The organism is Anaerotignum sp. (genome assembly GCF_030625865.1).
Classification (GTDB): Bacteria; Bacillota; Clostridia; order Lachnospirales; family Anaerotignaceae; genus Chakrabartyella.
This window is the reverse complement of sequence record NZ_DAOUQB010000007.1, coordinates 1-57,671: the sequence shown is the minus strand read 5'-3', so window position 1 is coordinate 57,671 and position 57,671 is coordinate 1. Positions and strand designations below refer to the sequence as shown.

60 protein-coding genes, 1 other RNA gene and 2 riboswitches (1 of these 63 running past the window's edge) are annotated in these 57,671 nt (G+C 38.3%); of the genes, 24 read left to right on the top strand and 37 right to left on the bottom strand.

Annotation, left to right across the window (positions count from 1 at the left end):
* The 5 genes from abc-f to P9Q65_RS03470 form a co-directional block, all read left to right on the top strand.
* Window positions 1–72: the 3' portion of a ribosomal protection-like ABC-F family protein gene (abc-f, locus tag P9Q65_RS03490; protein WP_304507850.1), read on the top strand. The gene continues 1,848 nt to the left of window position 1, outside the view; the window shows 72 of its 1,920 coding nt (coding positions 1,849–1,920); its start codon lies beyond the left edge, outside the window; it ends in the stop codon at window positions 70–72.
* A 19-nt stretch (window positions 73–91) separates the two neighbouring features.
* Window positions 92–760 (top strand): hypothetical protein, encoded by a 669-nt coding sequence (locus P9Q65_RS03485; protein WP_304507848.1) that lies wholly within the window; start codon window positions 92–94, stop codon window positions 758–760.
* 290 nt (window positions 761–1,050) lie between these two features.
* Window positions 1,051–2,979 carry an ammonium transporter gene (amt, locus tag P9Q65_RS03480; protein ID WP_304507847.1) on the top strand — a complete coding sequence of 643 codons (1,929 nt, stop codon included), beginning with the start codon at window positions 1,051–1,053 and terminating at the stop codon, window positions 2,977–2,979.
* A complete protein-coding gene (locus tag P9Q65_RS03475) occupies window positions 2,951–3,598 on the top strand; it encodes a response regulator (protein ID WP_304507846.1) in 648 nt (215 codons plus the stop codon). The genes amt and P9Q65_RS03475 overlap by 29 nt, the downstream gene beginning before the upstream one ends.
* Window positions 3,599–3,707: 109 nt before the next feature.
* Complete coding sequence (locus tag P9Q65_RS03470) at window positions 3,708–4,922, top strand: ammonium transporter (protein WP_304507844.1); 1,215 nt, start codon at window positions 3,708–3,710, stop codon at window positions 4,920–4,922.
* A gap of 238 nt (window positions 4,923–5,160) precedes the next feature.
* Here P9Q65_RS03470 and P9Q65_RS03465 read toward each other — a convergent pair whose 3' ends face one another.
* From P9Q65_RS03465 to P9Q65_RS03440, 6 genes are all read right to left on the bottom strand, one after another.
* The gene (locus tag P9Q65_RS03465; protein WP_304507843.1) at window positions 5,161–5,367 is read right to left on the bottom strand and encodes a DUF1858 domain-containing protein; all 207 of its coding nucleotides are present in this window, start codon (window positions 5,365–5,367) and stop codon (window positions 5,161–5,163) included.
* An 87-nt stretch (window positions 5,368–5,454) separates the two neighbouring features.
* Window positions 5,455–5,658: a PF20097 family protein gene (locus P9Q65_RS03460; RefSeq protein ID WP_304507842.1), complete on the bottom strand. Its 204-nt coding sequence runs from the start codon at window positions 5,656–5,658 to the stop codon at window positions 5,455–5,457.
* A 12-nt stretch (window positions 5,659–5,670) separates the two neighbouring features.
* Window positions 5,671–6,048 (bottom strand): hypothetical protein, encoded by a 378-nt coding sequence (locus P9Q65_RS03455; protein ID WP_304507840.1) that lies wholly within the window; start codon window positions 6,046–6,048, stop codon window positions 5,671–5,673.
* A gap of 15 nt (window positions 6,049–6,063) precedes the next feature.
* Entirely contained in the window at window positions 6,064–6,588 is a 525-nt protein-coding gene (gene lepB / locus P9Q65_RS03450) for a signal peptidase I (RefSeq protein ID WP_304507839.1), read from the bottom strand.
* 26 nt (window positions 6,589–6,614) lie between these two features.
* Complete coding sequence (locus P9Q65_RS03445; protein WP_304507837.1) at window positions 6,615–7,538, bottom strand: SufB/SufD family protein; 924 nt, start codon at window positions 7,536–7,538, stop codon at window positions 6,615–6,617.
* Window positions 7,539–7,543: 5 nt separating this feature from the next.
* Window positions 7,544–8,254 (bottom strand): ABC transporter ATP-binding protein, encoded by a 711-nt coding sequence (locus P9Q65_RS03440; protein ID WP_304507835.1) that lies wholly within the window; start codon window positions 8,252–8,254, stop codon window positions 7,544–7,546.
* Between the two features lie 206 nt (window positions 8,255–8,460).
* Here P9Q65_RS03440 and P9Q65_RS03435 point away from each other — a divergent pair, with 206 nt between their 5' ends.
* Window positions 8,461–9,033: a hypothetical protein gene (locus tag P9Q65_RS03435; RefSeq protein WP_304507834.1), complete on the top strand. Its 573-nt coding sequence runs from the start codon at window positions 8,461–8,463 to the stop codon at window positions 9,031–9,033.
* 65 nt (window positions 9,034–9,098) lie between these two features.
* Window positions 9,099–9,198: riboswitch (THF riboswitch) on the top strand.
* A 153-nt stretch (window positions 9,199–9,351) separates the two neighbouring features.
* Window positions 9,352–9,864, top strand: a complete 513-nt coding sequence (locus P9Q65_RS03430) for a folate family ECF transporter S component (RefSeq protein ID WP_304507832.1) — start codon at window positions 9,352–9,354, stop codon at window positions 9,862–9,864.
* Between the two features lie 59 nt (window positions 9,865–9,923).
* Here the strand turns inward: P9Q65_RS03430 and P9Q65_RS03425 are convergent, their stop codons facing one another.
* Window positions 9,924–10,391, bottom strand: coding sequence for a methylated-DNA--[protein]-cysteine S-methyltransferase (locus tag P9Q65_RS03425; RefSeq protein ID WP_304507830.1), 468 nt, complete (start codon window positions 10,389–10,391; stop codon window positions 9,924–9,926).
* A gap of 2 nt (window positions 10,392–10,393) precedes the next feature.
* Window positions 10,394–11,230, bottom strand: a complete 837-nt coding sequence (locus P9Q65_RS03420; protein ID WP_304507828.1) for a deoxyribonuclease IV — start codon at window positions 11,228–11,230, stop codon at window positions 10,394–10,396.
* Between the two features lie 357 nt (window positions 11,231–11,587).
* On the opposite strand from P9Q65_RS03420, the gene P9Q65_RS03415 reads away from it, so the two are divergent.
* Window positions 11,588–11,995 (top strand): bacteriohemerythrin, encoded by a 408-nt coding sequence (locus P9Q65_RS03415; protein ID WP_304507827.1) that lies wholly within the window; start codon window positions 11,588–11,590, stop codon window positions 11,993–11,995.
* Between the two features lie 191 nt (window positions 11,996–12,186).
* Here the strand turns inward: P9Q65_RS03415 and P9Q65_RS03410 are convergent, their stop codons facing one another.
* Window positions 12,187–13,827 (bottom strand): Na+/H+ antiporter NhaC family protein, encoded by a 1,641-nt coding sequence (locus P9Q65_RS03410; RefSeq protein ID WP_304507825.1) that lies wholly within the window; start codon window positions 13,825–13,827, stop codon window positions 12,187–12,189.
* Window positions 13,828–14,055: 228 nt separating this feature from the next.
* Window positions 14,056–14,225, bottom strand: a riboswitch (Lysine riboswitch).
* Window positions 14,226–14,455: 230 nt separating this feature from the next.
* On the opposite strand from P9Q65_RS03410, the gene deoD reads away from it, so the two are divergent.
* Window positions 14,456–15,175: a purine-nucleoside phosphorylase gene (gene deoD / locus P9Q65_RS03405; protein ID WP_304507824.1), complete on the top strand. Its 720-nt coding sequence runs from the start codon at window positions 14,456–14,458 to the stop codon at window positions 15,173–15,175.
* Window positions 15,176–15,326: 151 nt separating this feature from the next.
* Window positions 15,327–16,529 carry a class I SAM-dependent rRNA methyltransferase gene (locus P9Q65_RS03400; RefSeq protein WP_304507823.1) on the top strand — a complete coding sequence of 401 codons (1,203 nt, stop codon included), beginning with the start codon at window positions 15,327–15,329 and terminating at the stop codon, window positions 16,527–16,529.
* Window positions 16,530–16,940: 411 nt separating this feature from the next.
* Here P9Q65_RS03400 and gltX read toward each other — a convergent pair whose 3' ends face one another.
* From gltX to P9Q65_RS03380, 4 genes are all read right to left on the bottom strand, one after another.
* A complete protein-coding gene (gltX, locus tag P9Q65_RS03395; RefSeq protein WP_334307195.1) occupies window positions 16,941–18,392 on the bottom strand; it encodes a glutamate--tRNA ligase in 1,452 nt (483 codons plus the stop codon).
* 364 nt (window positions 18,393–18,756) lie between these two features.
* On the bottom strand, window positions 18,757–20,190 hold the full coding sequence (locus P9Q65_RS03390; RefSeq protein ID WP_304507820.1) for a carbon starvation CstA family protein: 1,434 nt from the start codon (window positions 20,188–20,190) through the stop codon (window positions 18,757–18,759).
* 523 nt (window positions 20,191–20,713) lie between these two features.
* Complete coding sequence (locus P9Q65_RS03385; RefSeq protein ID WP_304507818.1) at window positions 20,714–21,454, bottom strand: LytR/AlgR family response regulator transcription factor; 741 nt, start codon at window positions 21,452–21,454, stop codon at window positions 20,714–20,716.
* Window positions 21,432–23,150 (bottom strand): LytS/YhcK type 5TM receptor domain-containing protein, encoded by a 1,719-nt coding sequence (locus P9Q65_RS03380; RefSeq protein ID WP_304507817.1) that lies wholly within the window; start codon window positions 23,148–23,150, stop codon window positions 21,432–21,434. The genes P9Q65_RS03385 and P9Q65_RS03380 overlap by 23 nt, the downstream gene beginning before the upstream one ends.
* Window positions 23,151–23,409: 259 nt before the next feature.
* Here P9Q65_RS03380 and P9Q65_RS03375 point away from each other — a divergent pair, with 259 nt between their 5' ends.
* Window positions 23,410–24,573 carry an AI-2E family transporter gene (locus P9Q65_RS03375; RefSeq protein ID WP_304507815.1) on the top strand — a complete coding sequence of 388 codons (1,164 nt, stop codon included), beginning with the start codon at window positions 23,410–23,412 and terminating at the stop codon, window positions 24,571–24,573.
* Between the two features lie 152 nt (window positions 24,574–24,725).
* Here P9Q65_RS03375 and P9Q65_RS03370 read toward each other — a convergent pair whose 3' ends face one another.
* The 5 genes from P9Q65_RS03370 to P9Q65_RS03350 all read right to left on the bottom strand — a co-directional run bounded on the left by P9Q65_RS03370 (window position 24,726) and on the right by P9Q65_RS03350 (window position 27,857).
* Window positions 24,726–25,532, bottom strand: a complete 807-nt coding sequence (locus tag P9Q65_RS03370; RefSeq protein WP_304507814.1) for an N-acetylmuramoyl-L-alanine amidase family protein — start codon at window positions 25,530–25,532, stop codon at window positions 24,726–24,728.
* A 135-nt stretch (window positions 25,533–25,667) separates the two neighbouring features.
* A complete protein-coding gene (locus P9Q65_RS03365; protein WP_304507813.1) occupies window positions 25,668–26,351 on the bottom strand; it encodes an MBL fold metallo-hydrolase in 684 nt (227 codons plus the stop codon).
* Window positions 26,352–26,525: 174 nt separating this feature from the next.
* On the bottom strand, window positions 26,526–27,041 hold the full coding sequence (locus P9Q65_RS03360) for an SOS response-associated peptidase family protein (protein WP_304507812.1): 516 nt from the start codon (window positions 27,039–27,041) through the stop codon (window positions 26,526–26,528).
* A 49-nt stretch (window positions 27,042–27,090) separates the two neighbouring features.
* On the bottom strand, window positions 27,091–27,651 hold the full coding sequence (locus P9Q65_RS03355) for a beta-class carbonic anhydrase (RefSeq protein ID WP_304507811.1): 561 nt from the start codon (window positions 27,649–27,651) through the stop codon (window positions 27,091–27,093).
* Complete coding sequence (locus P9Q65_RS03350; protein ID WP_304507810.1) at window positions 27,648–27,857, bottom strand: hypothetical protein; 210 nt, start codon at window positions 27,855–27,857, stop codon at window positions 27,648–27,650. The genes P9Q65_RS03355 and P9Q65_RS03350 overlap by 4 nt, the downstream gene beginning before the upstream one ends.
* A gap of 516 nt (window positions 27,858–28,373) precedes the next feature.
* Between P9Q65_RS03350 and P9Q65_RS03345 the strand changes: the two genes are divergently transcribed.
* The 7 genes from P9Q65_RS03345 to P9Q65_RS13375 all read left to right on the top strand — a co-directional run bounded on the left by P9Q65_RS03345 (window position 28,374) and on the right by P9Q65_RS13375 (window position 33,316).
* Window positions 28,374–28,853 carry a hypothetical protein gene (locus tag P9Q65_RS03345; RefSeq protein ID WP_304507808.1) on the top strand — a complete coding sequence of 160 codons (480 nt, stop codon included), beginning with the start codon at window positions 28,374–28,376 and terminating at the stop codon, window positions 28,851–28,853.
* Between the two features lie 47 nt (window positions 28,854–28,900).
* The gene (locus P9Q65_RS03340) at window positions 28,901–29,197 is read left to right on the top strand and encodes a hypothetical protein (protein ID WP_304507807.1); all 297 of its coding nucleotides are present in this window, start codon (window positions 28,901–28,903) and stop codon (window positions 29,195–29,197) included.
* A gap of 74 nt (window positions 29,198–29,271) precedes the next feature.
* Window positions 29,272–29,478 carry a hypothetical protein gene (locus tag P9Q65_RS03335; protein WP_304507806.1) on the top strand — a complete coding sequence of 69 codons (207 nt, stop codon included), beginning with the start codon at window positions 29,272–29,274 and terminating at the stop codon, window positions 29,476–29,478.
* A 234-nt stretch (window positions 29,479–29,712) separates the two neighbouring features.
* Entirely contained in the window at window positions 29,713–30,234 is a 522-nt protein-coding gene (locus tag P9Q65_RS03330; RefSeq protein ID WP_304507804.1) for a hypothetical protein, read from the top strand.
* Between the two features lie 634 nt (window positions 30,235–30,868).
* Window positions 30,869–31,675 carry a C39 family peptidase gene (locus P9Q65_RS03325; RefSeq protein ID WP_304507802.1) on the top strand — a complete coding sequence of 269 codons (807 nt, stop codon included), beginning with the start codon at window positions 30,869–30,871 and terminating at the stop codon, window positions 31,673–31,675.
* A gap of 117 nt (window positions 31,676–31,792) precedes the next feature.
* A complete protein-coding gene (locus P9Q65_RS03320) occupies window positions 31,793–32,980 on the top strand; it encodes a hypothetical protein (protein WP_304507801.1) in 1,188 nt (395 codons plus the stop codon).
* Window positions 32,981–33,031: 51 nt separating this feature from the next.
* A complete protein-coding gene (locus P9Q65_RS13375) occupies window positions 33,032–33,316 on the top strand; it encodes a tyrosine-type recombinase/integrase (RefSeq protein ID WP_442870832.1) in 285 nt (94 codons plus the stop codon).
* Window positions 33,317–33,588: 272 nt separating this feature from the next.
* On the opposite strand, the gene rnpB is transcribed toward P9Q65_RS13375, so the two are convergent.
* From rnpB to P9Q65_RS03270, 10 genes are all read right to left on the bottom strand, one after another.
* An RNA gene (gene rnpB, locus P9Q65_RS03315) (RNase P RNA component class A) lies at window positions 33,589–33,922 on the bottom strand.
* A 33-nt stretch (window positions 33,923–33,955) separates the two neighbouring features.
* On the bottom strand, window positions 33,956–35,608 hold the full coding sequence (locus tag P9Q65_RS03310; protein WP_304507874.1) for a nucleoside kinase: 1,653 nt from the start codon (window positions 35,606–35,608) through the stop codon (window positions 33,956–33,958).
* Between the two features lie 28 nt (window positions 35,609–35,636).
* Window positions 35,637–36,761 (bottom strand): Nif3-like dinuclear metal center hexameric protein, encoded by a 1,125-nt coding sequence (locus P9Q65_RS03305; protein WP_304507799.1) that lies wholly within the window; start codon window positions 36,759–36,761, stop codon window positions 35,637–35,639.
* On the bottom strand, window positions 36,752–37,438 hold the full coding sequence (locus P9Q65_RS03300) for a tRNA (adenine(22)-N(1))-methyltransferase (protein WP_304507798.1): 687 nt from the start codon (window positions 37,436–37,438) through the stop codon (window positions 36,752–36,754). The genes P9Q65_RS03305 and P9Q65_RS03300 overlap by 10 nt, the downstream gene beginning before the upstream one ends.
* A 944-nt stretch (window positions 37,439–38,382) precedes the next feature.
* Entirely contained in the window at window positions 38,383–39,456 is a 1,074-nt protein-coding gene (gene rpoD, locus P9Q65_RS03295; protein WP_304507797.1) for an RNA polymerase sigma factor RpoD, read from the bottom strand.
* A 39-nt stretch (window positions 39,457–39,495) separates the two neighbouring features.
* Complete coding sequence (dnaG, locus tag P9Q65_RS03290) at window positions 39,496–41,283, bottom strand: DNA primase (RefSeq protein ID WP_304507796.1); 1,788 nt, start codon at window positions 41,281–41,283, stop codon at window positions 39,496–39,498.
* 183 nt (window positions 41,284–41,466) lie between these two features.
* Entirely contained in the window at window positions 41,467–42,480 is a 1,014-nt protein-coding gene (locus tag P9Q65_RS03285; protein WP_304507795.1) for a deoxyguanosinetriphosphate triphosphohydrolase, read from the bottom strand.
* Between the two features lie 324 nt (window positions 42,481–42,804).
* Window positions 42,805–43,593 (bottom strand): metallophosphoesterase, encoded by a 789-nt coding sequence (locus tag P9Q65_RS03280; protein ID WP_304507793.1) that lies wholly within the window; start codon window positions 43,591–43,593, stop codon window positions 42,805–42,807.
* Between the two features lie 773 nt (window positions 43,594–44,366).
* Complete coding sequence (locus P9Q65_RS03275; protein ID WP_304507791.1) at window positions 44,367–44,627, bottom strand: hypothetical protein; 261 nt, start codon at window positions 44,625–44,627, stop codon at window positions 44,367–44,369.
* Window positions 44,624–45,091 carry a hypothetical protein gene (locus P9Q65_RS03270; protein ID WP_304507790.1) on the bottom strand — a complete coding sequence of 156 codons (468 nt, stop codon included), beginning with the start codon at window positions 45,089–45,091 and terminating at the stop codon, window positions 44,624–44,626. The genes P9Q65_RS03275 and P9Q65_RS03270 overlap by 4 nt, the downstream gene beginning before the upstream one ends.
* Before the next feature lie 122 nt (window positions 45,092–45,213).
* On the opposite strand from P9Q65_RS03270, the gene P9Q65_RS03265 reads away from it, so the two are divergent.
* Window positions 45,214–45,432, top strand: a complete 219-nt coding sequence (locus P9Q65_RS03265; protein ID WP_304507788.1) for a hypothetical protein — start codon at window positions 45,214–45,216, stop codon at window positions 45,430–45,432.
* 248 nt (window positions 45,433–45,680) lie between these two features.
* Here P9Q65_RS03265 and P9Q65_RS03260 read toward each other — a convergent pair whose 3' ends face one another.
* Genes P9Q65_RS03260 through P9Q65_RS03250 form a run of 3 tightly spaced genes read right to left on the bottom strand, consistent with a single transcriptional unit; the run spans window position 45,681 to window position 48,618 of the window.
* Window positions 45,681–46,970: a TRAP transporter large permease gene (locus P9Q65_RS03260; protein WP_304507786.1), complete on the bottom strand. Its 1,290-nt coding sequence runs from the start codon at window positions 46,968–46,970 to the stop codon at window positions 45,681–45,683.
* Window positions 46,967–47,455 carry a TRAP transporter small permease gene (locus P9Q65_RS03255; protein ID WP_304507784.1) on the bottom strand — a complete coding sequence of 163 codons (489 nt, stop codon included), beginning with the start codon at window positions 47,453–47,455 and terminating at the stop codon, window positions 46,967–46,969. Before P9Q65_RS03255 ends, P9Q65_RS03260 begins: the two co-directional genes overlap by 4 nt.
* 20 nt (window positions 47,456–47,475) lie before the next feature.
* Window positions 47,476–48,618: a TRAP transporter substrate-binding protein gene (locus P9Q65_RS03250; protein ID WP_304507783.1), complete on the bottom strand. Its 1,143-nt coding sequence runs from the start codon at window positions 48,616–48,618 to the stop codon at window positions 47,476–47,478.
* Window positions 48,619–49,162: 544 nt separating this feature from the next.
* Between P9Q65_RS03250 and P9Q65_RS03245 the strand changes: the two genes are divergently transcribed.
* The gene (locus tag P9Q65_RS03245; protein ID WP_304507781.1) at window positions 49,163–49,876 is read left to right on the top strand and encodes a GntR family transcriptional regulator; all 714 of its coding nucleotides are present in this window, start codon (window positions 49,163–49,165) and stop codon (window positions 49,874–49,876) included.
* 128 nt (window positions 49,877–50,004) lie between these two features.
* Here the strand turns inward: P9Q65_RS03245 and thiE are convergent, their stop codons facing one another.
* From thiE to P9Q65_RS03225, 5 genes are all read right to left on the bottom strand, one after another.
* A complete protein-coding gene (gene thiE / locus P9Q65_RS03240) occupies window positions 50,005–50,643 on the bottom strand; it encodes a thiamine phosphate synthase (protein ID WP_304507780.1) in 639 nt (212 codons plus the stop codon).
* Window positions 50,630–51,457, bottom strand: coding sequence for a hydroxyethylthiazole kinase (gene thiM / locus P9Q65_RS03235; RefSeq protein WP_304507779.1), 828 nt, complete (start codon window positions 51,455–51,457; stop codon window positions 50,630–50,632). Before thiM ends, thiE begins: the two co-directional genes overlap by 14 nt.
* 177 nt (window positions 51,458–51,634) lie before the next feature.
* The gene (locus P9Q65_RS13370; protein WP_442870831.1) at window positions 51,635–51,769 is read right to left on the bottom strand and encodes a hypothetical protein; all 135 of its coding nucleotides are present in this window, start codon (window positions 51,767–51,769) and stop codon (window positions 51,635–51,637) included.
* Window positions 51,766–52,680 (bottom strand): recombinase family protein, encoded by a 915-nt coding sequence (locus tag P9Q65_RS03230; protein ID WP_304507778.1) that lies wholly within the window; start codon window positions 52,678–52,680, stop codon window positions 51,766–51,768. The genes P9Q65_RS13370 and P9Q65_RS03230 overlap by 4 nt, the downstream gene beginning before the upstream one ends.
* 158 nt (window positions 52,681–52,838) lie before the next feature.
* Window positions 52,839–53,108 carry a hypothetical protein gene (locus P9Q65_RS03225; RefSeq protein WP_304507777.1) on the bottom strand — a complete coding sequence of 90 codons (270 nt, stop codon included), beginning with the start codon at window positions 53,106–53,108 and terminating at the stop codon, window positions 52,839–52,841.
* 78 nt (window positions 53,109–53,186) lie between these two features.
* Here P9Q65_RS03225 and P9Q65_RS03220 point away from each other — a divergent pair, with 78 nt between their 5' ends.
* Together P9Q65_RS03220 and P9Q65_RS03215 are read left to right on the top strand one after the other, a co-directional pair.
* Complete coding sequence (locus P9Q65_RS03220; RefSeq protein WP_304507776.1) at window positions 53,187–53,912, top strand: S8 family serine peptidase; 726 nt, start codon at window positions 53,187–53,189, stop codon at window positions 53,910–53,912.
* Window positions 53,912–54,337, top strand: coding sequence for a hypothetical protein (locus P9Q65_RS03215; protein WP_304507774.1), 426 nt, complete (start codon window positions 53,912–53,914; stop codon window positions 54,335–54,337). The genes P9Q65_RS03220 and P9Q65_RS03215 overlap by 1 nt, the downstream gene beginning before the upstream one ends.
* 45 nt (window positions 54,338–54,382) lie before the next feature.
* Here the strand turns inward: P9Q65_RS03215 and P9Q65_RS03210 are convergent, their stop codons facing one another.
* A complete protein-coding gene (locus tag P9Q65_RS03210; RefSeq protein ID WP_304507773.1) occupies window positions 54,383–55,102 on the bottom strand; it encodes a helix-turn-helix domain-containing protein in 720 nt (239 codons plus the stop codon).
* Between the two features lie 703 nt (window positions 55,103–55,805).
* Between P9Q65_RS03210 and brnQ the strand changes: the two genes are divergently transcribed.
* On the top strand, window positions 55,806–57,125 hold the full coding sequence (gene brnQ / locus P9Q65_RS03205) for a branched-chain amino acid transport system II carrier protein (RefSeq protein ID WP_304507772.1): 1,320 nt from the start codon (window positions 55,806–55,808) through the stop codon (window positions 57,123–57,125).
* Between the two features lie 254 nt (window positions 57,126–57,379).
* On the top strand, window positions 57,380–57,671 hold a 292-nt coding region (locus P9Q65_RS03200; protein WP_304507770.1), incomplete at its 3' end, for a helix-turn-helix domain-containing protein.

Below are 57,671 nucleotides of genomic sequence, written 5' to 3'. Positions count from 1 at the left end.
ATTTTTGAAGAAAAGACCAAACTAGAGAAAAAATTGGAGTTACTCTACGCACAATGGGAGGAACTGCAATAAACAAAGGAGGAAATAAGAAATGCGAATCTTATATGTTTTTGTGTTATTATTTATTGCCATTCTTTTGGGAGCGGGCAAAATTTTTGGTGAAAACTCTCAAATTTTGTTTTACTTGATTATTTTTGTAATGGGTTTGGGCGTTGTTTATTACGCACACTGGTTTAAAAAATTCGCCCAAAAAGTGAATTCTCTGATGCCTTTGATTGAATCCGATCCGGATACGTATATTGAGGAAACGGAAAAATTACTCCAGGGAAAACGCCCCAATAACATTCGTTCCATGTTAATCATGAATATTGCTGTTGCTTATATGGAAAAAGATGATTTTGTTACGGCAAAACAAAAACTAAAAAGCATCAATGGCGGTGCATTAAAAAAAGCCAACGGTGCCGTTTATTTCTTAAACCTTGCTTATGTACTCATACATCTTGAAGAAAATCAGGATGCTTTGGAAATAATCAAAAAATATAAAAAGCGCTTTCTTGGCCTTCCCATGGGTGGAAACTTACCACGCCTCATTGCTTTCGTGCAAATTTTCGAAGCAATACAGGATGGGAAATGGGATGATGCCGCGGAGCAAATGAAAATAACCAAGGAAACTTGGCCCGACAAAGTGACCGGTGTTGATTTCAGCCTTTTGGAGAAACAACTGGCGGAACATAATGCGGCAAATAAAATACAGGCATAATGATAACCATTAATTTTATGATGGTAACGTTTTAAACAATTAAATTTTTTCATTCCTATCAAAGCAGTCCCATTCCTGGGACTGCTTTTTTATTCTCCATATATTTCTCTACATAATCCATTTCTGTTGGTCTTCTTTTGGCTACCATCGAAGACATATTCTAAAGCTCTTTCCCTGTTATCCTCCTTTTCCTTATTTGTGATTTTTTTGTAAAAACTAGAAGTTTGATGATATAATGATGAAAGAAACCGATTTTACCAGGTGAAATTGGGGAATAAAGGGATGATAAAATGAACGGACTTGACCATATGTGGGTACTGATTTGCGCATGCTTTGTTTTTTTTATGCAGGCAGGATTTGTATGCTATGAAGTGGGCTTTGTGCAATCAAAAAACGTGATTAGTGTGGCAATTGAAAATATTATTGCTTTTGTTGTTGCGGCTTTGTCCTTTTTTCTTGTTGGCTTTGCCTTTATGTTTGGAAAGACCTCATTAGGACTAATTGGGACAAACCACTGGTTTCTTTCAAATTTAAATAGCAATTATGATTATGTCTTTATTTTTTATCAAATGATGTTTGCGGGTACATCTGTCACAATTTTTTCCGGCAGCATGTCTGAACGAACAAAACTAAAGGCCCTTGTCATTGCCGCTGTTATTGTAGGTACCATAATTTATCCTGTTTTCGGCCACTGGGTTTGGGGCGGCGTATATATGGGACAGCCAACTTTATTGTCACACTTAGGGTATACAGATTATGCAGGCGCAACTGTAATCCATTCCACAGCGGGATGGATCGCCTTGGCAGGCACAATTGTTGTAGGTCCCAGAAAGGACAGATGGGATAAGGATGGAAAACCCAAGCGGCTGCTTCGTTCTAATATTCCCTTTGCAACCCTTGGTACCTTTATTTTATGGTTCAGCTGGTTTGGATTTAACGGAGGTAATCTATTACGATTTGAGGATAAAATAGGCTTAATTCTTTTAAATACCAATTTTGCAGCATCCGCAGGAGTCATTGGTGCCGTTGTAACCACTTATATCCTAGCAAAGGATCAGAGCATGATGGAGTCTATTTTTAGCGGTGCTTTGGGGGGATTGGTTGCCATTACAGCAGGCTCTGACATCTTGACGCCCGTTCAATCAATTTTTGTAGGGTTCCTCACCGGTTCCACCGTTGTACTGGGGAGCCTTGTATTAATGAAACTTAAGATTGATGATACCGTCAATGCCGTACCGATCCATGCCTTCGGGGGGACATGCGGGGTAATCCTGTGTGGGGCTTTCCAGTCAACGGAAGCCTTGACCACGGGAAGGACCCACCATATATTAATACAAATTTTAGGGGCTGGGATAAATTTCGTCTGGGCATTTGGCGTAGGCTTTCTCATGTTTTATCTCATCAAAAAAACAGTGGGCATCAGGGTTTCCGAGGAAGAAGAAGAAAAAGGTCTGAACATCGTTGAGTTTTCTGATTATAATTCATGGATGCAGCATATTCAGGAAAAACGTTATGAAAATTTAACTCAAGATTTAAATGAAACAATTGAAAAGCAAAATATAATTTTAAAACGTCAAGCCTATGTTCTTGCTGCAACACAGGAAAAGGAACGGGAAAAAATAGCCCGAGACCTACACGATGGCGTGGGACAATCTTTGGTTGCATTAAAAATAAACCTTGGATTAATACATAATTCCACAAAGGATGAGGCACTGAAAGAACAAACATCCAAAACCATAAAGCTTGCAGACAGTACCATCGAAGAAATTCGCAATGTAATGTATAATTTAAAACCCGTGGGCTTAAACCAAGACGGTTTGGCAAAAAGCATACGAAATCTTTGCAATAAGCTAAACGAAATCGGCAGTATTCGCTTCAACTGTAAAATAGATGATCATTTACCTCGGTGGGATGAAACCGTCGAAATGAATATTTACCGCATCATACAAGAAAGCCTTACGAATATCATAAAGCATTCCGGCGGAACGGAAGCCTATGTAAATATGCTAATTTTAAATGATAAAATAATCCTGCTCCGCATTTCTGATAATGGCAGTGGCTTTGACATATCCAGTGTAAGCCGGGGAATCGGGCTAAACTCTATCAGAGAAAGGGCAGATATGATAAGCGCCGCATTATTTATTGAAAGTGAAAAAGGCGTAGGAACAAGAATAATTATGGAGGTGCCTTATGAAAAAAATCAAGGTATTTTTGGCTGATGATCATAAAATTCTTCGACAGTCATTAGTGATTCTGCTTTCTCAGCAAGAAAATATTGAAGTGGTTGGAGAGGCCGCCGATGGCGTAGAAGCATTTAAAAATATTCTAGACTTAAAACCTGACATAGCCATATTAGACATTTCCATTCCCAAGCTCAACGGAATTGATCTGGCAATTAAGTTAAAGCAGTCATCCCCAGAAACTAAGAATATTATTCTTACCATGCATAAATCCGAAGAATTTGTCATCATGGCACTGCAAGCAGGGGTAAAAGGATATGTATTGAAAGATAATGCTCTGGAGGAGTTGATTCAATCCATAGAAACAGTAGATAACGGGAATATTTTTCTCTCTCAGGGAGTAACTCAGCTTGTTGTAAATGGTTATTTAAATAATCTTCCTAGTGATCAATGCCAATCCACGCCCATTTCATCCAGAGAAAGAGAAGTCCTACAACTCCTTGCAGAGGGGAAATCCAATAAAGAAATATCCGACCTTCTCTGCCTAAGTATCAAAACAGTCGAAACCCACCGTTCCAATATTATGCACAAACTCGGTTTTAAAAGTATTATCGACCTTGTATTATATGCCGTAAGAAATCATATCATTGAACCTTGATTATAAAAAATACAGTCGATATCGACAAAAAATACAGAAATTCCTGTATTTTCATTTTACACTCCATCCGCTATCATAAAGTCAAAACAAAAGGATGGGAGTGTTAAGAATGATTAATTCTGGAAACACCGCATTTGTATTAATTAGTGCCGCTTTGGTATGTTTAATGACCCCAGGACTTGCATTTTTTTATGGCGGGCTGGTAAGACGGAAAAATACCCTGTCAATTATGACACAGTGTTTTGTCTCTATGGGCGTTGTTACTGCCATCTGGGTCGTATGCGGTTTCAGCCTGGTCTTCGGGCCGGATGTTCATGGTCTCATAGGAAATTTGGATTATGCTTTCCTAAATGGCGTAGGGATGGCTCCAAACAGCACCTATGCCCCTACGATACCTTTTATCGTATTTTTTATTTTCCAAGTTATGTTTGCAGTCATTGCGCCGGCATTAATTACCGGAGCATTTGCAGACAGAATGAACTTTAAGAGCTATTTAATTTTACTGGTTTGTTGGAGTTTTCTGGTTTATATTCCTGTTGCCCATTGGGTATGGGGCGGAGGATTCCTTCAGCAAATGGGCGTAAAAGACTTTGCAGGAGGCCTTGTCATTCACCTAACTGCGGGAATTGCGGCTATGCCCTGTGTGCTTTTCATCGGAAAAAGACACATCATGCCGGATGAAGATCAAAGTCCTCACAACATTACCTATGTTGCTCTGGGTGCAGGGCTGATTTGGTTCGGCTGGTTCGGATTTAACGGCGGAAGTGCCTTGGCTGCCGATGGTGTGGCCGCAATGGCATTTGTCAATACAGGTATCGCCGCCAGTATTGCTATGGTAACTTGGCTCATCATCTCCTGGAGACAGGAAAAGAGTCCCAGTTTAATCGGAATGCTGACAGGCGCCGTAGCAGGTTTGGTATTAATTACACCCGCCGCAGGCTATGTACAGCCTTGGGCAGCCATCCTAATCGGTATCATTTCCAGTATTGTATGCTACTTTGCAATACAAAAGAGAAAAACATGGGGCTGGGATGATGCCCTTGATGTTTGGGGCATTCATGGGGTCGGCGGCATTGCGGGAAGCATACTGGTTGGTGTGTTTGCGGAAAGTCAAATCGGGGGATTCAGCGGCCTCATTGAAGGAAACACCCATCAGTTGATAATTCAGCTTTTTTCAGTGCTTCTTATAGCCGCTTATAGTTACGTGGTAACATACGCACTGTTAAAAGTCATCAATGCTTTTGCGCCTGTCCGCGTTTCCAAAGAAGTGGAAATTCGTGGACTTGATTTAAGTATTTATAATGAACAAGCATATAAAATTTAAAACAAGAAATTCCTTGGTTAAAAAGGTTAAAAAGGAAAATTTCTTTCTTGGTGTCAAGCTATGGTATCGCTTGACACCTTTTTCATTTTTTTATATAGAAATTTTTTTATCCAATAAAAAAAACCCTTCTTCATAGTATTGAACAATACCATAAAAAAGGGCAATCTTATTTCTCCCGCATTCAATTTTCCGTTGTTAAAACAATTTGTTTTTCCTTTTACAGAAACAAATCCTGTATTTATTTCTCTTTGTTTTCGAAAAAACCATTAATATCACTTAAAAGCTTTTCAATGTCCATGCCATGTACCATACTAGCCTCTTCCAAAGTTTCCCCTGCTGCTGAGGGGCAACCAACACAGTGCATACCATTTTCCATCAAAACCGCACCTACGCTTCTGTCCATCATTAAAAGTTCACCAATTGTCATATCTTTTGTTGCCTTCATGTCACATACCTCCTTATTATTATAATGATTTATTGTATTAAGTATTCTACCATAAAGAATTCAAAATAAATCATACTTTGAATTTTTTTATGTCGGGTTCTCGGGAATATCTAAAACTAATTTGCGACAGTAAGGGCAAATTTCTCCCGTTAATTTTGTACCGCCCATATAGCTTTTGGCCAATAGATATTCTCTCTTTTTTCCCCTTTCATCCTCTGCCTTCCACATGAAATATCTTCCCGATTCCAAATAACCCGGGGTCATTTCTTCACCGCAAAAAGGACATTTCATACCTATCATCTCCTATTCTGACGCCACAGCAGAAGCCGGAACCTTAGATACGCCTGTGACTTTTCCATCCGTAAAGGTAAAAATCAAAAATTCTTCCTCGCCATCTTCATTTCCAAACAAGCCTTTTGGTGTACCCAGATAGTAAATCATTTCATCATCTGTTTTACGCTCCGGTTCCCCCAAATATTCTATCAAATCTTCTTGAGGAAGGTTATCGACAATGGTACGATCAAAAAAATTATCTAAAATTGCCTGCCGACTGTTTCCCTCATAGTTTTCCCATTTTTCTTTGGTAAAATTCTTATGACTGTTCCACATTTGTCCGCCAATAAAAGCCACAACCACCAAAAAACCCAGAAAGATCAGTAGCAGTTTGTCCTTTTTTTTCATACCATTCCCTCCAACTCAAGAAATCCATTTGAAACCCTTGAAGTAGCGAAATTTTACTTTCCCTAAAATTTCATCCGATTCTACATATTTATTATCCCAAAAACGAGCATCCAGAGATTTGTTTCGATTATCTCCCATCATAAAGTAACAACCTTCCGGCACCTCATAAGGCCCAAAATTCCCTTGGGTTATTTCTTTTATATAAGGCTCCTCCAATGCTTCATCATTTACATAAACATTGCCGTTTTCCACTTTTACTACATCTCCACCCTCGCCGATAATACGTTTAACAAACAACGTTTTACCTTCGGGGTCATCCGGATAGCGGAAGATAACCACATCTCCCCTTTGTGGTTCCTCAAACCAATATGATGTTCGAAGCCCCATAATACGGTCTCCTGTCATAATGGTATTTTCCATAGAACCGGTGGGAACCTGCGCGTTTATAATTAAAAATCTGTTCATTAATCCGGCTAATATCACAGCCAAAAGAATCGTTTTAATCCAGCTGATAACTTCCTTTTTTACCGTACTGCTCACATACCCATCTCCTTTGGGACGTCTTCTTATTTCAAAAACCCATTAATGATTTGAGCTTCTGCTTCTTTTTCCGTTAAGCCCAATGTCATGAGCTTTGTCAACTGCTCCCCTGCGATTTTGCCAATGGCAGCCTCATGGATGAGGGTAGCATCTACATTATTTGCAATAATTTCGGGTTCTGCCGCAACAATGCCGTTATCCATGATAATGGCATCACATTCGGAATGACCATAGCAGGCATTGTTTCCGCAAAGCTTAGAGCGAAATAGCTGTTTGGAGCTATCCCTGGCAACAGAACGGGAAATCAGCTTTGCACTGCAACCCTCCCCCTCCAGTTCAACATCGAAGGAGGTTTCTGCATACTGCTCTCCGTGGGTCATGATTTTTTCTTTAATCACAACCGTAGCTCCCGCCCCTAATTTTGCGGTGGAAATTCGCTTGGTGGAATCTACACCTTTCAACTGCACTGTATCCATTTCAAGATAACTGTTTTCCTCAGCAAAGATATGCGTTTGGGGATTGATAATATTCTGTCCATTTCCATCCCCTTCCCCGATATGCTTTTCTACATATTTAACTTTTGCATCTTTCCCTACAAAAAAACGATGAATCCCATCATGCTGAGAGATGCCGCTACCGCAATTATGGATACCGCAACCGGCAACAATGGTTACATCTGCGCCCTCTCCAATATGAAAATCGTTATATACCACATCATGCATATCTGTTTCCGTAACCAGTGCAGGAATATGCACACTCTCATTTTTTGTTCCCGGCTTAATCATAATATCAATTCCTGTGCCATCCGGCTTAGGAATAATCTGAATGGTTTCTGTGGAGCTTCTGCCTGCACTCTTGCCGTTATTGCGAATATTAAATGCCCCTATGGTAGGAATACCCTCAACCCCTGCTACCTCGGAGAGCAAATTTTTGATTATATCACTGAACATGTTACTTATGCCTCCTTAAAAAATTTACAGCCCAAATCCACACCAAATAATCCAGGCAATACTTCCTCTTTCGTTCCAACCTGAGCAATTTTTCCGCCGCTTATTACCACAACCTGGTCAGCAATGTTCAAAATCCGTTCTTGATGGGAAATAATTAAAATAGAGCCTTTAATTTCTGTGTGCATTTTTTCAAATACATCTATTAAATTCTTAAAGCTCCACAAATCAATTCCCGCCTCAGGTTCATCAAATAAGGTAAGCTTTGTTTTTCTTGCCATCACCGTGGCAATTTCAATTCGCTTTAATTCTCCCCCGGAAAGACTGCCGTTTATCTCACGGTCAATGTAATCCTTAGCACAAAGACCAACTTCCGATAAATATTCACACGCAGCAGCCGTACTCAAGTTTTTGCCGCTGGCAAGCATAATCAAGTCCTTTACCGTAACGCCTTTAAAGCGAACGGGCTGTTGAAAAGCAAAACTAACGCCGCAATTTGCACGTTTGGTGATTGACCAATCTGTAATATCCTGTCCATCCAAAAGAATCTGTCCGCTATCGGGCTTTTCAATTCCTGCAATAACTTTTGCCAGTGTTGATTTTCCACCGCCATTTGGCCCTGTCATTACCACAAACTTTCCCTCTTCAATGACAAGGTTGATATTTTTTAATATTTCTTTTCCGTCAGCCGAAAAAGAAACGTTCTTCAGCTCCAACATATTTCTATCCTCCGTTTCAAAGACAACTGTCTTTATCTTTCGCAAATTCAAATAAAAAAACTACCCTAAATTATAACAATTTTCCAAATAGACTGTCAATATTTTTCGGTTTTTTTAGCGTTTTTCCTGTATAAAAACATCCTTTTCAATTCTCCTGCTCTATATTACAATAGTATATATAAAAAATAATAAAAGGAGGGCATCTCATGCTCGGGTTTCATACAGACGGCATCCGCCTAATCGGCGCATCCGATCAACTTATATCTATACTGAAAAAAAGAAAACTGCCTATCGTTTCTGATATTACAGGCAATACCTTGGTATTTGCGGTAAACGAAACGAATATACTAACAAAGAAATTATACGCAACATCCTTTTTTGCCGAGGAAACACCTTGGTTTGTCTGCACCGTTGGTGATTTTCCTCGCCCAACCAAAAATACCCTGCCCTTTCAAGGAGAATCTGACTTGGCAGATTTTATTACAGCAATTTACTATGCTTCCCAAGGCTTTTTACACTTAGACTTTGAGCTTTCCGAGTTAAAAGAAAAGCTTTCCCAAGAAAAAGACCGAAAAATTGTATCCGTTTTGGAAGAACATTTTGCCGACATTCCCAAAGACGCTTTTGCCATGTGCTTTTGCTTTTCCAACGGTGGCTTTATGGAAAGTGACCGACTTTTTGTAAAATTAACGAAAGAATTTGGTATGGATATGGGTAATGTCTTATTGGCGGGTACTTTTGACTCAAAATTCCGTTTTACCCGGGCTTTTGTTCTGTAAAATAGCCTATTTACCCCATGGAAAAAGGATGCTAGAATAAAACTGCATGGGCAACCATGTGCAAATACAGAGTAGGGCTTTGTGCGTTAAGTGTCTTGTGGACGGGGAGTTGCCACGAGAACGAAAAGGTTAATCCTTGCGGTACAAACCCCGCATCCCGCTGTCAAATAATGAAGAAGCGATTCCTCTTTATTATCACAGCAACCCCCGGAATGTCTTTGCATTCTGTTTTGGGGATATTTGCGTAGTTACTCACGATAATGAAGGGGTTTTTTATTTATGAAAAAACCCCACAACAACAAAAAGGAGGTCTTTTTCATGCAACAAAAATTTTCAGCCACTCACCGTCTCGTTATTATGGCTCTTTTGGTAGCAATTTCTATCATTCTTTCTCGCTTTCTTTCCATCTCCGCTTGGAACTTGAAAATCGGGTTTGCCTTTGCCCCCATCGCCATAGCCGGTATTCTTTTGGGACCTGTTCCCGCCGGTATTGTTGCTGCTGTAGCAGATTTTCTGGGAGCAACATTATTCCCTATTGGACAATTTTTCCCCGGCTTCACCCTTACCGCATTCTTAAACGGTATCCTGTATGGTATCTTTCTTTATAAGAAAACAAATCTAAAAAACATAGTCATAGCATCTGTTTTAAATGAATTTTTTGGCTCTTTGCTCTTAAATACCCTTTGGATCTCCATGTTATATGGCGTTCCCTTCTGGACATTGATGCCCACCCGTATTTTACAGGTATGTGTTATGACCGGTATCGAAATTATTGTGATTCGTATTTTTGCTGGTTATACATCCCATATTTTTAAAACACAGAAAGCTTAGTTTTCTAAAATCAGATTAAAACAGCTGTTGGTAACTGTTCTCCCCTTCCAACAGCTGTTTTATTTTTTGTTCTCTTCTTCCATCTCCAACAGAAAAACTTTTTTATCCAATCCACCACCATACCCTACCAGCTTTCCATCGCTGCCAACCACTCTGTGGCAAGGAATTATGATTGCTATGGGGTTTTTATTGTTCGCCATACCTACCGCTCTTGCACCCTTAGGATTCCCAATCTGCTTTGCAATCTCCCCGTATGAAGCGGTAACACCATAGGGAATGCGTTCCAGTGCCTGCCACACCTTTTTTTGAAATTCTGTGCCCCTCGGTTTTAAAGGCAGCGAAAAAGTATTCCTGTTAGCACAAAAATATTCCTCCAACTGCTTAGTTGCCTCTTCTAATAAAGGAGTGTTTTCCATAATATGAGGCGTTTTTATTTCTTCCTGAAACGATACACGGGTTAGAAAGCCATCCTCTTCCCCCAAAGCCAATGTCCCAATGGGACTGTGATAAAAGTGTATTTTCTCCAATTCTATCCCTCTTTTCTAAGTCCTCTCAATAAAGAAATTTCCCTTTCATATCCTTCTAAATCGTTGGGTGTTTCCAGATAAAAGGGTAAATGTATTAATTTCGGGTGGTTAATGATTCTTGAAATTGCTTCTATTCCCAAGGAACCGTCTCCAATTTTTTCATGACGGTCCTTATGGCTGCCCATGGGGTTTTTGCTGTCATTTAAATGAATTGCTCTAAGCCTGTCCAGTCCGATGATACTGTGAAATTCCTCCAGAACATCATCAAGATTTTCCACAACATCATATCCCCCGTCATAAACATGACATGTATCCAAACAAACTCCCATTCGTTCATGTCCATGAACACCATCAATAATCCGGCGAATTTCCTCAAAGCTCCGCCCTACTTCACTGCCTTTCCCTGCCATAGTCTCCAACAAAATCGGCGTTTTTCCACCTTTTTGCAAAACTTCATGAAGCATTTCTGTAATCATACCAATTCCAACTTCCACCCCTTGCTTTACATGACTGCCGGGATGAAAATTATACATTACATCTGGTAACAGCTCCAGCCGCTCCAAGTCTTCTTCCATCATGCGGAGAGCAAATTCACGCAAGCCTTTGTCTGCCGAACAAGGATTCATGGTATAAGGCGCATGGGCTAATAATCTTCCAAAACCACGCTCCTGCCCAAAGGATATATACGCCTCCATATCCTCTCGATCCAGAGCTTTCACGCTGCCACCTCTGGGATTCCTGGTAAAAAATTGAAATACATTCGCTCCAATTTTCTCCGCATCTTTCCCCATGGCAAGATATCCATTTGCTGCCGATAAATGGCAACCAATCCAAAACATATCACATTCCTCCCATTTTTGAGGTCAAAAATAACTTCGCCAAATAAAAATATAATTCCCAATATGCATTTTCCCATACAAAACCAGGCTTTAATATCCAGAATAAGGAAACTGTCCATAGAAAGCTCCTTAAACAGCTTTATTTTTATATTACTGTAATGGTTGCTTTTTCGCAAGCATCTTTCCCTCAATTCCCCTTTTGCTTCAAAATGACCTAAATTGTTAAAAGATAATTATTATTTTATAATATGTCTTTTCTTTTAAACTAACTTGTAGTATAATACATTTAAAAAGATATTACAAATTTAATTTTATCACTACAAAATTTATAACAGCAATGGTTAAGGAGGTTTTTTTATGGCTTTTACTTGGACAAAGGATCTGGAAACAGGGAATGCACAAATTGACAGCGAGCACAAAGAACTGATCCAAGCAATCAATAATCTTTTGGTGGCTTGTTCCTCAGGAAAAGGACGAAACGAGGTCGCTAACACCGTGGACTTCTTGGCACAATATACCAAAACCCATTTTGCTCATGAGCAGGTATTACAGCAGAAATATAATTACCCTGACTTTGTAAATCACAAAAAATATCATGAAGGCTTTATCAAAGTAGTAGATAATATTGCCTCTCGCCTTAAGGCCGAAGGCCCCACTATTCAACTGGTTGGAGACGTAAATATGCAGGTAGGCAACTGGCTGATTAACCATATTAAACGAGAAGACGTTAAGGTTGCAAAACATATTATGGAACATAGCAAATAAATTACATAAAAAGGACAGTAGCCACTTCTGAAAATTAATTCAGTTCCGTTACCGTCCTTTTTTAATTTGATAAATTTAATATTACTCACTTTTTCTTTGTTAAAAAAAGGGTGCCCACTTGATCGGCACCCTTCATCTGTCTTTTTATTCAGACTCATTCTTCTCTTTATTCCAAAAGAAAATCAGCGGTATTATGCCTTCTTATCTTTTGCGTCATAGATACTCTTAATAATAAAAATTGTAACTATCATCATTACAATGGCAATAGGCAAGTTAATCATCCAGTTTTGAATGCTAGCAGCCAAAATATAGTTCACTGCCGCCACTGCCGCTACTGTCAAAGCATAAGGCAGCTGTGTGGAAACATGGTTAATATGATCGCACTGTGCTCCCGTTGATGCCATAATGGTGGTATCGGAAATAGGAGAGCAATGGTCACCGCATACAGCACCGGCTAATGTAGCCGCTACGGTAATAATCAACAATTCGCTTGTAGGGTCTAAAATAGGAACTACAATGGGCAAAAGGATACCAAAAGTTCCCCAAGAAGTACCTGTTGCAAAAGCCAAGAAAACAGCAATTAAAAATACAATAACAGGTAATAAAACTTGAAGCATGCCTACGTTGCTTGCCAAAACCCCTGCAACAAATTCTTTTGCTCCCAATAATCCGGTGATCCCGCTTAATGTCCACGCAAAGGTCAAAATCAAAATTGCAGGTACCATTGCCTTAAAGCCTTCAGGCAAACAAGACATAAATTCGTTAAAGGATAAAATTCCACGAGGAATATACAGTAAGAACGTAATCAGCAATGCTCCAACAGAACCCAACAATAAACCAACGGAAGCATCACTGCCTGCAAAAGCATTTACAAAAGATTCTCCCTCAAAAAATCCACCTGTATAAATCATACCGATTACACAGCATATAATTAAAACAACAACAGGTAAAATCAAATCGATAACCTTACCTTTGCCTGTTACAACAGCTTCCGCTTCCGCTGCAAACGGTCTGGATTCCGTTGTATAAAGATCATTGTCTTTCTGTGCATTCATTTCATGTAGACGCATAGGGCCATAATCAAAGTTCAATAAAGTCAATGTTATCATTGCAACAATTGTGAGCAATGCATAGAAATTGTAAGGAATGGCACGGATAAATAAATCCAAACCATTTACACCGTCCACAACCCCGGCAACTGCCGCTGCCCAGGAAGAAATTGGCGCAATAATACAAACAGGTGCCGCAGTGGCATCAATAATATAAGCCAGCTTCGCACGGGATACCTTATGGGTATCTGTTACAGGACGCATAACGCTACCTACTGTCAAGCAGTTAAAATAGTCATCAATAAAGATCAAAACCCCCAAAATGAACGTTGAAAGTAAAGCGCCCTTTCTTGTTTTAATTCTTTGACGCGCCCACTCACCGTAAGCTGCAGAACCCCCGGCCTTATTCATTAATGACACAATGATTCCCAATACAACTAAGAAAATTAAAATACCTACATTCCAACCGTCAGCAAGCTTTGCCAACAATCCCCCATCTGTGTCACTTGTAAGCATGGTCAAATATGCCTGTTTCAGGTTAAAATTACTGTAAAACAGTGCACCCACAACAATACCTACAAATAACGAGGAGTAAACCTCCTTCGTAATCAACGCCAAAATAATAGCCACAAGCGGTGGTACCAAAGACCAAATTGTTGCATACATATTACTCACTTGTCCTGCTTCCGCATCGCCTGCAAAAACAGTAACCGTCATTGCCATGATCAAGAGTGAAAAAATTGCGATCTTGTTGATCATGGGATTTTTCTGCATGTTTCTCATAACCCTTCCCCTTTCCGTAATCATAAAATAAAGCTGCATAAAACCTACCTTGGAAACATCATCCTATCCCCCTGCACACAAGTCGCAAGACAACCTAATATCCCGTACACAGGCATTATAATTGTTTCTTGTTTCTACTAAAACAAAAGAATAGAATCCAAGAAAAAAAAACAAAGCCATGCAACGCATGGCTTCAAAAGTATCCCAATTAATATTTGGAAGTTCCGAGTTCCCGATAGCGCTCCACATAAGTGACAGCACATTACATATTTTGTAGTGCGCCAGCCAAGCATCCCTCAAGGCAGAGACCCCTAACTTCGGCAATGCTCCCTTTCCTCTTCCGCCTCCTTGACGTAATACGAAGGGCTACTCATGAACATCGCACCTCTATCTTATATTTATTTTCCGTCGAATAAAATCGACTATTATTCATTTATAACATACCATGCCTTTCTATCTAATGTCAAGCATTTCTAGAATAAAATGGAATTTTTATGGGTTTTTTTCATATAAAACGCCTTTTTCTCATGGACTATTCCCTTAAATCCAAAAAAATGGTATAGTATGGTATAGAAATAAAAAAAAATGCAAAACTGTATTTTACAGAGTACAAAGGAGGTAATTTCTTATGGCAACGCCACATAATTCCGCAGAAAAAAGTGATTTTGCAAAAACCGTTTTGATGCCCGGTGATCCCTTACGTGCAAAATTCATTGCCGAAACTTTTTTGCAGGATGCTGTTTTGATCAACAACGTTAGAGGAATTCAAGGCTACACGGGAACATATAAAGGAACAAAAGTGTCTGTTATGGCTAGCGGCATGGGTATGCCTTCCATGGGAATCTACAGCTATGAGCTGTTTTCATTCTATGATGTAGAAAATATTGTTCGCATCGGATCCGCAGGTGCTTTCAATGATAAGCTTCAACTGCGTGATATTGTTGCAGGTATGGGCGCAAGCACCACTTCTAATTTTGGTGTCCAATATGAAATACCAGGAACCCTTTGTAATTTAGCTGATTATGATTTGCTGACCGCTGCAGTAGAGTCCGCTAAAGAACTGGGGCAAGAGTTAAAAGTGGGGAATATTTTATCCTCTGATACGTTCTATGATGACCGTCCTGACTCAATGAAAAGTTGGACGAAAATGGGTATCCTGTGTGTAGAGATGGAAGCTGCTGCTTTATATATGAATGCAGCTAGATTGGGAAAACGTGCGTTGGCCTTGCTGACCATTTCCGATAAGCCTCTTACCGGCGAGGAAACCACCGCCGAAGAACGCCAGACAACCTTTACACAAATGATGGAAATTGCATTGGAAACCGCTATAAAAATGGATTCAAAATAATCTAAAAACTACCGGGGGTATCGAAACTTTTGATACCCCCTATCATTACAAAAAGTCAATGTATAAGGGAAAAAGGGAATTTATTTTTATTTTACTTCAACGAGTGTCTCAAAACGCTCTTTTTTTCACCTTAATAAAGGAGGATTCTTCCATGAATTTACCCACCGTCACCTTAAAAAAGGGTGAGGGCCGTATGCTAAAAGCAGGCGGACTTTGGATCTTTGATAACGAAATTGCAAATGTAAGTGAAACTGTGGTAAACGGGGAACTGGTTTCCGTCTTGGATTTTGACGGTTATCCTCTAGGCACAGGCTTTTATAATAACCATTCAAAAATTATCATCCGCATAATGACAAGGGACAAAAATACAGTAATAGATGAAGATTTTTTGCGTCGCCGTGTGGAAGCAGCCTGGGTCTACCGCAAAAAAACCGTGGATACTTCCTCCTGCCGCCTTATTTTTGGCGAGGCGGACTTTTTGCCCGGTCTTATTGTTGATAAATTTTCTGATGTACTGGTGGTGCAGTCTTTAGCCTTGGGTATTGATAAAATGAAAGATACCATACTGCGCCTTCTCTGTGATACATTGGAAAAAGACGGTGTTTTTATTCGTGGTATTTACGAAAGAAGCGATGCAAAAGTACGTCTTCAAGAGGGCATGGAGCGTGTGAAAGGCTTTTTAAGCGACCCCTTTGATACAAAAGTTGAAATCATAGAAAATGGCGTTAAATATATCGTCGATGTGGAAGATGGGCAAAAAACAGGTTTTTTCCTTGACCAAAAGTATAACCGTGCCGCCATTCATAAGCTTTGCAAAGATGCAGATGTTTTGGACTGCTTTACCCATACAGGCTCTTTTGCCCTAAATGCCGGAATCGCCGGGGCAAAAAAGGTATTGGGCATTGACGCCTCTCAGCTTGCCGTGGATCAGGCAACAGAGAACGCAAAGCTTAACGGGCTTGAAACCGTCGTGCATTTTCAATGCGAGGATGTTTTTGAATTGCTCCCCCGCTTGGAGGCCGAAGGAAGAAAGTTTGATGTAATTATCCTGGACCCCCCTGCTTTCACAAAATCTCGTAATTCTATAAAAAATGCAGTTAAGGGCTATCGTGAAATTAATCTGAGGGCAATGAAGCTCATCAAGGACGGAGGCTTTTTAGCAACCTGTTCCTGCTCACACTTTATGAACTATGAATTATTCACACAAACCATAGGGCAAGCCGCAAAAAATGTGCATAAACGCCTGCGCCAAGTGGAATATCGCACACAGTCTCCCGACCACCCTATCCTTTGGGCGGCGGATGAATCCTATTATTTAAAATTTTATATTTTTCAAGTTTGCCAAAACCCTTAATTACAAAATACTCATTTAATACAAAAAAGCAGGTAACAAATACAGCGCCATACACTGTAATTGTTACCTGCTTTTCTCGAGGGGAGGATATCTACATTCAGATCATCCGAATATATATAAAAGTCTAAAAGACTGGTCAGCAATTTCATGAATATACTATAACAAATCTTTTTGAAGAAACAATGGACAAAAACCGTCAATTCCATTAAGAAATCAGGTACAGATTCTTAACATAAAATAGGAGAAAAAATTTTCATAAAATTATTACCATCCCCAAATATTTTTAAAATGTTACTTCTTAGAAGGTTGAAAAATGAGCAATAAAAAAAGCCCAATTGCTTGGATTTGATTTATAAATCCTTACAATACAGGCTTTTGTTTTTTGGGGAAGAAGTTCTTCCTCTGTTTTTATTATTTACTCAAAAGAGAAACACCATTTTGTAAGCGACGAATTGTCTCCGCTTTTCCCAAAATATCGGCTAATTCAATGGCGCCACCGGGGGAAGTCGGTTCACCGGAAAGAGCAGTTCTTACAGGCCATAATAACTGACCATTCTTGATGCCCAATTCACCAACCAATGCCATCAAACAATCATGAATTGCTGTTTCGTTCCACTCTTCCAAGCCCTCTAAAACAGGAATTGCCGCCTGCAAACTTGCCAGAGCAATGTCATCATTCGTTTTCATCTTCTTATGGGTATACAATTCTGTACCATACACGGGCAGCTCCTTGAAAAAGGCAACCAGATGAGGAATGTCATTCAACGTTTCCAAACGTTTTTGCAAAAGTACCGCAATTTTTCTGAAATCCAACTGGGTTCCCGCCAATGCTTCATTTAATTTTGGCTCCGCCAAAGCAAAAAACTTCTCAAAATCCATGGCTTTCATATATTCGCCGTTCATCCATGTCAATTTTTTAATATCAAAGATGGCTGGCGATTTGCTTAACCCTTCAATATGGAACTTTTCTTCCAGTTCTTTCAATGTAAATATCTCTGTATTATCAGAAGGACTCCAACCTAACAATGCAATATAATTTACAATGGCTTCCACCAAATATCCTGCTCTAATCAAATCTTCAAAAGACTTGTCTCCATGGCGTTTGGAAAGTTTGTGGTGGGCATCTCGCATAACAGCAGGCAAATGCACATATACCGGTGCATCCCAACCAAAAGCCTGATATAATAGGTTATACTTTGGCGTAGAGGATAAATATTCGCTGCCTCTTACAACATGGGTAATCTTCATCAAATGGTCATCCACAACGTTGGCAAAATTGTAGGTAGGGAATCCATCGGCTTTCATCAAAATCTGGTCATCCAGCTCTTTGTTCTCCACCGTTATTTCGCCATAAACCATATCCTGAAAAGCAGTTGTCCCTTCTTCGGGCATTTTCTGACGAATAACAAAAGGCTCTCCCGCATCCAGTTTTGCCTGCACCTCTTCTTTTGGCAAATTGTAGCAATGACGGTCATACTTCGCAAAGGCAGAGCCTTCTGCATTGTTTTCCTTTAAAGATTCCAACCGCTCTTTGGTACAAAAACAATAGTACGCCTGTCCTTTTTCCACCAATTCCTTGGCAAAATCCATGTACATTCCCATTCTTTCACTCTGTACATAAGGGCCATAGTCCCCCCCTACGTCAGGGCCTTCATCATGGTGCAAACCTGTCATTTTCAGGGTATTATAAATAATATCCGTTGCCCCTTCTACATAGCGTTCCTGGTCTGTATCCTCAATACGCAAAATAAACTTACCGCCTTGAGATTTTGCAATTAAATATTCATATAGCGCCGTACGCAGGTTCCCGATATGCATATATCCTGTGGGGCTGGGCGCGAATCTCGTTCTAATTTCCATGATTCATACTTCCTTTCACATCATAATCTAACAAGCCCAATATACCTAATAGTTTATACGCAAACTTGTCCGCTGTAAAGCCCTTTTTCCTAAGGCTTTTACTGAGACCTCCGCCCTTTTTCGCCTATGATTTTAGAAATATCATCATTTCTATCTTTTTGAGTATACCTTTTCCTCTGTTTCTCTTTCAAATGAAACATACTAATAAAAACAACTATTTTTAAAAAATTAAGCCCGTATTGCAATGATTTTCAAAGCAATCGGGCTTTTATCTTTCGTATATTGAAAAAAGCTGGGAAGCACTAAGCTTTTTCTACAAAGAGTTTCGCTGACCCATCGGAGAGTTTTTAGAAATCTGTTTTATATATCACATATCCTGCGCCACGCCCTGTTCCATGTTAGGTGCTTTTTTCATAACCTTAACAATAAACAAGCCTAAACAGACAATGGCGAAAATAATACCTGCCGGGTAAGAAATTGCCGCACTTAACTTAAAGCCTTCCGGAGCCATCAAAATATAAGTACAGCTGACTGCTGACATAAATGTTGCAGGAACGGCAGCAATCCAAGGTAAAATTTGATTTTTACGCAAGTAAGCTGCGGCAGCCCATAGCGCAATCATAGCCAATGTTTGGTTGCTCCAAGAGAAATATCTCCACATAACTGTAATGTCAAGCTGAGAAAGAAGTGCACCAATTGCCAACAGTGGAATGGTAACTGCAAGTCTGGTTTTAATTTTGTGCTGATCAATTTTAAACCAGTCAGAGAGTACCAAACGAGCACTTCTGAATGCGGTATCACCAGAAGAGATAGGGCAAGCAATCACACCAACCATTGCGATAATAGCACCTAGAGGTCCAAGAAGAGAGTTGCAGATTTCATACACAACGCCGCCCTGGCCACCAAGTCTTGCAATTGCTTCCTGTAAGCCGCCTGTGCTTTCATAAAACGCAACACCAGCCGCTGCCCAAATCAAAGCAATGATACCCTCGCAAACCATAGCACCATAGAAAATTTTTCTACCGTCTCTTTCATGTTCCAAACAACGAGCCATCAAAGGAGACTGGGTTGCGTGGAAACCGGAAATTGCACCACAAGCAACTGTAATAAACATAAATGGCCAAACCGCCGTACCCTTAGGATGAAGGTTCGTAAATGTAATTTCAGGGATAGTATAGCCCTTTATAATAATTCCCCCTGCTACACCAATGGCCATAACGATAAGACAAATACCAAAGATGGGGTAAACTTTACCGATCAACTTATCAATGGGAACTAATGTGGCTAAGAAATAATATGCAATAACAACAACCAGCCAGAATTTTGCATTGAAAGCTTCCGGTGTGAGCATTGCCAACAAAGCGGAGGGGCCTGTTGCAAAAACAGTACCAACTAAAACAAGTAATACAACAGAGAAAATACGCATTACTGTTTTCATGAAGGGTCCAAGATAGATACCTACAATTTCAGAAATACTGGTACCTTTATGACGCATGGAAATCATACCCGAAAGGTAATCATGCACACCACCTGCAAAAATAGTACCGAAAGTGATCCATAAAAATACGGATGGCCCCCATAAAGCACCTGCAATCGCACCGTAAATTGGCCCTAATCCTGCAATGTTTAACAGCTGGATCAGAAAAATTTTAGGGTTGCTCATTACTACGTAGTCTGTTCCATCCGCCATTGTTGTAGCCGGCGTAGGTCTGTCATCGGGTTTAAAGGTTCTTTCAACAAAACCACCGTACAATAAATACCCAATGATAAGAATTGCAAGACATACGAAAAAACTAATCATAATTTTTCCTTCCTTTCCTCTAAAGATTAATATACTATAAGTTCGTCTGTCCTTCAGGACAGAACTTTTGCCGTCTGAATATTCAAACGGCTCATGCTGCATATTCCTCTTGAAACATGCTGATAGGAAAAGAATAGCCTATTTTTCTGATTTTGTACTGTTTTTTAGTGTCACTGGTTAAAATCCAAGTATAAAATGTGAAAATGCCTGTGCAAAATGCATTGGTCTCTCATTCATTTTTAATAAAAATAAAGAATGTAGTATAAAACAAATTCCATTTCTATCATTTCTTGCATCTTTTCGCCTTACAGTTTTTTACTTTTTATTACTGCAGACTTATATTTGGATTTTTTCTAAATTTTCTCATTACTTTTATACCAGAAGTATTTCATTACAAAACGTAATGATATCGCCTTTCTGTCTTTCTCAGAACAACAAAAAAGAGCCTCAAACCTTTCTCAAAAGGCACAAGACCCTCACAAAACTTTTATAAAATATATCACCTTTTACTGCCAATAAAAGGCTACATACTAAAAAGTTGTTTCAATTCTTTTATCTGATTTCTGCCTACCGTCAAAATTTCCTTTTCGTAGCCCTGCATCTTTACGCATGTGGTGTTGTTGAACCAAGGATAAATTTCAATCACATATTTCAAATTGATCAAGTAGCTTTTATGGATACGAAAAAAGCCGTTTTCTTTCAACCGTTCTTCAAAAGAATTCATGGAACAAGCCGCCGTAAATGACTTTCCTTTGGCATGTAAAATACAAGCACGCTTCCCCGTTTCAATATATACAATGTCAGAAATGTCAACCAATATCATCTTTTTATCGCAGTTAATGGAAATTTTTGAAATAGGTGATTTTTCTTCTTCCTTAGCCATTTCCCTCCCATTATTTTCTTTATTGCACTTTTTCATATAACGCTGAACCGTCTGTTCAATTCTTTTGGGGTCAAAAGGCTTTAAAATATAATTTAGGGCATCAATATCAAATGCCTTTTCCGCATAGCTATTGTATGCAGTAGCAAAAACAATCTCCACCTTAGGCTGGGCCTTTTTTGCCATGGCGGCTAAGGTTGTCCCATCTATGTCCCCTAAATTGATATCCATAAAAATTAAATCAAAGTCCTCTTTTAAAAATAATTCCATAGCCTCTTCTCCGGAACTTGCTTCCATAATTTCTGCTTCCGGCAAGCAATGGGTAATCAAATGCCGTAACTCACTTCTGGATGGCCTTTCATCATCCACGATTGCTATTTTCATCCGTTTCCGCCCCCTTGTTCAATGGAATTCTTATGTTAATTTCCGTCCCCTCCGGTGATGATTGAATGTCTAACCCGTATTTTTCCCCGTAGATACTTCGTAGTCTTTTGTCCACATTGGAAAGTCCTACTCTTGTGCTATCCAATGTATCATTATGAAGTGCATTTATAATTTCCTCCGGGATTCCATACCCAGAATCCTTTACTGAAATTATAACCAATTCCTCTGTTTGACGCACCCTAACCTCAACCTTACCTGTACTGCGTTTCATCGCCCCATGCTTCACTGCATTTTCTACAATGGGCTGCAATATGAAACTGGGTACGTTGCAGTTAAGATCGGTAGGAACATCCATAACCAACGTCAACCTATCCTCAAACCTTGCCTTTTCCAACTGCAAATAGGAATCCACATGGGAAAATTCATCATAAATATCAATCATATATTGATTTGTATTCAGCGTATTTCTAAAATAAGTGCTTAACACAATGAGCAGTTCCCTTGCTTTTTCCGGCTTTTCACGACAAAAGGCCGTAATGGTATTTAAAGCATTAAACAAAAAATGAGGATTGATTTGAGATTGCAACGCCTTAAATTCAGCCTTTTGCAATAACTCTCGCTGCTTCTGTGCTTCTAGCAACTCCAGCTGGGTAGAAAAAAGCTTAGACAAACCATCTACAAAGTCCCGATCCGTTTGAATAGAGATTTTAAACTTTTTTGTAAATACCAAGATAACTCCTACCACGCTACCTTTGCTGTGAAGCGGCGCTCCAACAATGGTAAATTTTTTTAAATGCTCATAAAAAATATCATTCTCTTCTGCAATCTCAGCTATTTTTACCCCATCCGCCGCAATTACCCTGCGCGCAATTTCCGGTAAACCTCTTTGTGTGTATTCTTCTTTCAGCAACACCTCATCACATTGATAGCTGAGGATTCTCTCTTTATCTGTAATAACTACGCCGCCATCCCTGGAATTTTCCAAGATCATTTTTGTGACTTTATCCATATTTTCCTTATTATACATTCCTTTTCTCAAAAAGGGCAGGCACCGTTCCGAAATATCAAAAGCCAGCTTAATTCTTTTTGCAGATTCATTGTCCTGCTCAATAAAGATAGAATTAAATACGGATATAAAAATAACCATCCCCAAAGAATTAAAAAGAATCATGGGTAGCGCAATGATTTTCACCGTAGCCAAGGCTGCAGCATAAGGCTTTGCCACCAATAAAATAATAACCATCTGAAAAACTTCCGCTAAGGCGGCTATTAAAAAAATATCCTGCTTCTTCCAGTTGTTTCTCTTTAAATATTTTGAAGCCAAAACCCCCATGGTACCCTCTACGAATGTTGAAATTGCACATGCTGTAGCTGTAAATCCTCCAACATCAAAAAAATAGCGGTGCAATCCACCAATAATTGCCGCACCTATCCCAACAATAGGCCCACCAATAATCCCCCCTGACATTACCCCAATGACGCGGGTATTCACAATGGCGCCGTTGACATTAATCCCTGTGTAGGTAGACAAAACACTAATCAAGCCAAAAATCACCGCTAAACCAATATTCGACTTGATATCTGTCTTGTATGAAAACATGAATTGCTTGATAAATGTTGTTTTTGTTAAAAGCTGGGCTATAATTACCAGCATAGACAAATTTAAAATCAAATTTTTAAAAATATCAATGGTCATAAACTTCCCTCAATTACTTTCACGATTTTCTGATATAAGAATACTACAACCCAAGAAAGTGGTCAACATAGGGATATTTTTTTAGGGTTGGTACACATTGCCATTTCATTTTATACATGCTATACTATTTCAAATTATTTGATTATTATAAAGTAAATCATTGAGGTTTTTGGGCACCTGTCTCACCATATATTTTTTGTAAAACGACCCAAAAGCAAATTTTAAACTCCATACTAAACTTGAAAGTAGGTGCTGAAAATTGGAAATAAATCGAAGTAGTCTTCGCAAAATACGAGGGCTGATTGTTTTTACAATACTCCTCCTTATTGGGCTTTACCGTTTTGATGTTGTATTAAGTTCCATTGGTTATATTCTGCATGTCCTATTTCCTTTAATCTTAGGTTGTGCAATCGCCTTTATCCTAAGTGTTCCCATGGAGCGTATTCGAAAAGTGCTTTTTGCAAAGGCCTTAAAACAAGCCACAGGAAAAAAAGCACAGCATCTGGAAAAATTGGCAACCCCCATAAGCCTCCTTGTGTCTATCATCTTGGTGCTTGCTCTATTGTTTGTGGTAACTGCCATGGTATTGCCGCAATTGGCTACTACCGTTACCGATTTAGCCCAATCCTTGCCCGAAAAAGTTCCCCGCTTGGTAACGAAATTTAAGGGGCTTCTGGCTGCCTATCCTGATATCTTATCCTGGTTGGATGGAATTAAAATTGATTGGCAGCAGTTGATAAAAACAGTGGCGGACTTTTTCAAAACAGGTGCTGGCAACTTTTTTGATTCCACCATTGGTGTTGCGAAAGGAATTTTAAGCGGTTTTGCAACTTTTTTTATCGCCTTTGTCTTTGCCTGTTATATTCTTTTGCAAAAAGAAACCCTGGGCAGACAAAGTCGCAAACTTCTTTTTGCTTTCTTAACCGAAAAACGTGCCCAGCAAGTAATCGAAATTTGCGGCCTAACCCACAGAACTTTTACAAACTTTTTTACCGGGCAATGCTTGGACGCGGTCATTTTAGGTACCATGTTTTTCATTGTAATGGTTATTTTCCGTTTTCCTTATGCATTACTGGTGGGTGTATTAATCACTTTTACTGCTTTGATACCTATTTTCGGAGCTTTTTTCGGTTGCCTTATCGGAACCCTTCTGATTTTAACCGTAAGTCCTGCACAGGCTCTTACCTTTGTTATCCTCTTTCTGATTTTGCAACAAATAGAAGGCAACCTGATTTACCCTCGTATCGTAGGCGGCTCTGTTGGTCTGCCATCCATATGGGTTCTGGCGGCAATAACCGTTGGTGGCAGTTTATTTGGCGTAATTGGTATGATTGTATTTATTCCGATTGTCTCTGTTGTTTATACATTGCTGAGAGAAACAACAAATTATCGTTTAAAAGAAAAACAAATAGACGTAAAATAACCCGCCCTTGGTAAGTAAAATCATAGAAAAAGCCCTATTGCAGAATATAAGATTTGTCTTATCAATCCTTGCATAGGGACTTTTTTTATTTGAAACAATATTTAAAGTTTTAATGTATTATAAAACTAAAGTAAAAAAATAAATATCGAAGGTTATTTTTCCCCTCCATGTTCCAAGCTCTCTAAATACTTGCATATCCCATGGTAGTATGCCTCCGCAGCTTTTGTACACCCCTCGTCAGAGCCGAAATCATTCACATCCTGCTGATTGGTAACAAAACATTGCTCCACCAGCACAGCGGGACAAGTCATATTTTTTAGCATCCCAAAGGTATCATAATCATAAATTTTCGTATCTGTGGAGTCCAACAACAGCTTGTCGGAATTTCCCTCTTCATCGGGAACATAATAACCAAATCTAATGCCATCAGTCCCTCGAAGTCTTGCTCCTGCCCCCTCCATTTCTTTCGCTATGTATTGGGCAAACACCAAACTTTCCTCATAGTTTGTTTTGCCCGGAGGCGAAGGATAACACTCAAAACCAAAGGCAGATGCATCTTCACCAGAATTTGCATGAATAGAAAGCACTAGGCTTGGCTTTGCCCTTTGAAACAATTTGTTTCTATCGGTAATGCTTTTCCCATCCCCTTCGTTACGAGAAAGCACCACCCGAAAGCGGCCATCTGCCTTCAGAAGTTCTGCCAGCTTCGCCGTTGTTTTTTCCGTCAAATCAACTTCTCGGATCACCCCCACAGCGCCTGTATCAACACCGCCGTGGCCTGCATCCAACCCTATGATATACGGCTTACTGTAATGAAAATAAAGCTGAAATCCAACATATCCCAATACAAAAAGAAAAAGCAATAATATCAGCTTTGCCTGCAATCTGACTTTTCTGCGCCTACGCCGTTTTTTCTGTTTTCTCGGGGGCTGATATTCCCGCCAATTTTTGCCCTTCATACTCTGTCACTCCCAATTTTCATTGACTACACATCAAAAGGCAGAGATCTGTACCTTCTCTGACTAAGGTAAGTTTCAATCCTTCAAAACACCTCTTCGTGGAAAAACTTAATTCTCCTCCAAGTTATTTTTGCTTCAAAACTCAAATTTTTGGTTTTCTTTCGTAATATTCTGTATTTTATCCCCATAGTTTTTTTCTTTTAACATCCCACAGACATCAAACCTACCCCAAAAATGCATGGGGAAAACAGCAGCCGCCCCAACTTCCTGCATAAAATAATCAGTTGCCCAACAATATTTATCTTCCAGACGCAAATCCGCAGGAATAAATGCCAAATCAAATTTTTTGCCCTTTATTTTTTGAATTTCTCCCTTATAACTCTTGGCGATTTCGTCATTAAATTCTTTGCCTTCTCCATTCCAATGCCACCAATTTAAATCCCCAGCATGATAGATCATCTTTCCGTCCACCTCTACCGCAAAAGCAACGCCTTCATCATTGGAAAGCAATGTTTCGATCTGCATTCCGTGGAATTCATAGGTTGCATGGGGTTTCACGTATAGACCTTCCCCCTGAAAATCCGAAGTGAGGCTCGTTTCATCAGAAATCACATAAGACACCGTTTTAGCCCAATCCAATATTTTTGCATCAAAATGGTCATTATGACTATGGGATACAAAAAAAACAATATCCTTCCCCTGATAATTTTCAGGGTTAAAATAATCAAAACGTCCCCCTTGAGAATAATAATCGAATACAAGAACTTTATTTTGTGTCTCCACTAAAAACCCGCTGTGATTCAAATAAGTTACATTCATAGAAAGCCTCCTGTTTATTTTATATACGATTAAAAATACCCAAAATTTCTTTTTTTACAACGCTCTTATATTGTTTTAATATCAGATAATATATCTCCGCTTAAACCAATTGTATCATACTTTTCTACACTTTTTCTCCTCGTAAAAAAGACTTAAGATTTTCTCAAGCCTTTTCTATCCTTTTACATATTCTTTTTTTAATACACGGACTCCTTGAGATAACAAAAATTCAGAGGCAGAAGGGTCATAAAGCCATACACGTAGTTCATTTTCATCTAATATTAATGGCATTCGGTGATGAACCTCTTCCACCGTTCCCCTGCTATGGGTAGTTAATATCACAATTTGCGTTTCCGCTCCTTGGTTTCGAAATAAAGCCGCAAAATAGAGTAAACTCTTGTTGTTCATGGAGAATTCAAAGCAATGATGGTTCTGATCCCACTCAAAAAAACTATGTGCCGGGACAATACATCGACCATGTTCAAAACAACTTTGAAATAGTTTTTTTGACAATGCTGTCTCCTGCCTTGCATTATAAATCAATTTTCCGTTTTGGATTTGAAACCCCCAATGTCCTACAGTTGCTGTGGTTTTCCCCTCGTTGGATACCAATAGATATGGGATTTCATTGGATGGGCGTAGAATTTCCGGCAATTCAATATTGGGGGTTTTTCTGTGTATTTCACCCATAATTTTTTGAACCGCCTTGCTATCTTCCATTTGCCGCCATAAAAACTGCCTACACATGCTGAACTTGCCGAACCTCACCAGTCTCAGGGTTCATGACAAAGCCGTAAACCTCTACGCCGCTATGAATCAACGGATGTGTTTTTATGATTCCCATGGTTTTTTCCACTGCCTGGCAAACATCCCCAAATCCTGTCATCCACTCAATGGGATTTCGGTGATTTCGTTCCGCTTCATCCAAAGCCTCTTGGGTAATTCCTTTGGATTTCATTTTTTCTACAATTTTCTCTCCATCCAAAATTCTCACACCGCAATCATCATGACCGATTACCAATACCGTATCTACACCCAGTTCGTAAATTGCAACCAGCAAACTAAAAATCACACTGCCATAAGGATGGCTGATTTGCCCACCTGCATTTTTTATGATTTTTACATCACCATTTTTAAATCCCAAAGCCGCCGGTAAAAGCTCCGTCATTCTGGTATCCATACAGGATAAAATCGCTATTTTACGATCAGGATATTTCGACGTTGCATATTTTGAAAAAAGCTCATTATCTACAAATACTCGGTTATATTCCAGCATTTTATTTACCCGCTCATTCATCATTTATCCTCCTCTTTTTTGTTACTTGGTCTTACTTTGCTCTTCATAACAAAATAAAGCAATAAAAACCATAAAACAATCAAACCCAATACAACAGCAATCATATTATTTATTAAACTGTCCACCGAAAAAAAATGTATCCACAAAAAAAGACCTACGGCAACAATTAAAAAATATACCCCTGACACAATTTGCATATATCCCTTCACTTTTTGCGCCTCACCTTCACGAAAGCATTTTTTTACAAAAAAAGCCCTTTTGTAAAAAAGAACCTGAATAAACATCGTCATAACAATAAATCAAACTAAAATATCGGTAAAGAAATTTCACCCTAAATTTAACTTATAATATCAAAAAAAAAGCCTTCTGTAAAGTTAAGTTATCGCAGTAGTTTTGTGTAAAACATAAACCATTTTAAAAAATGACAAAAGATGTCGAAATTTCAATCTTGACTACATTTGTAGCGACATGCTATCGTAGAAACGAAAACAAAATGCACAATGTTTTTAAAAAATAAGATTACAAGGTTGGCATGAATTTTAAAGGACGTCTATTGTACCCTCCAGATATAAAACTACTTTTAAAGTATACGAAAGGGGGCGTCATATGAATATTCCTATTGCAGACAATATTAATCTGTTTAGTACAAGGGCCTCTATCACAGGTTATTCTCAAAAATGGTCTTCACCAAAAATTTAGGTAACAGTTATACAGAGGGCTACGGAGTGGTTAAAGGATACTCGAATGATTCAGATTCTGACTTATGGTATCTGGATATGCAAAGTAATGCTAGAATTAAAACCCCAGGAGCTGGAATTGGGTTAAGAAGCTTTGAATGGGAAATTACAAAAGACAACAAGAAAGCAACATTAACAGATTGGACGCCATCAAGCACAATCGTAGCAAAGACCGAAGGGTTTCCGATTTCTGTATCTTTGGAATTGCCTAAATTCAAAGGGATAACACCTACTGTAGGAACTGATTTTGCATTATTTCAAAAGAAAGATACCTTGCAGGCAGGTGCTTCTTCATCTAAATATAGCTTTAAATATTATAATAATCCAGATTCTGGTGTAATAAATACAGCATATTTGCTCTATTACCCAAATTATCAAGACTTAAATGCAGTTGTTGAATATGATCTTAATGGAAGAGATACAGAATGGTCATGGACATGGAAGATGGGATATAACTTTCTATATTAATAGTATAATTTGAGAGCAATATAAGTATTAAGGGGCTGAGTTAATACATGAAGAAGATATATTTAAAATTTATGCATTTATCCTTGTTTTCTGCAATGCTGATTTTAGTAGGCTGTACACAACAAATTAGACATAATGATAAGCTCGAATCTCAAAAACTATCTTATCAGGTATCAAGTGAATCGTTAGGTAAGATTGATAATATCGGCACATATATGATAGAATATGACATTGATATGAAGAAAATTATTGAAACATCTGGTGAAAAAATAGAATGTAGAAAAATTAAACACATTGGTATTTTCAATACAACTTATTGGCTTAATAAAAATAGTCAGAATTGAGCAAATAATGGATAAAAATTATATGCTTATCTTCAATTTAGAATCTTATAAGTGAATTTTTAAAGGAGCATGGTATGAAAAATAAAAGAAAAGACATAAGAACATTAACAATTATTTCAATACTATTCAGCCCTTTGTTTGGAGGGCTTATTGGTAGATTTGTTGGATATTTAAATATGTTAAATTTGCCTCATATATATTTAGATGCGGGATTGTGTTATTTAGGGGCTATTGCTTGGATAGTAGCATCGCTATTCTTTTATTTTACTTATGAAGAATAGTCGAGGAATTATAGATCATCTAGTAGAACTATATATAATTTGATACCTAACGCTCAAAAAACAGCCCCATCTAATTCATATTAGTTGGGGCTGTTTTAAAGGATTTACATTACATATAGGGGATGTGTAGCAATATATTGTAGTATTTGATACTAAAAAACTATAATAATATCATATCATATGATATGATATTATTATAGTGGTCAAGCTTTTATTACTTAATAGAGGGATTATATGAAATTATCAGATAGTATAAAAACAAAAATTTTATTACTTATTTGTATTAGTACAATATCATTATTGGAATTATACTGGGGATTTCAAGTGGGCACGGAGTATAGAGGAACCTATTCTGTGGCTATTTTTATTCCATTCATAATACAACCCTGTTGGTATTATATGGTATTGTTTAGAAAGCACAGGGATTATTCAAAGATAACAAAGATAAAAATTATTAGTATTGTTCTAATTTCATTTATTTTACCTTTAATAATTTATTATACGATACCAAATTATACATATAATGATGGAAAACGCTTTGTAGAACAATATATGAACTTGGATAGAAAAGCTGAATTTATCAATTATTCGTATAGTGAATCCACTGTACCTGTACTTAATTGCGAAAAATCATTGTTAGGTTGCAGTCGAAAGTATTATTATGGTATAAAATTAGATAAAGAAAATAAATATGTTACAGTAAATGCTGTATCAGGTAAAGTAACACAATTATCAGAAGGATATTGGGGCGAATAAGCAGTATGTATTCCCCCCTATTTGATATGTAAAGTACAAACGTCAGTTTAGTTTATAGGTGCATTAAAAATTAAGAAAAATACGGTTGTTTTGAAGTGAATAAAGATAAAAAATCCTTTAACTTTATAAATTAAGGATTTTTTTTATATATATGTAAAGTCTGTGACTTTGGTATAAAAACAGTTGCTTAACCTACACACCTAACAAACTTAACGGATTTCTTACATTAGTGTTTTAAAGGTTGGTTATGTTCATAACACTTTCAATATTTTTTAGTTAAAATTAAGCAAATTAATATTATCCATAGGTAAATATATTTACCATCTTAAAAGCTTTTACATGAGCCGTATTTAAACTTAGATGTTTTGGCATAAATATATTTAATAAAAGTTGCGTCGAAAAGCAAATAATCATTTTAAAAATGACAAAAGATGTCGAAATTCTAGACTTGACTATGTTTGTAGTATCATGCTACCGTAGAGGTGAAAACAAAGTGCACAATGTTTTTAAAAAATAAGATTAAAAGGTTGGCATGAATTAAATTAAAACATAATTTGCAAAAAGTATACAATTTAATTGATGTCGATTATACATTAACGTTAAACCAAAAAAGATTTAAAGGGGGCATATTATTATGTTTAAAACGAAAAAATTATTTACTGGGGTACTCACAGTAGCAATGATTGCATCAATGGGAACGATGGCATTTGCAAATGACCTAACGGCAAATGAATCTAAAGCTAAAATTGATACATCTGCACTTTCTGTTTCAGGTGATGCTGGACATGTTTCCAAAAGTGCATTATCTGAAGCAGATATACAAGCAATTTTAAATGGTAAATCTAATAAATTGTCAAGCCGTAGTAACATTCAAGATAACTCCGTAATTGAAAAACTGAGTGCACTCTCACAATCAAAAGTTGCACGTTCTGCTTCATCAGGTGGGGCATTAGGTGTTAAAGTTTTCACTCAGGAGCGGAATTATTATTGTGGCCCAGCTACCGTCAAACAGACACTTCATTATATTAATGGATACTCAAGCTCACAAAATACTATAGCTAATGCAATTGGTACAACTAGTGCTGGTAGTGATTTAGAGCCAATGGTTGAATATATTAATGACAATAAAGATTATGGCTCCACTTATGTTATAATATCTCAGCCAAGCAAAAGCAAAATTCTGCGTATGGTAGAGTATGCTGTAGATCACGAAACACCTGTCGTATGCAGACTAAGATTTAAAAGAACCGGAAACTGGGAGTATAAAACAAATGGACACTTTTTGAACGCAAACGGATATAATTCCTATGGAGATGAAATTTTACTAACCGATCCTAATATTAAAAATGTTAGGCCATCAGCAGGCGGAAGCTATTGGGTAACTTTAACCGAGTTATACAACGCAACTAATGACCACTTTGCACAAGAAATGGCATATTAATTTTATTTCATAGGCTGTCATAATTTGGAGTTTTATATAACAGGAAGTCAGATACCAATGTTCTTAATTTCACTTTTATGATAGCCTAATTCAATTTGACAAGGAGATTTTATCACTATGAAAAAACTATTGGTACTGATGCTATGCTTTTTATGTTTAACTGGGTGCGCAGCAAATACTGTTCCTACATCAAAGGAAAGTAATGTAAAAGAAATTGATGCTTCTGCTCCAATGGGCATAGTAATAAATAAATCCGATACAGAAAAAATCAATTTGCCAAATGAAGCAGATATACTTTTCTTTGATGATAAGCAAATTATTTATTCTGTAGAAGAATGGGATAAGAGCAATGAGTTTTTAAATATACAATTTTATAAATATACCATTGCAGAAGATGCCACTGTAAAGTTATTTGATCTCACAGACTACAAATTTATTTCTGGACGAATATCTAGTCATGATGGCAAACTGTATATCCCTTGCTTATTTAAGAATGACATAAATAAAATTTTTGAGGTGAATTTGTCTACAGGGGATACCTCTGCATTCTATGAATGGACTGGCAATACATTTATTTGCAATACATATGTAGAGAATAATACTTTGTTTGTATTTGAAATCATTCCAGTAGACGAAAGTGCATCAAGTGAAAGTGGTACAAATTACAAAGTCACATCGTTTAACCTGCAAAATTCTTCTCAAAAAGAAATTATGTCTGGTAAGTATCAAAATGGGACCGGAGATGTAATTTCCTGTATTACTGTAAATGACGGCGCAATGTTTCTATACACATTGAAATATGATAATTACAGCGAGAGTACACACATATTAACCTATAATATATCTTCTGAAGAGTTTACAGAAATACCGTTAATCTCAAGTAAACTATCAAAAATTGGTGATGATCCTGTAATGGATATGTATGCGATTGGAAATAATCTGATTTTTCATACTTTAAACGGACAAATATTAATAGAACAAATACAAAGTAATAAAGATTTGATACCTATGATTATTCCGGATGAATTGGGTTCAGACATAAGTAGCCGTTATTCAGTATTAGATTCTATAGGAAAAATAGATGATTATTTATACTTTGGAACTACAAATTCGCAAGAAAATACTATTTACAAATTCGACTATGTGAAACAAGAGTTTGTACCAATTAAATTTGATTTTAATCAAGATAAATTGAATATTTTAAATCATTATTTCACGAATAAAACTGGGGATATCATCATGAAAAGCAAGAATGACTCTAACGCAGAAGTAACTTATTTTTTAGTAAAAAAAGACCTTCTTTAGAAATGACCCTCAAAATTAGCAAAATTTAAGTTTATTCTTTAATGACCGTTTTTGGAATATCCATTTTATTTTAGTGTCTGCACGGATTATAATCTAATTCAAAATATTACCGCATTTAACAATACCATAAAGAGAGTCCTTAAATACATAGGTATTGAAGAACAGGGTCTATCATCTCATATTTTTAGACATTCATTTGTCATGAGTATGCTAGCAAACAAGACAGAACCGGAAAAGATAATCCGTTTCACAGGACACTCCAGCGTAGCTGAGCTGGAACTCTACTTACATTTTAATGTAGATGATCTAAGAGATTGTCTTCAAGACGTTGCTTAATTTTATACAAAAGCCTAAAGATTATATATTAACTAATCTTTAGGCTTTTTCTTTTAACAAGTTTAAAATTTTTTCGTTAATATTCTATATTGCCATTTCACCCAAACCTCAGTATAATGAAGAAAATCTAATATAGCAAAAAATGAGTATTTCATATAAGGAACCCGGCATTATATCTTGTAAAAACGATATAATAAGTAATTTTTACATTTGACAATCAAACGTAAAAAATCCCCTAAAATCAATGATTCTAGGGGATAACTTGTTAAAGTATCGTGAGCAAGCCATGTAAGCCGGGTTCTGTCGTGGACAGCCATCTATCTTGGTCTGTTGTTGCCAACAGCATCATGCGACATTTATAGAAACAGGACGAGCAGCCCTATCGTTTCTTTTCGTCTTGCTTCGGGTGGGGTTTACAGAGCCTCCCCTGTTACCAGAAGAGCGGTGGGCTCTTACCCCACCTTTCCATCCTTACCTGTAAAAACAGGCGGTTTATTTCTGTTGCACTTTCCTTAGAGTCGCCTCCACCGGTTGTTAACCGGCACCCTGCTCTGCGAAGCCCGGACTTTCCTCACCTTTATGGGGCGCGACCATCCAGCTTACTCACGAACACCATTATACGACATCCTTTTTCTATTGTCAAACCTTGAAACAGCTTCCTCCAACAAATTCCTTAATGAGGGAATTATTGGGTATTTCAGTTCCGGGCGCAGCCAGAAAATATCCTAAAAATTTGATTAAACGTTTTGCAGTGATATACTCCGGCTTGGAAGGGTCAATGGCAAATAACAGCGGCTCAGCATATTGCTTTAGAACACTTAACTCATATATTGTGGCGGAATTAAAAATCGCATCCGCATTTTCCTGATATGGGAAAATATTCTCCTCTTCCCCCTTCTTTACCATATTCCAAGACTCAATGGTAGCAGCACCGTCTCTGCCTCTAAATTGATTATCACGAACCATTCGACGAATCAAACGACTATCAGAAGTAGAAATTCTATTATGGTCATCAATATTTAACTGGGTAATTGCATTAATAAAAATTTTAAACTTATTTTCGTCGGGAATTTCTGAAGTCAATCTGCCATTTAAACCGTGAATTCCCTCAATAACTAAAATTTCATCTTTATCCAGCTGAATATAATTGCCTCTATATTCCCGGGTTCCGCTCACAAAGTTAAAGGTGGGAATTTCCACTCTATCCCCTGCAATAATCCTTTTTAAATCCTCGTTTAATTGCTTCAAATCCAATGCATCAATACTCTCGAAATTTTTATTTCCAAGCTCATCTACAGGGGTAAACTCACGATTTACAAAATAATCATCTAAGGAAATTTTATGAGGACGAACCCCTAAAGCCCGAAGCTGAATGCATAAACGGTTTGCAAAAGAGGTCTTCCCCGATGAAGATGGTCCTGCAATTAAAACCATTTTTACTTGATCTATTTTATGAAAAATCTGATCTGCAATCTGAGCAATTTTCTTTTCATGGAGAGCTTCATTAATTCGTATTAAGTCGCCAAACTCTCCCCTTACCAAAGTATTATTTAAATCAGCCACATTTGCAACACCCATAAGTTGGCACCATTTCATCTGCTCCATATAAACTGCACTGATTTTTTTAAGCTGCAACGGCGGCTCAATTATATTTGGATTGTTTGCCTCAGGCATTTGAATCATAAACCCATTTTCATGCAGCGTGAGCTGAAATACATTTAGCGCTCCTGTTGAAACAGGCATATATCCATAAAAATAGTCAAAGAAACCTTCTATTTCATACAAATTGACATTGGAAGCACGACGGAAACGGAGCAATTCTACCTTATCAAACATACATTGGTTTTTCATAATTTCAATGGCTTTATCCTTTCGGAAAGTGTGCTTAACAATTGTTAAATCAGCCCTTGTATACTCATCCATTTTTTCTTTTATTTTGCCCAATAAATCATCATCCATTGTGACCTTCGGTTTGGCAATTTCACAATATAAGTTTCCTTTTAATGAATGTTCAATAATCAACGATGCATCTTTCCCAAATAAATCATAAATTGCTTTTACCAGTAAAAAAGACACCCCTCTGTGATATACCCGCATTCCTTCTTCATGGGAGATATCCAGAAAAGAAACAGGGGTATCATCATGAATTTTATTGTGTAATTCTCTCAGTCGATTTCCTTGCTTTGCCACCATAATACAGCCTAAACAATATCCCTCAAAACTTTCCGCCAATGCTCCGTAAGTAATACCTTCTTCCACCATAACATCTTTTCCCATAACATTAATCTGCATTTGCTCCAAAACAACTCCTCCTATTCCATCAAATTGACCAGAATGTCTGCCCATTTATCTTTGAACATGCCACTTCTAATTCCCAGCCCTTTTCTTTCACTTCCTTGCATAATGCCTCCTGTAACACAGGTACAATAAGTACTTCGCTGGCATAATGGGTAATATCTCCAACACAAAGTCCCATCTCCAAGGCTCTTTGGGCTTCATGAAATTTTAAATCCCCTGTTAAATAAAGATCTGCGCCCTGTTTTTTTGCAGATGCCATGTATTCCACGCCACTTCCGGTGCAAAGACCTATACGTTGAATCATCCGGTTGGGATCACCTACAAGGCGAATCAACTGCCCCAAGGCAAGTTTTTCCTTTAATAATACTGCAAACTCAGAGAAAATCATAGGCTTTTTTAAGTCCCCAATGCGGCCAATGCCTTCTTTCCCGCCTTTCTGCTCCACGGGATAAATATCGTAAGCCACTTCCTCATAAGGGTGAACATCTATCATTGCTTCCATGATTTTTTCTACCCTTCCTTCTGGGGCAATGGTTTCCAATCGCACCTCCGAAGTTTTTTCTAAAACTCCTTGTGAACCAATATAGGGAGATGTCCCATCCAAGGGTAAAAAAGTACCCTCTCCTGTCGTTTGGAAGGTACAATGAGAGTATCCACCAATATGCCCGCCACCTGCCGTACACATAGCTTCACGCACCACATCTAAGTGGCTTTCCGGTACATAGGTTACAATTTTTTTTAGATTTTCTGACCATGTTTCCTGGAGAATTTCCACATTGGTAAGGCCGATCATCTTCGCCAAAACATCATTGGTGCCCCCTTTTGCAACATCTAAATTGGTATGAGCAGAAAGGGCAGCCACTTTATTTTCAATCAATTTATAAATCCGCTTACCTAGGGCGTCGCTTTTTGTAATGCTATTTATCTTCTTAAAGAGCAGCATGGGGTGATGGGTTAGTATTAAATCTGCGCCAATTTCAATGGCTTCATCTATCACAGAATCTATGGCATCCAAAGCAATTAAAACCTTCTTTACTTCTTGGTGGGGATCGCCTATAGCAAGCCCCGTATTATCCCAGCTTTCCGCTAAATCATGGGGTGCAACACCCTCCATAAATGCCACAATATCCTTCACTGTTACAAGCATGTCAAAGCCTCCCTCATGAATCTCAATTTCTCTCTTACCTGCACCAAACGCTCTTTGGCGTTTTCGGTGGAGCTTTCCAGCAACCTTTGCTCCACCAAACGATATTTTTTCTCTTCGGTGGTTAATAATTCTTTTAGTAAGGGGTTCTTTTGTGCCAATAATCTTTTTCCATATAAATAATCAATTTCCCGCTGATATTTTTCTTCTCCCGGAATACAACGCATAATATTATAATATTTTCCATCTTCCTTCATCATCATCTCTGATTCAATAGAAAATCCAATGGTATGCAAAAAACGGCGCACTGCATCCACATCATGCTGTGGCGCCAAAATCAGCTCTTTTAAAGTTGCCACAACCTCTGGACTATCCTTTAATATTCGTACTGTAAGCATACCGCCCATACCTGCAATTACTGCCGTTTCCGCCTCCCCAGGTTGTATAGGCATAAGGCCGCTGCCCAGTCTGGGTTCAATAAAATCTTGGGCTTTGTGCAAAAGAATATTCTCCCTTGCTTTTTCCAATGGCCCCATTCGCACATCACAGGCAAAAGCTTTCCTAATCTTCCCTATTCTATGTAGGTATATAGGTACATAACCGTGATCCGTTCCAATATCCGCCACAACGGTATAGGAAACCAAAGCTGCAACAGCCTGCAGTCTTTTTGATATATCCATATATTTTTCCTTTCTATGTCAAAGTTTATTCCCATCGTTCCAGCTATACAACGATTTTCCAAAAAACTGTAAAATAAATCTTTTCTTGCACATTGCAGACCATTTTAAAATAAAATATTTAATTTTTTCTGTAGTCTTCACCTTTTTATAAAAATATATCACAGCATCCTCTTTAAAGCAATGAAAGAAGGGACTTTATTCAGTCTTTGGAACAGAAATTGTGTTACGTATAGGTAATTTCAATAAACTATCTCCCCGTTTTTTTGGAATAAAAACCCTATATATATCATTCCTCTTACGCAACAAATTTGAATTGTTGGGAGAACTCATCAGATTCTTCAAATTCTGCAAGACACATGAATATTAAATATTATATTATAAAAAATTATTTAATAATATTGACATAGCAAACGTTTTAATATATGATATATGTAAATTTATGGATATTACATGTGTACCACTTAATATTTTTTGCAGCAAGAAAATTATTTTGTTTTAAATTAAATTTAAAAACCAGTTATCAGACAGGCGGTGCTTCCATTACATATAGCCTAGACCAGTACGCCAAAAAAGTCAGATGACAAAAAGCGGAAAAGAACTTTTTATTATATCCATTCGTAGTATCATCACCCTGCTCGGCATCATAATTTGTTTATTCAAATTCCCAAAAGCCGAAATTTATGGAACATATAGCACGAATCAATAATATAAATAATACTACTTAACTTTTGCCCAAATAACCCTTCCAATAAAAATGGGAATCGGACATGTTGCAAATTTTGAAATGAGCAGCCTGTCCTTTTTCCATCCAAATTATTATAAGAATCATACCCTTAATAAAAAACGCCCTCCGGTTCCATTAAGGAAGCCGAATGGCGATTTCTTATTTCTATATTCAGAGACAAAACAATGCTTAAAAACATTTATCCATTGAACACTTATAATTATTCCAAATAGTCTTTCAATTTTTTACTGCGGCTGGGATGACGCAGCTTTCTAAGTGCCTTTGCCTCAATCTGGCGAATACGTTCACGGGTAACGTTAAATTCTTTTCCTACCTCTTCCAAGGTTCTTGCTCGTCCATCATCCAAACCAAAACGCAAACGCAATACCTTTTCTTCTCTATCAGTCAGTGTATCCAGCACCTCAATGAGCTGTTCTTTCAGCAATGTGAAGGCTGCCGCTTCCGCAGGAGCAGGAATATCATCATCGGGTATAAAATCTCCCAAATGACTGTCCTCTTCCTCACCGATGGGAGTCTCCAAAGAAACCGGCTCCTGGGCAATTTTCATAATTTCACGAACCTTATCCTCGGACATCTGCATTTCCACTGCCAGTTCTTCTGCCGTTGGTTCACGCCCCAACTCCTGCAAGAGCTGTCTGGAAATACGAATCAATTTGTTGATTGTTTCTACCATATGCACGGGAATACGGATGGTTCTTGCCTGATCGGCAATGGCACGGGTAATCGCCTGTCTAATCCACCAGGTTGCATAGGTACTGAATTTATATCCTTTATGGTAATCAAACTTTTCGACTGCCTTAATTAACCCCAGATTCCCTTCCTGAATGAGATCCAAGAACAGCATCCCTCTACCCACATAGCGCTTTGCAATGCTGACAACCAAACGCAGGTTGGCTTCGGCAAGCTTCTTCTTTGCTTCCTCATCGCCATCTTCCATACGCTGGGCAAGATCAACTTCCTCATCTGCACTTAACAGGGGAACCTTACCGATTTCCTTTAAATACATACGAACGGGATCGTCAATATTGATGCCCTCGGGTAATGTCAGATCCAGATCCTTTTCAATCTCCTCTTCCGCTTCTATGTTACCTAAAACATCAATTCCTTGAGATTCCAGATACTCATAAATACGTTCAATTCGGTCGGGGTCAAGGTCCAAATCCGCCAAATGATCCATGATCTCTTTATATTCTAATACACCCTTTTTCTTTTTTCCATGCTGCACCAGTTCCTCTAAACGGGTCAACAACGTAGTTTCTTCGACGGATTTCAACGCAATCCTTCCTTTCTCTGCTCTTATAGTCTAACCATCTTAGATGGTAATATACAGGGAATCCAGCATTCTTTTGGCTTCCACCAGCCTTTGTATTTCTTCCACTGTGGTGGCGGCAGCCGTAAACTTGTCAATTTTCGTCCGTTTCAGTAGTTTTACCGCTTCATTTATCGCCTTTTGTAAATCTTCCTTACTTTGGGCGGAAAGTTGGATTGCGAAAATCTCCGTTACAGGCTTTTGCTCGGCTCCATTTTCAAAAAAACTTACCAGTTCTGCGGGAAAAACACTGCCGCTATCCCGCCATAATTGGCCAATTGCCTGAAAAACCCGAAAATAGAGTTCTTCGGTAAAATCCTCTTTCTCTAAAACGCTTACTAACTTTTCATAAATTTTTTGTTCCGACGCACAATAGTACAAGATACTTCTTTGAGCCTCTCTGAGTCCCTTTTCCCTATGGTGTTCCACATTACTTGCTTTTTGATTCATTTGTCGTCTCTTTTCGGCCTCTTTTTGAAAAGCATCCTCCTCTTTTTGCACGCGCTTATCAATTTCACTTCGTATTGCTGCCTCTTCCACCCCTGTCATGCGGCTCACCTCACCTGCGTATACATTCCTTTCAATGGCGTTATCCAACTTTGAAAGAATGTCTGCCGCCTCTGTGGCAAAGCGTACCCTATGCTCAGGGTTTTTCAAATTATACTTTTTGTGAATACAGGCTATTTCAAAAGAAATATAATGCACTGCATTTATCAATAACTTTGAAAATTCTAAGGCACCGTTTTGCTTGATAAATTCGTCGGGATCCTTTCCATCAGGCACTTGGGTCACCCGAACACGAAAACCATTTGCAGTTAAAACAGGAATGGCCCTTAATGCAGCATTGGTTCCCGCCTCATCACTGTCATACAGTAGAATAATGTCCTCGGCGAACTTTTTTAATGTTCGGGCATGATCTTGATTAAAAGCTGTCCCCAAAGCTGCCACCACATTATGAAACCCGGCTTGATAAAGAGAAATCATATCCATATAGCCTTCTACCAATATCAGTTCCTTCTTTCGGGCTGCCTTGGCAAAATTTAGGCCGTAAAGATTTCTGCTTTTACTAAACAAAATTGTTTCCGGTGAATTTAAGTATTTTGGCTCTCCCTTTTTAATGATTCGTCCTCCAAAACCAACAACTCTGCCTTGGGGATCGAATATAGGAAACATAAGCCTGCCACGAAAGCGATCATGATATCCGTTTTTATCCTTATTTTCAATGACTAAACCACTTTTCAGCATATCATTGATGGCGTATCCTTTTTCTTTTAAATACTCCAGCAAAGCACCTCGGCGCTCCGGCGCATAGCCTAAACCGAATTTTCGGCTGACCGCCGGCTGCAACTTTCTTCTTTCCATATAGCTGCGTGCTTCGGCTCCTTCTTCACTTTGCAAAATATCATAATAAAACCGCCCCGCAACACTATGAATCTCAAACAGTTTCGCCTTTAATTGCTCCGCCGCCAAGACCTGCCCGCTTTTTTCCGGTTCCGGCAGGGTAATATGTGCACGGTCTGCCAGTTTTTTCATAGCTTCCGGAAAATCACAGTTTTCCATTTCCATGATAAAACCAAAAACATTTCCTGCAGCACCGCATCCAAAGCAATAATAAAATTGTTTCTCGCTGTTGACGGAAAAGGATGGCGTTTTTTCATTGTGAAACGGGCAGAGTCCGAAATAAGAATTTCCCTTTCTTTTCAATGGCACATACTGAGAGATTACCTCAACGATGTCGTTTTGCAAACGAACCTCTTCCACGATTTCACGGGGATAACGCAACACCAACACCTACCTTTTCCTTCCATTTTTCTATAAACAGGCCAAAAGGAAGTGAACCTTTTCTTGCACTCCCTTCTCGAATATAATAATTCGACAGAAACTTTAAAAATCCTTTTACAATCCTTTATTTTGTATATATGCCCAAAAAACTATGTAAAAATGACATTGTTTTCTAAAATTACATCCATCATTTCAACTCTTTCTCCATTCTCTGGGAATAAAAAGCTCCATATATTTGGCTACCGCGAATCGATCGGTCATACAGGCGATGTAATCACATGCCACCTTCCATAGGGATTCCCCATCCTGCAATAGCTGTAAAAACTCTCCCTCCATAACTTCCGGATGGTTTATATAGAATTTATATAAATCCTCGATTATTTTTTCTGCTTTTTCATGCTCCTCCATGGCAATCTCACTCATGTAAACATTTTGAAACATAAACTCTCTCAGGTTCATCAAGGTTTCCCGCATTTGCATACTCATACGGATTTCATTCAAACCGGCACTATTTCCAATGGTATCCCTTATCATTGCATTGATCCGGTTGCTGGAAGTGTTACCAATAAGCGCAACAATTTCCTCCGGGATATTCTCAGGCTTCAACATACCCGCCCGTACAGCATCATCAATATCATGATTGGTATAGGCAATTTTATCTGAAAGCTGAACCACCTTTCCCTCCATAGTGGCTGGGTTCCCGCTGGTACGATGGTTTAAAATTCCATCACGAACCTCCCAGGTCAAATTCAAGCCTTCCCCATTTTTCTCCAACCGCTCAACAACCCGCAAACTTTGCTCATTATGAGAAAAACCGCCATGGGTTTTACAAAGCTTGGACAGTTTTCGCTCCCCCGCATGGCCAAAGGGAGTATGGCCTAAGTCGTGACCCAAAGCAATTGCCTCTGTTAAATCTTCATTCAAGCTTAATGCCCTTGCGATACTTCTTGCAATTTGAGCAACCTCCAGGGTATGGGTTAAACGTGTTCGATAATGATCTCCCTCGGGAGAAATAAAAACCTGAGTTTTGTGCTTCATACGGCGAAAGGACTTACAGTGGATAATGCGGTCTCTATCCCTTTGAAAATCCGTGCGAATATCACATTTTTCCTCGGGTCTCTCTCTCCCTTTGGTGTCAACGCTTTTTTTTGCATATTCCCCAAGAATCTTTTCTTCTCTTGCCTCTTGTAAGAGCCGCAACTCCATACTATCCCTCCTTTTAATCCTAAACCCTATTCTTATACTAAAAAAATACGTCATCCCCAGCAAAAATCCTCTTTTTATTCCAGAATATTACGCATTTCTAAAAACCCTGCTATAAAAGTAGTTTTGTAAATAAAGAAACCATCCGTTGCTCCACAGATGGTTTTACTGTTTGTTGAAATACCAAATAGAATTGCTTAATCATTTTTCTCTAACAAAGAAATATCTTTTTCAAAGCATTTAAATTCTTTATGAAAAAATATTAGATAATATACCTAAAAATTATAATTCTTTAAGTCTTTCCTCTTTTAATAAGTAGTCTTTTATTTAGTCCGGCACCTTTCCACAGCCCCGATACTCGGTGTACTGTTTTCCTCTTACCTGCACAAACTCTCGCTCGGGATAACGCAACGCCGTCAGATATCCCCCATACACACAGCCTTGGTCAATATCTACGGTATTATGGATAACCCTAGGCTCTGCCGCAACGGTATGCCCATAAACCACAAATGCCTTTCCTCGATATTCCGCAGCCCAATCCAACCGTTTCGGCTTCCCATTTTCTTCAAGAACTCCGGTGGTTTCACCATATAGGCAAACCGCACGAATCTTATTGGAGAACCTCCCCATAGAATCTTCCCGCAGACCCCCATGGGTAACGGCCAGCCTCCGCTTATCCAGCAAAAGATAAAAACATTGGCTTTCATAGCAGTGCATAAAGCGATTTCGAAAAGCCACCCTTTCTTCTTTGGACAATTTTTCAAACTCTTCAACGGTTTTTTCCAGACCATGAGAAAGGCGAACTTTATTCCCTAAAAAATAACGATACAACTTATTGCAATGATTCCCATGTACCCAGAAACCACCGCCATAAGTTACCTGATCCATCCAAAATTCCAAAGCCAATAAATTTTGTGGCCCTTTGTCAGCAACATCCCCCACGGAAATCAACCTTCTGCCATTGGGATGGGAATAAGCTTGCCCTCTTTTTTCATATCCTAGCTTACCCACAAGCGCAACTAACTCATCATAACAACCATGGACGTCTCCAATAATATCAAATTTATTCTCTTTGAATTCTAAAATACGGAAGTTTCGTTCCCGCTGCTCTCTCATGCCGTCATTTCACTCCTAACCTTCCTTATTACTATAACATAAAAAAGTACAAGGGTGAAAAAAAAGAAGAAAAATATTTACCTTTTCATCATATATTTAAACAACGATAATAAGGAGGTCTATTCCATGTATCATAACCCTAATTTACCAGATCCTTTTCATACCTGCCTAAACGGGTTTACACCAAACCGCCGTCCTATGCCTAGGCAAATGCGAAAGGAAACTGCAATGAACAAACCCATTTGTAATCCTGCCCCTGTTTGCGAAGAAAAGCCTGTTTGCAAAAATGTTCCTATGCATAAACCGGCGTCCTCTTCTCAAAAATCAAAGAATTCTTGTGAAACAAACTGTAACAAACCATACCAAAATAATGATTGCTGCACAACTTCAAACTGCAACAGGAATCAACTACCCCTTTTCATACTATTTCTTTACTTATCAGGACTCTTTTGATTTGTTTTAAAGAATTTGCAAATTTTTTTCCTTATTGCAAAACTTCTTTCATGAGAAGGGTCGTCCAAAAATTGGGCAAATTCCTAATAAAAATCTATTTGCCAATCTAAACTTAAAAGCCCTTATTCCAATAGTTACAATGCAACATTTGTAATGAGCAATAAGGGCTTTTTTATTTACTGTAAAGCCGTACAATCATAAGCAATAAATGCATATTGCCTCTCTTTCCATACCAATATATGCATAAAAAAGCGGCATCTGCCAAGATGCAAATACCGCAAGCCATTTTTTAAGTATTGTTAGAACCCCTTTCAAAAACACTAATATCCCAACATGGACATAATCTGTACCATTCTTTCTCGTTCTTCCTCAGGTAATGTAGCACTTACTGCCGCCAATAGTGCCTTTTGCTGGTCTTCAGGCAGTTTACCTCCCTGTGCTAATCGCTCCCCATATTCCAAAAAAACATCCAATCTGTCCATTCCTGTTTTTCCTCGGCTTTTTTCCGCCGCTTCTCGAATTAAGCGCAGTCTTTCTTCTCCCAAAGCCTGCATTTCCGGTATCTCCTTTTCTTTACTCACTTTTGTCCCTCCTTACGACCCATAATTTCTCTTATTTCCATTATTTTTATCATTGTATCCAGCTGTTTTTTATCTTCGGTGGCTAAATACGGCTGTATGGCACGCAGCATTTTATGCCGACGACTCACAGGATCCTCCTGCTTTTCCCTTGCCTCCAGCTTTGTCCCCTCTAAAACACGCCTTAGCTCCATAAATCGCACTGCAACAAAAATATTTTTTTGAAATTCCATATCCAAAAAAGGAATGGCCGCAAATAAAATATTTTCCCCTTGTGTACTGCCAAAGGGTGATTCCAACGCAGAATTTTCCTTCACTTGTATGTCCTGTTGCTTTTGTACCTCAGCATTCCCCAAAAGACGGCGCAATCGCTCTATTCTGTCTATCATTTGCAGAGCATCGTTGCCTTCAGCTCCCATCATTCCGGTTAAAAGCTTCATTTGCTCGCTGTTCAGTTTCCCATCCATTTTAAACCTCCCCCAACAAGCCTTTTAAAAACATATGACAAACAAGAAGAAAAAATACCTTTGCCTATTCCCAAAAACTTATTTCCACATATTTTAATAGAGAAAGAAAGGAGATGTTTTCCATGTCTTTTCCAAATTATTCGTCTCCAACCGGCGAAGCCAAAACCTCTCCTGAATCCCTTTTTACAGGAAAAGGAATCGGCATTGCCTTCCTAGATACAGGTATCTCCCCCGTTGCGGATTTTATCACGCCCCAAAATAGGATCACCATCTTTCGTGATTTTGTCGGTGGAAAAAAGGCTGCCTATGATGATAACGGTCACGGCACCCATGTCACGTAATCAAATTTCCGTTTTTTCATAATATAAACGCTGATTAAGACAACGAAGAACCCCCTTTCTTTTAGAAAGAGGGTTCTTCTGGAGTTCAATATGAGTCACAACTATCTTACGATAGGAGATAACTTGAATCAATAATAATAGAACATACAAACTGCAGCAAATAAGATGATTGCACAATCCAATAATTGCCTCTTAATCTTATTTACAAATATCATAAACCATAACTTCCTTTCCGCCTTCAGCTTGCCTTAGGATAACAAATTAGGCAAGAACATGGAAACTGCGGGTACATAAGTAATTATGAGCAACGTAATAATCATTAACACCAAGAAAGGCATGATCCCCTTTATAACAGAATCCAACGTGGTCTCGCCAACCCGGGCGGCGACAAATAAGTTTACGCCTAAAGGAGGTGTAATAAAACCAATTGCCAAGTTTACTACCATAATAATACCAAAGTGTGTTACGTCTACACCCAATGCTGTAACTACAGGGAACAGAATGGGGGCTAAAATCATAATTGCACACAATGTTTCCATAAAACAACCAACAATTAACAACAACACATTAATTAACAATAAAATGACAATCTTACTGTCTGTCATGGATGTTAAGAATGTAGCTACCGTTGTAGGGATACGTCCCAGTGTAAGAACCTTAGAGAAACCGGCAGCACAACCAATTACAATCAGAATTGTAGCCGTAGTTTCACAAGCATTCTTGGTAACTTCCATTAATTGCTTCAAATTCAGTTCTTTGTAAACCAAACAACCAATGATCAAACTGTAGATTACGGCTACAGCCGCTGCTTCTGTTGGTGTAAAGATACCGCCGTAAATACCGCCTAAAATGATAATAGGTGAAAGCAAAGCCCACTTACTATCCCAGGTTTCTTTTACTGCTCTCTTCACAGTAAAAGGTTCTTCGTCACCCTTGTAACCCATCTTTCTGGCAAAAAAATAAGCGTAACCGATCAATACCAGGCCGATAATAATACCGGGAACAAAACCCGCCATAAACAACTTACTAACAGAGCTGTTTGTGGTAACGCTGTAAACAACCATTGGAATACTAGGTGGAATAATAACGCCGATGGACCCAGCCGCAGCAATCAAAGCCAATACAAACTTTTTGTCATAGCCTTTTTGCAGCATTGTAGGAACAACCATACCACCTACTGCCGCAACTGTTGCAGGGCCGGAGCCGGAAATTGCCGCAAAGAACATACAAACAACAACTGTTACAATGGCCAAACCGCCTCTAACTCGACCAAAATATACATTGGCAACATTCAGCAATCTTCGGGAGATCCCGCCGCCGCCCATTAATTCCCCGGCAAATACGAAAAACGGAATTGCCATAATTGGAAAAGAGTCCGCACCTGTTACTAAGTTCTGTGTAATAAATCCAAAAGTTAACTGCTTGGTATATAAAATATATCCCAAAGAAGCAATACCCAGTGAAAAACCGATGGGCACGGTTAAAATTAAGGAAACAATCAGCGTGCCAAAAACAACGAGAGCAATACCACTTGTCATGCTTCAGCCACCTCCTCATGATTCTTAATTGCCTTTATCCTTCTCACAATACATTGAAGCTGACGGATCGCTGTTAAAATAAATCCAATCAAAGGTGCTGCATACACATATTGCATGGGAATACGCATAGCAGGAGAAATCTGACCGCTCCAAGTAATTTTTTGATATACCGTTACTGCTGTTACAGCAATAAATATAGAAAAACCTAAAACAATAATTTCACTTAAAATTTCAATATATGGTCTAAACTTCTTGGGATATAAGTTAATTGCAGCATCAATACGAATGTGTTTTTCACGACGTGCTGTATAGCTTACCGCAAAATAAATAAGCCAAATAAACATATATCTTGATAATTCCTCTGACCAAACCAAGGAATTTTGGAATGCGTAACGCATGATAACCTGAATGAAAATAATGATACTCATCAAAAACATCAATGGAATAATAAAGAACTCTTCCAAATGTTCATTAAAGAATTTCATTTAACTGCCTCCCCTCTTATTTACGAAGCTGAATCTGTACCCTCAGCAGGGAACTTTTCTTTCGCTTTTTCAGCCTCACTATACAATAAGTCTACAATTTCCGGATGAGTTACTTTTTTGTAAGCTAAACCTTTAATGTCAGTACATGCAGCTTTAAACTCTTCAACCGCTTCCGGAGTCAACTCTGTATAAGTCATGCCGGGGTAGTTCTTGATATTTTCTAAAGCAACTGCTTCGTACTTGGAACATCTTTCACGCTCGTAATTTACCGCTTCGTCAGAAACACGCATTACGATATCCTGCTGTTGGGGTGTTAGCTTTTCAAATTTATCCTTACTCATCAGGATAAGATAAGGGGAGTAAATATGTTTTGTATAAGTATAATACTTCTGCACTTCACAGAATTTTGTCTGCCAAGTTAATTCTGCACCATTATCCTGACCATCTACTGTGTGCTGCTGTAATGCAGTAAATAATTCAGTAAATGCCATAGGTGTGGGGTTTGCCCCATAATTTTTCCACTGTGCCAACTGCAATTCGTTTTCCATGATACGGATTTTCAACCCTTTCAGGTCATCCACAGTTTCAACTTTTCTGTCTGAAGTTGTTAATGTACGAAAAGCATTTTCCTGCCATTCTAATAACTTAAAGCCTTTATCTTCCAAACCTGCGGCAAGTGTGTCACCTAAAACACCATCCAGCACCTCATAAACTTGCTGCTTGTTATCAAATAACCAAGGAATGTCTAAACAAAAAATATCATTGCTAAAAGATGCTACAGTTGCATTTGTAGCCAATACGATATCATAATTGCCAAATTGACAACCTTCTAATAATTCACGTTCACTGCCCAAAACGTTATCAGTATAAATGTCACAACTTAATGTCCCATTGCTTTCCTGCTCCAAACGCATCTTAAAGTATTTTGCAGCGTCAATTGTCGCAGGGGCATTGCCAAGAGCATAAATAAAACGATAACAATCATCGGTTAATTCTACTCCTGAATCAAAATTATCAGGCTCAACCTTCTTTTCTACAAAGCCCGCCGGAGTTGCAGGGGTATTGGAATCACCTGTTGCTGTTTCAGCAGGTTTTTCCCCACATGCAGTGAGTCCAAGCATCATAACTGTTGCTAATGCAGCAGCTATACCTCTTTTCAACATAGATTTCCCTCCCAAATATTGAACGATTTCCGGTTTTCTCTCTCCAAAACAAGTTCTGGAATCATCTTTTGTAAGATCATTTCTGGTCTATCCCGGCCGAGGATACAAGATGATTATTTAATAAAAAAACTTGTTTTATTAGAAATTAATCATCTTTTTTAATTATAATTATCAATTTTTTCATAGTCAATCCGTAATAAAGACGAATAATCTTTCTAAATTCTACATTTTAAGACTTTTTTTTATTATTTTTTGCTAAATTTTTTAATTAAATTTTAATAAATAAAAAAAAGAAATACTTATGCACAAAAATATACCTTTTGTTTTGTGACAAATCAACTCTATGTATTTTTAATAAATGTTTTATTTCAAAAAATAAATCACTTATTAACGCAATAAGGCATTTAAATTAAAATATTCTTAAAAAATCCTTAGAATATCATGTGTTTTTGCAAAAAAGTAGATTTTCATTATAGTCTATACTATAATAACTTGGGGGAAAGACGATGAAAAGTGAACTAAATTGTAAAAAAGGGGGAATACCATGGATGAAGAAAAAAAGAATGCCTTGAGCGGCAAAAAATTAACCTTGACAAATCGCATTTATCAAGAAATAAAAAGCGATATTGCCAAAAAGCAATTCCAGCCTGGTGAAAAACTGAATATTAAAGAACTCGCAAGAAAATATAATGTTAGTGATACACCTGTAAAACAGGCTCTTCAGCGTTTAGCCGACGAAAAGTTGGTAGCAAATACGCCAAATAAAGGTATGAGTGTATACTTACTAACGCCTGATGAGCTAAACGATATTTTTGATATGCGCTTGATGATGGATACCTTTTTTGTTAAAGACATTGTTTCAACTTTAAATTATAACAATAGTCTGCGACAGCAACTGGTGGAAAACCTTGAAGAGCAAAAAAGATTTGTACAAAACAGTGAATCTTCTCTTTATCCGGAAAAATATTTCGCAATGGATTTGGAGTTTCACACGCTCTATTTAACCGCATCAGGCAACCAAAAAGCCATTGATGTATTTACCAATTTACAGCCTTTTACCTATGCAACAGGTACATATTTAAACCAACCCCACTACCGAGACTGTGAATGTGTGGCAGAACACGAAGCAATATTAAAAGCTGCCTTTACCGGAGATTTGGACGCACTAAATAAAGCCGTTCAAGTCCACATTGAAAACTCCAGGCGTGCTTTGCAGCTGATTTTTAAAGTAAATCAAATTGTCCAGCCTACCGGATAATAAAACCCCCTCTTGGCATATGCCAAAGGGGGTTTTATATTTGATTATCGAACTTTTCAGGAAATCCGAAATAGTCTCCCAAAAACTGAATTTGAATAATGGACTCCACAACTTCAGCCTTTCAGGCGTTATTTTATAAACCTTTCTAATTTTTCTCTCATGTCATGAGCCGCTTTTTTAATATCCTCTGCCGCAAACAAAGCCGAAACCACAGCAACCCCATCAATATTTGTGCCCTCAAGGCTTTCAACATTCTTGTTGCTGATTCCGCCAATAGCAACCACAGGAATATGAACTGCTTCACAAATTTCTTTCAACTCATCAAAGGATACATCTGCCGCATCCAGCTTTGTAGAGGTTTGAAACATAGCCCCAACACCCAAATAATCGGCACCCTTTTCTTGTGCAAGCAATGCCTCTTCCACAGTACGGGTGGAAACGCCAATAATCTTATTCTCTCCCAGCTTTTCTCGAACACGCCCTGCCTCCATATCGCTTTGTCCCACATGGACGCCGTCTGCATCTACGGCCAAAGCCACTTCAATATTATCATTAATTACAAAGGGTACTCCGTATTTTTTACAAACTTCCCTTACTTCCTTCGCCTGCTCTACAAACATATCAAAGGACGCATCCTTTTCCCGTAACTGCACAAAAGTTGCTCCCCCTAGGAGTGCCTTTTCCACATCATCAGCAAGTTTTCTTCCACTTAGCCACATACGGTCTGTCACTGCATATAATAATAAGCTTTTTTTATCTAGCTTCAATTTTCATTCCCTCCTCTAAAATTTCATCAGTCATGTTACTCATGGCATCAATAATATAAGTACGATAGGAAGAGGTCCCCCCTAGCTCCGTTTTTTTCAATCTTTCAAGGGCAATTTCTCCGGAAAGCCCCATTGCCGCTACCGCAGCCGCTGTAGCATCTAATAAATTTTCAGGATTTGCCACACAATATGCCGCAACGACACCACTTAGCATACATCCCGTTCCTGTTATTTTAGACATTAAAGGATTCCCATTGCGAATGGCATATGCTTTATTTTCATGGGCTACAACATCAATTGCTCCGGTCATTGCAATCACCGCCCCTGTTTTCTTGCTTAATTTTTTTGCAAACTGTACCATTTCGTCCAAGTTTTCTTCGGTGACACTATCCGCAATATCCGCATCCACACCTTTTGTTTTCCCTTCCTTCCCCCAAAGGGTTTTCAACTCCGAAACATTCCCACGGATTACGGAAAAACCAACCTCCTCTAAAAGGCGCATTGCCGTTTCTGTACGCAGTTTTGATGCTCCTGCGCCTACCGGGTCCAAAACAGTGATATGTTCCAGCTCTTTGGCCTTCTTTCCTGCCAGAAGCATAGATTCAATGGTACGGGAATTTAATGTACCAATATTAATATTTAACCCTCCACAAATACTTGTAATTTCAGCAGCTTCCCCTGCATCATCTGCCATAATGGGAGAACCGCCACAGGCCAATAAAATATTAGCCACATCATTTACCGTAACATAATTTGTAATGTTGTGCACTAAGGGTACCGTTTTTCTTACACGCTTAATTAAATCTTTTTCCATTGTTTTTCCTCCTTAAAATCCATTGGATTTTGCAGTGGAACGCTCCGTAAAAACAATTTGTAAAATTAATTCATAATTTTACTCTTAACGGACAGTGTCTGCTGCAACTTTGCACCTCCAAACATCCGTTAAAAAAGACACTCCCTTGGGGAATGTCTCCATAAACGAAGTATGTCCCTACGTTGGCATTATCCAAATCAGGTTTACGGTCGAAGTATTGGTACTTCCTCTCAGCCTGCCTACAAGCTCCCATTTGATGATACCGGAATCACTTCCTTTTTTCAGAATATCACAGGGGCATTTCTTTGTCAAACGCTATGTAGCCCCCTTCGGTTTTTTTTCATTTTTTTCTGAACCTTTTCAAAGACTTTATCGCTTAAAATCGGTGCATGGGTATTTTTAACGACCACCCAGTTCTCCATGGGAACCTCTACCGTTTTTTTTGATTTATAACTTATTTTCTGCTCCTTGCCCTGTATCATATGCCCAATGTAAACAGGGTTTATCAGTATTTTCCTTACTGTTCCTCCTCCCCAGTGAGCACATGGCTTACGCCCCAGATCTTGCCCTCGTTCTTGTTTTTCCTGAGAGGGCGTAGGAATGTTTTCCCAGGTCAATCTCTCTGCTATTTTTTTGCAAGATAGTCCAGACAGATACAGCTTTGCAATATATCTTACCACCCTCGCCTCCCCCTCAAGAATAACCAGACGGTGACGATTTTCGGCATCCTTTTCATACCCATAAGGGGCATAATTCCCCAGAAATTGTCCCAACTCCATCTTTCTTCGCAAAACAGAGCGAATATTTTCAGAAAGCTCCTCGCAATACCATTCGTTCACCAGGCTATTAATCTGTCTAGCTTTTTTATTTTCCTTCTTTGCGGTATCCACGCCATCTATAACGGTAACAAAACGAATTCCCCATAGGGGAAATTTTTCATGGAGATAAATCTCAGCCGTCGCAGCGCTGCGAGTAAAGCGTGACTGGGTTTTGCAAAGGATTATTTCAAACTTTTTTGCCTTTGCCTCTTTCAGCATACGGCAAAAAGCAGGGCGATCCTCCCTTAAACCCGAATAATCTTCATCCTCATAGATATCGTAAATTTCCCAACCATTTTTTTGGGCATAGGCTATCAACATCATTCTTTGATTTCGGATACTTTCACTTTCCTCTCCCGTTCCATCCTCAACGGATAAACGACAGTATAAGGCAGCCTTGGGCATCCTTTCGCCCCCTTATTTTTTCTCATTATCAATATATACAAGAAAAAGTCTGCCTTATCCCAAATAAAACAATTTTGTGCTTTTTTAAATTCAAAATATTCCATTCCATCTTTTAATTTTCTCATAAAAAAAGCCCGCATCAATCAGCGGGCAGAATTTCAGTCTAAATCTTTAAACATATATTTTTTGCAGTGAGGACAACAAGTATCTTCCTGTACCCTTCTGCGACAATCCAACTTTTTTTTGCAGTGGGGACACACATAAACCTTTGCTTCCAAAACAAACGTAAATACCACAAGGGCAATCATCAAATAAATATTGTGTAAAAACACAAAGCTTAATGCGGCCAATGCCAATAAAAATATATCTAACTTTTGAAACTTTTTATATTTCGCTAATAAAGCCTGACCCTTTTCAGATATTTTCACCGGAGTCCCTCCTAAATTTTTTATATGGTTATTCTTTTATTTTATAACAATACAGTTACAAAAGCAATATAAAGATACGTGACCCACGTCACGGGTATCGCCTGCGGTAACGGCACACTCTCCAGCGGACGTTATGCAGGAATTGCACCGGAAGCCCATATTATTTCCTTAAAAATCCTTGATCACAGCGGCCAAGGCAGCTCATCCCATGCAGTTGCCGCATTAAGATGGATAATGGACAATGCTGCAAAATATAATATAAGAGTAGTAAATTTATCCATTGGTTCTAACGACAGAAAGGTAAATCAGCCTCTAAAGGAAAGTGTTGAAGCACTATGGCACAGAGGAATCGTTGTTGTTGCCGCCGCAGGAAATCCTGACGGACGCAGGGGCTTTCAGCCGCCTCCTCCCATCAGCCCCATGGTAATTACCGTTGGAACTTGGGAAGACCGCAACTATTTTTTACGACATAAGCCTTTTTCGCTCTTCACCAAAGAGGTTTCCTACCTGCCTGACATTTGGGCGCCCGGAGAAAACATTGTTTCTGTTCTCTCTCCGGATTATCAATTTTCCATGCCTAATCGAAGTCGGGAAAATATCATTTATCCCAACTATATTAGCATGAGCGGGGCCTCCATGGCCACCCCTTTGGTAAGTGGGGCGGCCGCCTTGCTATTCCAACGATTTCCCTACGCCTGGCCAAACGATATTAAGGCGACCTTAGTTAAAATAGCAATTGAAAATGGAGGACTGTTGGATCAAAGAACCTGTCTTACTCAAACAGGAAAGGTGGTTTTAGCTTAATGGAACGTAATATGGTTTATGAATTGGCAAAAACACTACAGAAAACAGAAGGTTTAGAAAAAGACTTTATGGAGATGGCTACATCATTGCGAGAAGCGATCGAGAAAAACTATATACAAAAAATACAGTTGGCGGCAGGTGATCAAAAAGCTTTTACCGTTGAACACCCACCAAAAGAAGTCACCCTTTTACGGGCAATTGCGCCTTTTTTAGATGAAGGAGGCCGAGGACAAATCCATGAAATCACACGTTCGTTGCTCTTTCTTCATACACTGCAAGGCGTAAACCAGAATGTTACAACCTTAACGCAGGAGGGGGGGCTCATTGCCGCACGCAGCAGCGAAAGCCCAGATGAAAACTTTAACCCCCAGGCTGCAAAAATTGCAGGACTTTTAATGTCAATTGCTTTAATGGATAAGTTTTAAAACATAAAAAAGCCTTTTTCTATTTCGAAAAAGGCTTTTTTATTCTTAAGGATTCTGATTAATGACAAACATGTTCAGCTTTTTAACTTGCTTCATATCTTCCTTTGTGATGACCAATTGTTCCTTCATTTCTTCACTCTCTTCCATAATGTCAGGTGAAAGCAATACCTTAAAAGCTGCCGGAAGGATTGGCTGTGTGGATAATCCTGATAGCATTCCCACCATGCTTTTATTATGCGTAAAGGAATTTATCGCATATAAAAAGACTTGTTCTACTTTATTATTTTGATTTTCAAAATTAAAATTAGTAAGGGCATCAAACTTGCGCATGGTACCATGATAAAGGAATTTACAATTGTAACAATTGCTGTAATCTTCTATATCTGCATAAAAATTTGCATCATAGACGCCATTCTCTCCCACACCTTGTACTTCGATAATATTTTTCACAATGCGTCCTCTTCTGCCATCATAAAAGTACAAATAATAGCGGGTTTTTCCTGTTCTCCTCTTTGCAAAAGCATCCCCATCCACTTCATTCAGTGCAGCGGGATTTTCATAGTCCACAAGCTGATTCACAGAAATATTCAGTGCATCTGCAATGGAAAATAACGTTTCAATATCAATAGAGATATCCCCATTTTCATATTTAGAAACAGTTGCTTTACTTTTATTAATCATCCCAGCAAAGATTTCAATTGTAAGTTTTTTCATCTTCCTGTAAAGCCTGATCCGCTTACCTACATGGATACTGACTTCTTTCATAATTTCCTCCTACTTTTCTTTTCTCTTTAGACTATAAAATGCAACTTACCCCATTTTATGTCTATAAGCTGATAGTATTCTTCAAATTTTAACAAACTCCTTTGTTATGTTCACTTGTTTTTATTAAAATACAGCCGCCACCATAAGCGTCCTCAGCAGATGGACATTTTTAATCTGACGCCATGTGTTTTTAAAAAAGAACACTTTTAATCAAAGCAAATTCCAACAAAAAAAGCATATTTTTTTACTTTCAGTAGAAAGTTTCCACTTTAATACATCTTTGCATAACATTTATTGTTCATCATTCCAGCACAATTCATTCTATTTCTTTCCTGATTTTATTGTATTTTTGATAATTTTTTTTGATTAATCCGTCAAAAATTCAACTTTATTCACAACAGCAACCGAATGAAATGTTTTTTATTGAAAATTTGTTTTTGCACTTTGCACATTTCATCAAAATAATAAAAACTTTAAATTTTGTTTGTTTCCAACTCTATTTTATACTAAATTAACGATTTTTCAATGTTTTTTTATTTTCACGACATTAATATCAAAATTTGTTTCACTAAAATATTTTTCATTGGTTTGAAATCCCAGACATTTTATAACATAATATAAACATATCGCATTTTTATTATATTCTTTTTGCGATGTAAGAGAGAAAAAGTAGAAAAGTTAGTTACGCAAGGAGGACTCATCTATGAAAGAAAAGAAAAAAAGCATGATTGACATTGCGGTAATCGGTTTGGCATTATTTGCAATGTTCTTTGGTGCGGGCAACCTGATTTTTCCCCCATATTTGGGCATAAATGCAGGCAGCCAATGGTTTACAGGATTTTTATGTTTCTTTATTGCCGATGTGGGGCTGGCATTGGTAGCAATCATGGCAATGATTAAAACCGGTGATGTTTCCATGAACGGTATTACCGGGAAATTGGGTAAAGTACCCTCTGTAATTATCAATTCTTTAATTGTATTATGTATTGGACCCTTTTTAGCAATTCCCCGTACTGCAGCTACAACCTATGAAATGGGTGTAATGCCAATTTTCCCATTTATTAATTCCTGGGTGTTTGGGGCAATCTTTTTTGTTTTAGTACTTTTGTTAACCATTCGTCCTTCCGGTGTAGTAGACGTAATCGGTAAATTTTTAACACCTGCTTTGGTTGCTTGTCTTTTGGCTTTGATTGTCATTGGCTACATCCATCCAATTGGTGAAATTGTTCCTACCACGAATTTTGATACAGTAAAAGAAGGCATCCTTGCTGGCTATCAAACCATGGATGTACTCGCTGCTGTCGTTTTTGTTATTATTATTATTTCCGCTGCGAAAAGCAAGGGATATACCGAAAGTCAATCTACCATGCGCATTGTAATTCAGTCCAGCGTTTTTGCTGCTGTTGCATTATTCATTATTTATGGTGGTTTGGCTTACTTAGGCGCTACAACCTCTGCCGGCGGCTTTGAAGGATACAATCAGACCGCTTTGGTTGTTGCAATTACCCAAACCTTAATCGGTAGCTATGGTGTATTAATTTTGGGCGTTATTGTATTCTTCGCCTGCTTAACCACTGCAATCGGTTTGGTTTCCTCTTGTGCGTCCTTCTTTGAAGAACAAACCAACGGGAAAATTTCTTATAAATCAATGGTACTTATTACTATTATTTTCAGTTATGTTGTTTCCAACTTCGGTATTTCAACAATTATCAGCATTGCAGCTCCCATTTTAAATCTGTTGTATCCTGTTGTTCTCGTTATGATTATTTTGACATTCTTCGGTAAACATATCAAAAATCAGAACATCTATATTGGTGCCGCTATCTTGGCATTATTGGCAAGTGCAGCTGATGTATTATATGGATTTGGCTTACCTTTTGAGTTCATCAAAAGTCTTCCTTTTGGTGGATACCAGTGTGGATGGGTAGTTCCCGCAATTATTGGCGGTCTTATCGGTAAATTTATCCCTATGTCCCAAAAAGCTATCCTTAATGCAAAAAAGGAAGGCTCTGATCTTGCTTAATTGATAATTTCAAAAGCTTGATGGCTTTGCCCTCAAACACCCACTTGGGTCTTGCTTTTCACAAAAAGCACGGGATTTGAGACGTTTCAATGTTTTTCCACAATCTAAAGGACAGTAAACAGCTGTCCTTTTTGTGTTCCCGAAAATCAACATAAATAATAAACAAACAAGATATTTTCCAATTATTTCTATAAATTGTAATGACATATTCTTAACTTACTGTTATAATTTCCCAAAAGGAGGAAATAGCTGTTATGTTAAATATTGGAGAAAATATTGCGTATCTGCGAAATCGAAAAAAGCTTACACAAGAAGAATTGGCAAAGAAAACAAGTTTACTTCCCCAAGATATTGCAGATTATGAAGAAGGAATTCGCCAACCTGATATAGAAACCTTAGTAACCCTTGCCGAAAGCACAAATGTGGATATCGGGCATCTAATCTATGGGTTTCCATCCCCCAAAGAAGAAAAAAAGGAACGAACAAACATTATATTTTTGACTATCCTTTCATTGGTATTCTGTATTTCCACTCCATTGCTGGAAA

Excerpts from the sequence above, each read along its gene's own strand:
- brnQ (WP_304507772.1), top strand. The coding sequence starts at position 55,806 with ATGAAAGAAAAGAAAAAAAGCATGATTGACATTGCGGTAATCGGTTTG.
- deoD (WP_304507824.1), top strand. The coding sequence starts at position 14,456 with ATGGCAACGCCACATAATTCCGCAGAAAAAAGTGATTTTGCAAAAACC.
- P9Q65_RS03245 (WP_304507781.1), top strand. The coding sequence starts at position 49,163 with ATGGATGAAGAAAAAAAGAATGCCTTGAGCGGCAAAAAATTAACCTTG.
- P9Q65_RS03210 (WP_304507773.1), bottom strand. The coding sequence starts at position 55,102 with ATGAAAGAAGTCAGTATCCATGTAGGTAAGCGGATCAGGCTTTACAGG.
- P9Q65_RS03250 (WP_304507783.1), bottom strand. The coding sequence starts at position 48,618 with ATGTTGAAAAGAGGTATAGCTGCTGCATTAGCAACAGTTATGATGCTT.
- P9Q65_RS03465 (WP_304507843.1), bottom strand. The coding sequence starts at position 5,367 with ATGAAGGCAACAAAAGATATGACAATTGGTGAACTTTTAATGATGGAC.
- P9Q65_RS03475 (WP_304507846.1), top strand. The coding sequence starts at position 2,951 with ATGAAAAAAATCAAGGTATTTTTGGCTGATGATCATAAAATTCTTCGA.
- P9Q65_RS03420 (WP_304507828.1), bottom strand. The coding sequence starts at position 11,230 with ATGTTTTGGATTGGTTGCCATTTATCGGCAGCAAATGGATATCTTGCC.
- P9Q65_RS03360 (WP_304507812.1), bottom strand. The coding sequence starts at position 27,041 with ATGGGTGAAATACACAGAAAAACCCCCAATATTGAATTGCCGGAAATT.
- P9Q65_RS03460 (WP_304507842.1), bottom strand. The coding sequence starts at position 5,658 with ATGAAATGTCCTTTTTGCGGTGAAGAAATGACCCCGGGTTATTTGGAA.
- P9Q65_RS03470 (WP_304507844.1), top strand. The coding sequence starts at position 3,708 with ATGATTAATTCTGGAAACACCGCATTTGTATTAATTAGTGCCGCTTTG.
- P9Q65_RS03335 (WP_304507806.1), top strand. The coding sequence starts at position 29,272 with ATGAAAAATAAAAGAAAAGACATAAGAACATTAACAATTATTTCAATA.
- P9Q65_RS03355 (WP_304507811.1), bottom strand. The coding sequence starts at position 27,651 with ATGATGAATGAGCGGGTAAATAAAATGCTGGAATATAACCGAGTATTT.
- P9Q65_RS03230 (WP_304507778.1), bottom strand. The coding sequence starts at position 52,680 with ATGCCCAAGGCTGCCTTATACTGTCGTTTATCCGTTGAGGATGGAACG.
- P9Q65_RS03340 (WP_304507807.1), top strand. The coding sequence starts at position 28,901 with ATGAAGAAGATATATTTAAAATTTATGCATTTATCCTTGTTTTCTGCA.
- thiM (WP_304507779.1), bottom strand. The coding sequence starts at position 51,457 with ATGGAAAAAGATTTAATTAAGCGTGTAAGAAAAACGGTACCCTTAGTG.
- P9Q65_RS03415 (WP_304507827.1), top strand. The coding sequence starts at position 11,588 with ATGGCTTTTACTTGGACAAAGGATCTGGAAACAGGGAATGCACAAATT.
- P9Q65_RS03305 (WP_304507799.1), bottom strand. The coding sequence starts at position 36,761 with ATGCTTGTAACAGTGAAGGATATTGTGGCATTTATGGAGGGTGTTGCA.
- P9Q65_RS03325 (WP_304507802.1), top strand. The coding sequence starts at position 30,869 with ATGTTTAAAACGAAAAAATTATTTACTGGGGTACTCACAGTAGCAATG.
- amt (WP_304507847.1), top strand. The coding sequence starts at position 1,051 with ATGAACGGACTTGACCATATGTGGGTACTGATTTGCGCATGCTTTGTT.
- P9Q65_RS03270 (WP_304507790.1), bottom strand. The coding sequence starts at position 45,091 with ATGGATGGGAAACTGAACAGCGAGCAAATGAAGCTTTTAACCGGAATG.
- P9Q65_RS03400 (WP_304507823.1), top strand. The coding sequence starts at position 15,327 with ATGAATTTACCCACCGTCACCTTAAAAAAGGGTGAGGGCCGTATGCTA.
- P9Q65_RS03300 (WP_304507798.1), bottom strand. The coding sequence starts at position 37,438 with ATGGATATATCAAAAAGACTGCAGGCTGTTGCAGCTTTGGTTTCCTAT.
- P9Q65_RS03440 (WP_304507835.1), bottom strand. The coding sequence starts at position 8,254 with ATGTTGGAGCTGAAGAACGTTTCTTTTTCGGCTGACGGAAAAGAAATA.
- P9Q65_RS03445 (WP_304507837.1), bottom strand. The coding sequence starts at position 7,538 with ATGTTCAGTGATATAATCAAAAATTTGCTCTCCGAGGTAGCAGGGGTT.
- P9Q65_RS03455 (WP_304507840.1), bottom strand. The coding sequence starts at position 6,048 with ATGAAAAAAAAGGACAAACTGCTACTGATCTTTCTGGGTTTTTTGGTG.
- P9Q65_RS03285 (WP_304507795.1), bottom strand. The coding sequence starts at position 42,480 with ATGGAGTTGCGGCTCTTACAAGAGGCAAGAGAAGAAAAGATTCTTGGG.
- P9Q65_RS03260 (WP_304507786.1), bottom strand. The coding sequence starts at position 46,970 with ATGACAAGTGGTATTGCTCTCGTTGTTTTTGGCACGCTGATTGTTTCC.
- P9Q65_RS03370 (WP_304507814.1), bottom strand. The coding sequence starts at position 25,532 with ATGAAGGGCAAAAATTGGCGGGAATATCAGCCCCCGAGAAAACAGAAA.
- P9Q65_RS03430 (WP_304507832.1), top strand. The coding sequence starts at position 9,352 with ATGCAACAAAAATTTTCAGCCACTCACCGTCTCGTTATTATGGCTCTT.
- P9Q65_RS03485 (WP_304507848.1), top strand. The coding sequence starts at position 92 with ATGCGAATCTTATATGTTTTTGTGTTATTATTTATTGCCATTCTTTTG.
- P9Q65_RS03410 (WP_304507825.1), bottom strand. The coding sequence starts at position 13,827 with ATGAGAAACATGCAGAAAAATCCCATGATCAACAAGATCGCAATTTTT.
- P9Q65_RS03310 (WP_304507874.1), bottom strand. The coding sequence starts at position 35,608 with ATGCAGATTAATGTTATGGGAAAAGATGTTATGGTGGAAGAAGGTATT.
- P9Q65_RS03215 (WP_304507774.1), top strand. The coding sequence starts at position 53,912 with ATGGAACGTAATATGGTTTATGAATTGGCAAAAACACTACAGAAAACA.
- P9Q65_RS03265 (WP_304507788.1), top strand. The coding sequence starts at position 45,214 with ATGTCTTTTCCAAATTATTCGTCTCCAACCGGCGAAGCCAAAACCTCT.
- P9Q65_RS03390 (WP_304507820.1), bottom strand. The coding sequence starts at position 20,190 with ATGATTAGTTTTTTCGTATGTCTTGCAATTCTTATCATTGGGTATTTA.
- P9Q65_RS03320 (WP_304507801.1), top strand. The coding sequence starts at position 31,793 with ATGAAAAAACTATTGGTACTGATGCTATGCTTTTTATGTTTAACTGGG.
- P9Q65_RS03435 (WP_304507834.1), top strand. The coding sequence starts at position 8,461 with ATGCTCGGGTTTCATACAGACGGCATCCGCCTAATCGGCGCATCCGAT.
- P9Q65_RS03380 (WP_304507817.1), bottom strand. The coding sequence starts at position 23,150 with ATGACCATTGATATTTTTAAAAATTTGATTTTAAATTTGTCTATGCTG.
- P9Q65_RS03385 (WP_304507818.1), bottom strand. The coding sequence starts at position 21,454 with ATGAAAATAGCAATCGTGGATGATGAAAGGCCATCCAGAAGTGAGTTA.
- P9Q65_RS03255 (WP_304507784.1), bottom strand. The coding sequence starts at position 47,455 with ATGAAATTCTTTAATGAACATTTGGAAGAGTTCTTTATTATTCCATTG.
- P9Q65_RS03330 (WP_304507804.1), top strand. The coding sequence starts at position 29,713 with ATGAAATTATCAGATAGTATAAAAACAAAAATTTTATTACTTATTTGT.
- P9Q65_RS03280 (WP_304507793.1), bottom strand. The coding sequence starts at position 43,593 with ATGAGAGAGCAGCGGGAACGAAACTTCCGTATTTTAGAATTCAAAGAG.
- P9Q65_RS03365 (WP_304507813.1), bottom strand. The coding sequence starts at position 26,351 with ATGAATGTAACTTATTTGAATCACAGCGGGTTTTTAGTGGAGACACAA.